Origin of the sequence: Mesobacillus subterraneus (assembly GCF_000934845.1) — a bacterium.
GTDB classification, from domain to species: Bacteria; Bacillota; Bacilli; order Bacillales; family Cytobacillaceae; genus Mesobacillus; species Mesobacillus stamsii.
Genome location: NZ_JXIQ01000018.1, coordinates 1 through 42,459, shown reverse-complemented (window position 1 = coordinate 42,459; position 42,459 = coordinate 1). Strand labels below are relative to the sequence as shown.

The window sequence follows — 42,459 nt, the reverse complement described above, 5'->3', positions numbered from 1 at the left end:
CACAGGACGTGGCGTTATCGGCGGGCAGCGCTTGTCGGGGCTGTTCGAGGCGCTTGCGCTTTTTGTTCTTTATCTCTATAGGAAGGTAGCTAAGCCCATTAGAAGGGTCGAAGCCAGCATAGTAAGAAGCATAACGTAAACGACTGCTTTTCTGATATTCGGTTTCCGCATGAAAAATTCCCCCTTCCACTTTCCTATTCTCCTTCTATTATTTTACCTTGCAAGAACCGTTTCAACAACCACTTTGATTAGGATATTGTCTATATTCTCCTTTTTACCAAAATCACGCTTTTCACGATGTAAAGGAGAAGGTTTTGCGACAAATTTGTCGAATAGTAAAATAATTAACTATTTTTAAATAATGGTTGGAGGGAAATAGATGATAAAAAAAGTTGATCACATCGGCATTGCTGTCAAATCTCTTGAGGATGCCCTCCCGTTTTATACAGACGTACTGAAGCTGCCATTACTGGGGATTGAGGAAGTGGCCAGCGAAAAGGTGAAAGTCGCTTTTCTGCAAGCGGGAGAAACGAAGCTGGAACTTCTGGAGCCACTATCAGAGGATAGTGCGATTGCCCATTTTATGGAGAAGCGTGGGGAGGGGATCCACCATGTTGCCCTAGGAGTTGAGTCGATCCAGGACAGAATCGACGATATGAAGAAAAACGGGATCAAGATGATTCAGGATGTACCAAAGAAAGGTGCAGGCGGAGCACTTGTAGCATTCATGCACCCGAAATCGACCGGCAGCATTTTATACGAACTTTGCCAGAGTAACAGGGAGGCTGAATAAAATGACAGACATCTATGAAAAAATTAATGAATTATATGATCGACGCAGGGAAATCGAATTGGGTGGCGGTGACGACCGAATTGAAAAACAGCATGAAAAGGGCAAGCTGACAGCCCGTGAACGAATCGAACTACTTGTGGACCCAGGCAGCTTTGTAGAATTGAATCCATTCATCCAGCATCGCAGCACCGATTTTGGGCTAGAGAATCAAAAGGGACCCGGGGATGGAGTAGTCACTGGTTATGGAAAAGTAAATGGCCGGGCGATCTATCTTTTTTCTCAGGATTTCACCGTTTTCGGCGGTGCGTTGGGTGAAATGCATGCAAAGAAAATCGCTAATGTGATGGATCTTGCCGCCAAAAATGGCGCTCCATTTGTCGGATTAAATGATTCCGGCGGAGCAAGGATCCAGGAGGGTGTCGTTTCTCTTGATGGCTACGGTCAGATCTTTTACCGTAATTCCATTTACTCAGGGGTAATCCCCCAAATATCCGCGATTATGGGACCTTGTGCAGGGGGAGCAGTGTATTCACCAGCGATTACTGACTTTGTATTCATGGTCGAAAAAACGAGTCAAATGTTCATCACCGGGCCAAAAGTAATTGAAACGGTTACAGGTGAAAAAATCTCCGCCGAAGATTTAGGCGGTGCCATCGTACATAATACAATCAGCGGCAACGCTCATTTCCATGGCCAATCCGAAGAAGAAACATTGGAGCAGGTAAGAATGCTGTTAAGCTATCTGCCACAAAACTATGAAGAAAAACCTCCGCGTCTTGAAGCAGATGATCAGGATGACTATCGTCCAGACTTAACAGACGTGATTCCATTTGACGCTGTCAGGCCTTATGATGTGCGCAGCGTAATCGAGCAGGTTGTCGATCCTGGTTCATTTTTGGAAATACAGAAGGATTTCGCCAAAAATATTGTGATTGGCCTTGCGAGAATCAAAGGGGAAGTTGTTGGTCTTGTCTGCAACCAGCCAAAGGTGATGGCAGGGGGACTTGATATCAATTCATCCGACAAAGCAGCTCGATTCATCCGATTCTGCGATTCTTTCAACATCCCAATTATCACCTTTGAAGATGTGACAGGATTTTTTCCGGGAATCAAGCAGGAGCATGGTGGGATCATCCGCCACGGTGCAAAAATTCTCTATGCTTATTCAGAAGCAACTGTTCCGAAACTAACGGTTATTTTACGGAAAGCATATGGGGGAGCATATGTTGCCCTGAACAGTAAATCCATCGGGGCAGATCTAGTTTTTGCCTGGCCAAATGCCGAAATTGCAGTAATGGGACCACAGGGAGCCGCAAATATTATTTTCGCCAAGGAGATTCAGATTAGCGAAAATCCTGACCAGACAAGACAGCAAAAAATCAATGAATATCGTGATAAATTTGCGAATCCATATGTCGCGGCCAGCCAGGGAATGGTCGATGACGTCATTGATCCGCGTGATACACGGATCAAATTGATTCAGGCACTTGAGATGCTCCGGACAAAGAAAGAAGCCAGGCCGGGCAAAAAGCATGGCAACATTCCGCTATAGGATTTAGTGTTTGGTGTTGTCCGTCCATTAGCGTTATACTCAAGTAGTATATACATAATTGGAGGTTGGCCAGGATGATTAATAACGAACGTTTATTGAATGAGTTTTTAGAGCTTGTCCAAATTGATTCCGAAACAAAGTATGAAACAGAGATCGCTGGCGTTCTCAAGCAGAAATTCGCGGCCCTCGGAGTGGATGTCATCGAGGATGATACGACTGCACAAACAGGGCATGGTGCTGGTAACCTGATCTGTACTTTGGAAGGGACAAAAGAAGGTGTCGATACCATCTACTTCACTTCCCATATGGATACAGTCGTACCGGCAAATGGAGTAAAGCCATCCATCAAAGATGGTTATGTTGTCACAGATGGGACAACCATTCTTGGTGCAGATGACAAGACGGGACTGTCAGTCATGCTTGAAACGATTCGTGTCCTGAAGGAACAATCGATCCCTCATGGAACAATCCAGTTCATCATTACCGTCGGGGAAGAATCAGGGCTTGTTGGTGCCAAGGCATTAGCTTCTTCTTTGGTAAAAGCGAAATACGGATATGCACTCGACAGTGACGGCAAGGTAGGAAACATTATTGTCGCCGCTCCTACGCAGGCGAAAGTGTCGGCTGTCATTCATGGCAAAACCGCCCACGCAGGTGTTGCTCCTGAAAAAGGTGTTTCCGCCATTACGATCGCTGCCAAAGCAGTGGCCAGAATGCCGCTTGGCCGTATTGATGGAGAAACAACCGCAAATATCGGCCGTTTCCAGGGCGGAACACAGACAAATATCGTGGCCGACCGCGTCGAAATTCTTGCTGAAGCCCGTTCGCTAATCCCGGAAAAAATGGAAGCGCAAGTGGCAAAAATGAAGGAAGCATTCGAATCAGCTGCACGGGAAATGGGCGGAAAAGCTGAAGTGGATGTCCAGGTTATGTATCCAGGCTTCAAATTCAGTGAAGGCGACCTGGTTGTGCAACTGGCTCAAAAAGCTGCCGCAAAAATCGGCAGAAGCTCAGAATTGCTCCAAAGCGGCGGCGGAAGCGATGCGAATGTCATTGCCGGCTTTGGTATCCCGACAGTCAACCTGGCAGTTGGCTATGAAGAAATCCACACAACAAACGAAAGAATGCCAATCGAAGAGCTAGAGAAGCTTGCCGAGATGGTCATCGCATTGATTCAAGAAGTAGCTGCACAATAAAAAATGAGAAAAAGTAGGCTTCCCTGCACGGGGAAGCCCTTTTTATAAGAACTTACAGATTTTAATAGACATCTTGACGCTTTCTCCAAATGATGAACAGATGGACAATTATCAGCTTCTTGGCTTTGCAGAACAGGTTTATAATGTCATGTTTGAATTTGTTGCCCATCGAATACCAGAACCTTTGGTGAAATATACAACATTATAGAGAGAAAGACTGTCTGATATAATTTCTGAAAATTTTAAAAAAATAATTTTTTTGATAGACTAGGATTTTCTTATCTGGTATTCTATCTTTGCAAAAACCATAATATAGAAAGGAAGTCATAAAATGAAAAAGAAAGTGATCCTTCCGCTTTTGTCCATTGTTATGTTTTTATTTGTTTCAGGGAGTAATGCATATGCTTATCTGTTTAACACTGCGCCAAAGATATACTACCCTACAGATGCTTATTACTGGGTAGATCCAGACTTTAAAAATTTTCAAAGTGGTTACAAGTGGACAGAAGTGGACCAATCCGTGAACAAGTGGGATGCGCTGCCAGAAATTCAATTTACCACAAGGGTATCCAGCACTTCTAACGCAGATGTATATATTGAATGGGCGAATGCTTATAGTGGAGATACTTATGGACGCTATGTCAGCGGTTCAAATGGCCATATCATTATTTACAAGGCTTGGTTCGAGTTAACTGAAACACAGGAAAGGGAAACTATTGTTCATGAGGTGGGGCATGCATTAGGACTAGCACATACTCAGAAAGAAAACGATAGTATAGCAGTAATGCGTCAATATAACTTTAACAATAAAGACTACCCTTTATCTGACGATAAAGCTGGAATTGCAAGATTATATTAAAAAGGGGTAAAAATAAATGAAAAAAATACTAATCGTTGGAATTTCCGTTTTAACATTAACATTTGGAGGTTTATTTGTTGCAAAGAACTTTAATGGTTCAGAGCCAAAAGTAATCAGCGATCATGCGAAAGTCGTATCATTTGAAACATTGAGTGAAATGGAAAATGAGAGTCCTATTATTGTTCGCGGAAAAAAATTAGGGAAGCTGGGTCAGAAAAAAGTAAAATCAAAAGTAAATGATAATATTATTTCCGGATGGACTGAAGCCGAATTCCTTGTTAAGGAAGTTATCAAGACAGACGGAAATGAAAAGGTCAAACCTAATGCCAAAATTAGTGTTGGTGAATTAGTCTATGAACACGAGGGTATTATTCATACGACAAATGGCTACAAAGAAATGAAAAACGGAGAAGATTATCTCCTGTTCTTAATTGAACGAGATGGTGTGCTCTCAATACGAGGAGTTACCTTTGGGAAAGTACCTTTAAACACAGATGACGTTGAGATGTATGCGGATGAAGACGAGCCGGAAGAAGAAGTAAAAGCAGAGCGGGCAAATTTTGCAAAATTGTTTAACGAAGCAAAAGAGAAGTACGGAAAGTAAAAATAAAACCCTCCAAGGCATGTATTGGCTTGGAGGGTTTATTTATTAAGTGTTTAATTTGTTTGCTATTTGACCAAATGGTATCTAGATGATAGCTCATCTGTAGGCCAACTTCCTCATAAGTTAAACCCGTATCTTCATGGAGTGATAGGATGGTCCGTTCAAATGAAGTCAACTTATCAAAAGGGAATGAGGCATTTTTTCCGATGATCCAATTCAAGCCCCAGTTCCTTTGTCTCGATTTCGAAATACAAGTCCTGGTACCAGTGTTCTTGTAATTTAATTTCACTTTCATGGTCTATGAATTCGTCATCGGTTTCTGTACGCCTAGAATAAAGAGGGTCTTTGAAAAGGGATTGGTAGTGGCAAGAAATGTGTTTTAATAGACATTTCAGAGAGAAGTTGAAGGCAAAATGTCCAGGAAATGAGTTGTTTTCTTAGACAGTTCCAGGAGAAGTAATCGGCAAAATGTCTATTAGCTGACCTTTTTTTTCAATATCCCTAAAAATGAAACGAAAGAATCCGATATAATACTTGGAAAACTGTTCATTCACCACGCAACGATAATAATCTATTCTGATTATCCATTTAGCTCAGTTTCCTCTTTTCATACGAACTAATGTTTGGTATACTAAAATCAAACATTGGTTCGGGAGTGATTTAGATGGCTAAAAAGGAATCTATGAATTTGATACAGTTTCAAAAAGCATTTCAAACGGAAGATGCGTGCCATCAGCATTTATACAAGATGAAGTGGTCTGATGGATTCCGCTGCCAAAAGTGTCAGCACGATCGGGCTTAAGAAATCAAAACCCGTAAACTTCCTTTGTATGAGTGTACGAATTGCCACCATCAAACAACGGTCACTGTAGGTACTGTGTTGGAGAAAACTCGCACAGACCTTGTAAAATGGTTTTGGGCGATTTACCTCATCGTTCATGACAAGCGTGGGGTTTCTGCCACGTTCCTTGCTGATGAACTTGGCGTTGCCTATCAAACCGCTTGGACGATCCAACATAAGGTCCGTAAAGCAATGGGAGAGCGTGATAGCATGTATACCCTAGCTGGCATTGTAGAGCTAGATGATGCTTTTTTCGGAGCGCCCACAGAAGGCGGTAAACGCGGGCGCGGTACGGATCAAACCCCCGTCCTTGTTGCTCTCTCGCTTGATAAGAAAGGTCATCCTAAATATCTTAAGATGCAAGTGATTCCTGACGTTAAAGGTGTTACACTTGTTACCTTTGCACAAAAGTTCATCGAGTCTGGATCAACCATTACAAGTGATAAGTACCGATCTTATAAAGCTTTGGCGAAAGAAGGGTTTAATCATGAAGCCAAACTCTTTAATCCAGTGGATAACCCAGATCATCTAAAGTGGCTTCATACGGTCATCTCCAATGCTAAAGCCTTTATTGGCGGGACCTTCATGGGTTGGATTCCAAACATTTGCAAGCCATACCTGGATGAATTCTGTTATCGATTCAACCGTCGAGCAATAAAAAACGAACTGTTTAACCGATTGGCTCAATGTTGTGTTTCATCAACCACTGTAACCTATACTGAGCTAGTTGGATAATCAGATTTTATAATTCAGTACAAGCCCAGTGGTAATTACAGTGAAAATTAGAAAAATTAGGCAGTCAGATGCAGAAAGGTTTCTTCAATTAACTCAACAAGTATGAAGATTTTAAAAAATACCGATTTTCGATTCAGGAGTACTGCGATGTATGTGGTATTGACCGCGAAAATGGAGGGAACTACATAAAGATAAAAAAATCTCTGAGAGCGCTCGAGATAAGAGTTTTTGGATAGCACTAGAGGATGAAAGTGAAGTGCTAATGAGCTGGTTATCGAAAAGTCCGTGTATATCCAAGTAAGGGGATAATAGACGTTGAACTTGATAGTGATTTGAAGCCATACTTGTTGCAGCTAAAAGCTTTCTTCACTAAATACAATTATTTGTATATTATGACTAGGAAAAGGCAGTACAGTACGGTGGTATGAATTATTAAAGTCGTACGAAAATAATTCAGGAATCATATATGAAATAGATGAATTAAGAAAGCTCCTATGCATTTCAAAAGACACCTTGCCACGATGGGTTGATTTTAAACGTTTTGTAATTGAACAAGCTATGAAGAAAACTAACGAATTAACAGACATTAGTGTCAGATACAGTCCAATTAAGAAAGGATGTAGCGTGTTTGAAGTGAAATTCAACATTTTCCCAAAAAGTGAAACAGAAAAAATTTTCGCTCAAAATGTTATTGAACGACGTCTAGATCCAGCAAAGGCCAAAGAATATACTGAAATACCTTATTAAAAAAACATGAGCTCCTCTATGGGGGAGTATCAGGAAAATTCGGATTTACAACGGTAAGAGTTTTGAGACAAGTCGTATGGAACTTTATGAATCCTTATTTTGCACGATTTTATGTCGGTTTCAATAGATCTCGGTGTATACTGGCATCATCATTTTTTTCAATCTACTTGTCTAAACACTTATCAAGCCCTGTTTTTAGTGGTCTTCTTTTAGGGATTATAATTGGATTCATAGGACATGGCATAGAAAAATATGTGATTTACAGAACTAAAAAAGAAAAGAAATAAACTATATAAGTTCATATTGAATTTCAAGGATTGCTCCAGTTAAATTAGAGTTTGTTGAACAATATATATAGATTGACGAAATGTTTTCCATTGGTGACTATGTGAAAGCCTACCGTACATCCGGTCTTGCTGGCCTTGATATGGGTTGTTCCACTGGAAGACGTCCGATGCTAACTCCTGAACAGGAACAGAAAGTGTATGAAACAGTCAGGGATAAGACGCCTGCGGAGGTAGGGCAACTGCCGCAATGAACTGGACCGCGTCCCTTCTTGCAGCCTGGATTGAAAAAGAGTTTCAGGTCACTTATTCAGGAAGGGGAACGAACTGGCTGCTCCACCGCCTTGGCTTTAGCAATACCCGCCCGACTTATTCTCTTGCGATGGCAGACCCAAAAAAACAGGAAGAATTCAAACAGGAATTCGACCAGTTAAAAAAATTGCTTCATGGCGAAATTGATCGAATCGTGTTCGAGGACGAATGCATGATCAGGGATTACCAGGCAATCGGAAGAACCTGGTTTCCGAAGGGAGAGCAAAAGATCATTCCCACGTATGGGAAGCACGAAGGGGCAAAACTGCTCGCAACCCTGGACTATGAGACAGGCGATGTCTACTTCGAGGAACATGGCAAGTACGATGCCGAAGTCTTCCTTGGCTTCCTGAAGAATTTCCTTGCCACCTATCCGACGGGAAAGACCGTCATGATTCTAGATAATGCCCGCATCCATTATGCAAAGATGATCCAGCCGTTCCTTGATGAAAATAAGGACAAACTGAAATTTGTTTTCCTCCATATAGTCCGCAGCTAAATCTGGTTGAAAGCCTGTGGGGCTGGCTAAAAAAGTCTGTGACCCATAACGTCTTCTTTTCTTCGGTAAAAAAATTAGGGTTGCCGTCAAATCATTCCTTGAAGAGATAAGCAAAGATTTGTCAAACGTTGTAGAACGTCTTTGCATTCATTTATAGGGATTCTTTTTGGCATTCTATATAGAAATTTCATTTTAATCCACAACTAAATAATTTTCTAAACAAGACAAAAGACAAGCCAGCAATCGACTTGTCTTGGTATAGCATATTACCTGCTATTATATATCGTCACTTAGCAGCAAGTTACCCTCTTCTGGCTCCTCTACCACCGCGCTTGGATTCGGTAGCACGTTTCAGAGTTGACAAACGGTCTTCACTATCCTTCAGAAATTTCGCCATTTTGGACTCGAAATTTTCAGGACGGACATTTCGGGTGTCATTTCCTCTTCCGCCACCGCGAGGACGCTGAGAGTAAGGTCGGTCTGGTCGGTCTGGTCTTGCAGGCCGCTCTGGTCGGTCTGGACGGTCCACCGCTTTTTTGATTGATAAACCTATTTTCCCGTCTTTTTCAACATTGATTACCTTTACTTCAACCTGGTCGCCCACTTTGAGGTGGTCATTGATATCCTTGACATAATTGTCTGCAACCTCACTGATATGGACCAGTCCAGTTGAGCCTCCCGGCAGTTCCACAAACGCCCCGAAATTTGTAATACCTGTTACCTTTCCCTGTAGCTTGCTGCCTACTTCGATTGACATAAAAAAGTTTTGCCTCCTTAAAGATATAAAAAATCAAACTTACTTTATATTATACAGAATATCAAAAAAGAGTGTCAATAAGCCGAATCCTGGGAGTTCTTTTTCTCTTTTGGAAGGTTGAAGATGATTTCGTTCTTTTCGGATAGGAAGTATTCCTTGCGGGCAAGCTTCGCTATGTATTCGTCATCATTCAATTTGACAATTTCCTCATCGAGAATTTTCTGCTTTTTCTTTAGGCTTATTAATTTTTGCTCTAGCTGCGCTTTGTCCGTCTGCTTCTTTTCCAGCGCAGCCGTCTGGGATACGAAGGTGGAGATCATCAAATAGGAGATGATCGATACGAATAGAGCAAAGACTGCGAGGCGCCTAAACAGCAGTTTTCGCTTCCTTGTTTGTGCTATACCCGCTTTTTTGTGCTGCTGTACGTATTGGTTCTCCATCCTGGCTATATTCCTTTTCCTGATAACACTCATTCCCCGCAGTCCCCCTAACATGTATTTTTCACTTTTATGGTATCTATTTCTTAAAGTTCTTTATCCATTTTATCGGCTTAGTAACATAATTCTTTACGACATTTAGAAATCCTGCCCATTTATTATATAACTTCTCGACGCTTTTTTTAACTGTTTTCGGCAAAAGTTTCCAAAAAAACAGCAATATCATCTTAACTGGCTTCAAAATGAGGTTTTTCAGCAGCGATAACGTAACGAAAAGAATCCATTTCAGCAGAGAAAAAAGCCCTCTCCCCATAAGGAGTACGAGTGATAGAGCAGTAGTGACAAGCACTCGCAGCGGCTTAACTAGGAGGATCATTACAGCTTTGACGAAGAAAAGATACATATTGATCGTAACGGTGATTGTCTGCTCGAGCAGTTTCAGGTACATTGTCTTAAACAAGCTTTGATAAGCCGCAAAGCCGCATAATAATGCCAGGAAGATATAAAAACGCAATTCCCCTAAATTAACGGAAAATAACACATAAAAAATCGACAAACTTTGGAATACCCAAAACAGGATGTCATTGATGAAAACGATCCAGGATTTCCGCTTTGATCTTTTCAGGAAGCGATTATGAGTATCTAGTGAAGCTCCGAATAGGCTGCCCATCCCAATCATGGCGAGCATCGTCAAAAATTGGGTCGACAGTGTCATCGGAATAGTTTGCTAAAGAATCCTTTAGCTTTCTCCCCATTCTGCTCATCTAGGTAGACCAGATCAAAGATTTTCCCCTTGATCGAGACGATTCCCTTGTCGACATCCAAATTCTTCATTTGTAAATTTTGACCTTTAATTGCCAGAAATCCCATGACTGTCTCCAACAGGAATTCTTCGTTATCAAAGCTTTCTACCTGCTTTACTCCGGTGATTTCTAATGTCCGTCTGCCCCTCATCACTAAGTCATGATCTGGCAAATTGCTTTTCGCTTGGTTGGATTCATAATATTGGTTCATCTTAACCCCTCGCAATCATAATGCACATTTGTACATGCTTATGATGGGAGCAGTCAAAATAGAACAAGTCTTACGATGTAGCAAAATTACTCTTGGTCATCTCCGGGAATTCGGTCTTCTCCAAGGATTGTATACATTTCTGCCGCTTCCTCCTTACGAGAATTCTCCTGAATCCGCTCAATTTTGACAGAAACAGTCTTCTGCCCGAAGCGGATCGCCAACTCATCGCCGGCTTTTACATTCGTGCTCGCTTTTGCAGGAACACCGTTGACGGAAATTCTTCCTTGATCCGATACTTCCTTTGCCAATGTTCTTCTTTTGATCAATCTTGATACTTTTAAAAATTTATCCAGTCTCAATGCAATTAAACCTCTTTTCAATAATTGGTATTTATTACCTTATAATCCGCGTTTCTTCGCTTCATTCCAATAGTCATCAAGCTCTTCCAGGGAATGGGCTTCAAGCTTCCGCCCCTTTTCAGCGGCTTTCTGTTCGAGAAAAGCAAAACGGCGAATAAATTTCTGGTTTGTCTTGTGTAATGCCTGTTCAGGATTAATGTTATAATGCCTTGCAAAGTTTACGAGCGCAAAGAGCAGGTCGCCGTACTCTAATTCCATGTCATCAAACTGGCTATTCTCGCCCATTTCAGCTGAGAGCTCCTCGATTTCTTCCTTAATCTTATCGAGGATGGGGGCTACTGTCTTCCAATCAAAACCAACTTTCGCTGCTTCTTTTTGCAATTCACATGCCCTCAATAAGTTTGGCAGTCCTTTGCCGGCACCCTCAAGCACTGATTTTACTGCGCCGCCTTTTTCCTGCTTTTTGATTTCCTGCCAATTGCGCAGGACATCTGCTTCATTTTCTACTGTCTTGCCGCCAAAAACATGAGGGTGCCTGCGGATCATTTTTGACGTTAACCCTTCGATGACATCGTCAATCGAGAAATATCCATCATCTTCGCCAATCTGAGCATGAAGCATGACCTGCAGAAGTACATCTCCCAACTCCTCTATCATATGGTCTATATCCTCATTGTCAATGGCTTCAAGCAATTCGTAGGACTCTTCGATCAAGTATTTCTTTAAGGATTGATGGGTTTGCTTTTTATCCCACGGACAGCCGTTTGGTCCTCGCAGTTCTGATATAATTCCCCGCAGCTTCGAAAAGTTCTTGTAGAGGATTTGCTCATCTTTCACTGGAGGAACATATACCGATGTCAGATTGCTGATTTCCATCTCCCGGTCGAGTTCATACAATGGTATTTTTTTTACCACTTCCTCCTTGCTACCTGCTGCCGTGACGATATATACCTCATAGTCATCCGGCAATTTTTCCATCAGCGTTAGCTTGACGTCAGAGGCAACAAACGAATCATACACCTGGCCGATGATAATATGGCTACGAAGCAGCAGATCTTCTTTTACAAGAGCCGTGCCATCGAGCAGTTGGAATCCATCGATCGGATCCATTTTCAGCGATTGGAACATCGCATCAAGGAAGCTTTGACCGCCACCGATCGCGATCTCTATTTCACGTTTCGGACCTCGTTCAAGCAATAGCTGCACGGTTCGCTCCGCAATCAAAGGATGTCCGGGAACGACATACGTTACGGGTGCCCTGTTTGCTTCTGCCATCAAGAATTCCGTGATTTCCTCATAAACAGCCGCAAACTGATCGTGCTTCTCATAAACCGCATCAAACGAATGAAACTGGATGCCCTCCTTCTCGAGCTCCGCAACGACCGGGTGCTCCTTTGTCCGTAAAAACAGGTTCTTCTCCTGTTGCAGCGTTCTATATACGCCAAGCGGCAGCTGATCAAGGTCGCCAGCGCCAAGCCCGATAATGACAATCTGTTTCTTCATGTCTCGCTTCCTCCTATTTTTCATTAGGCATTACCTGGTAAAAAGCTGTACAATCCGGCTTCCGAATGGCAGTGACGCCAGCTCCTCTTCAGGAAAAGCTTTTGTTTTAACCAGTACAAAAAAATAAATAAATGCCCCAATTGCCACCGAGCTTACTGCCTGGAAAATAGCTCCGAGTCGATCCGGTTCTACCCACGCATAACCAAAATTTGTTATCCATAAAAATAATCGTAAAAAAACAGCCATTACAGCCGAAGATAGCAAGACTTTGCTAATAAACAGAATGGATAAAACTGGGCCACCCAATTCGCGCCGTAATTTTGCCATCAAGACGAGCAGAACGGCGAGCATGGCTATCAGCGTGGCCCAGGCAGCGCCCATCGTCCCGAAATACGGGATTAAAATAAGGTTCGCGATATATTTTAGAAAAAAACCAAAAAGCACGGCTGCGGCCGGAAATAGCGGATGATCCAGCCCTTGGAGGATGCTCATAATCGTCAATATAACAGAGACAAATAAGATCATCAGGCTCAGTACTGCGAGAACATTTGAACCATCGGAATTCCTAAACAGCATCCGATTCACCGGGGCGATGATGCTCGACAATCCTACCGCTGCTGCTGCGCCAAAAACCAAGCTTACCTGAAGCGCGAGCTGGACCTTCGAGAGCATTCTTTCTTTAAGGGCGTTTGTTTTGTCCAGAGAAATTGCTGGAACAAGGCTCAATGACATCGAGGTTGCAACAATAGCTCCAAGCTGGATAAGCGGCTGTCCCCGGTCAAAAACCCCTTTTGCCGACTTTGCTTCCATAGCCGTCAAACCTGTACCAAGCAAGGAATGATACAGGTTCAACGAGTCTGCTAGCTGAAACAAGATCAACAGCATACCGCTGACGCTGATGGCAAGTCCCTGTATCATAAGTGCTTTTACAGCCCATGCTGCATCATGAAGCATGTCCTTAATAGAAAAATGCTTGAATGGGGCCTGGCCCCTATTTTTCAAAAAGAAAAACCCTAGCAGTAGCACCGATACAAGTCCTCCGATTATTGATCCGAATACTGCTGCGGTTCCTGTTACATATAGGGATAGGCCGTGCTGCACAAACACTGCCGATAGGATCAGGATAGTCGTGACGCGAAAGAATTGTTCAGAAACCTGGGAAATCGCTGTCGGAACCATATTTCCCTTCCCTTGAAAATACCCCCGCAATACCGAGATGAATGGGAAAAACAAAAACGGAACTGCAACAACTTGGAACAGTGGCGTTAATTCAGGATCTCCGACTTTTCCGGAAATCCAAGACGCGCCAAAAAAGAAAAAGGCAAAAAGCAGTCCCCCCATCATACCGAGAATCAAAAGCGACAAGGCCAATAGCCTGTCCGCCCTGCCATGATAACCACTTGCCTGCTCCTCTGTGTATAATTTAGAGATGATCACAGGAAATCCATATGTAGATAAAACCGTGAAGATGCCCAGAAAAGGATAGACTTGCTGATAAATATAAAAACCAATGTCTCCGACAATGTTCTGGAACGGGACACGGTAAACAGCGCTTAATATTTTGGTAACCAGTGCTGCCACGGTCAAAATCATGGCGCCCTTCATTAATTCGATTGAATCTACAACGGGCTTCATCGCCCAGCTCCTTCCAATAATCAGTTTCAACCGTATTATATCATAATACGAACATGCCAGCTCCAAGCGATAAAGACCACTCTACAAGGAAAATTGCGAAATGAAAAAACAGGCAGCTTAGAAAGCTGCCCATTCAGGTATGATAAGAAAAGCGGGATAGAACTCCGTTATTGCTCCATTTGTCTTGCAAGGAAGCCAGCTGCTGTTTCCACTGCCTTTTGTTCAACTTCTCCTAAGGATCCTTCTTTCGCGAAGATGATCACTGCTCCTATTGGATCCCCGTTTGCGATGATCGGACCGATTGTATACGCAGAAATCGCCTCTTCGTTCCCTTCTACAAGCTCGAAGGTAGATTGCTGGTTCACAAGCGAAGGAGTACGGTCTTCCATTGTCTTCTCAACATGTTCACTAATGCTTTTATTCAAGTAGTCTTTCTTGGAACCACCAGCCACTGTGATATAAGTATCTCGGTCGCAAATTAATACCGGATTGCCAAGACTGTCATACAGCGCTTCTGCATACTCCTTCGCAAAATCTCCCAATTCGCTGATGGGAGAATATTTCTTAAGAATTACTTCCCCATCGCGATCTACGAAAATTTCCAGTGGATCTCCTTCACGAATTCGAAGGGTTCTTCTAATTTCTTTAGGAATAACGACACGACCTAAATCATCGATTCGACGAACAATACCAGTTGCTTTCATCCAATGTTGCCTCACTTTCATCTGATGATTATTTTTTTGGTAACGATAATGGCTTATTTAATCATCCTTACCAAGATTTGAACTTAGTATCTTTCATATGGAAAGTTCTATACACTTCTGATTGTGAATTTCTTTGAAGTGATAAAGGTGCCAAAAACGGATAAACCTTCCAGTCGATTTTTGCGTACACCAGAAATTTACCCTTGTCTATCTTTATTGAAACACTTTCTTGTTTTACATTTATATTACAAAATTTTTCCACACGTCATGATCCTGTCTGTTCCTGTTCTTTTTGGGAGTCATGAAGTCCTTGAACCATCTTGAAAGTAATCTCAAACCAATGATGATCCTTCAGTAATTTTGTATGGATGACTATCTTCAACTTATCCCCATCCATTCCAAGACCTACTGCATTCCTGTACTGGCTGCTCAGCCTGAACACCTTCTGCCCGTCAATCAGGGTGCTGCCATCCTCAGTTAAAAGAATCGTCACAACATCCTTTCCCTGTTTGATGGATTCCACCCCTGCAGTAATTGCATATACTTTAAGCTCTGCCACCTTGAAAAGAGTTTCAACCTCCTGAGGATAATCCCCGAACCGATCGGTGATTTCTTCTTTCAGTTCATCAATATCTTTCAAAGTCTCGATCGCACGAAAACGCTTATACATCTCAATTTTAAGATGACCATCAGAAATAAAAGTTTCCGGGATATAGGCATCAAGCTCCAGATCGATTTCAATAGATGGTTTGCGGATTTGTTCTTTTTCAGGCTTGCGTTCTTCGATAGCTTCCTTGAGCATTTGCGAATACAAGTCAAAACCGACTGAATCAATGAAACCATGCTGCTGGGCACCAAGCAGATTCCCGGCCCCTCGAATGGACAGGTCGCGCATCGCGATTTTAAACCCGGAGCCTAGTTCGGTGAACTCTTTGATCGTCTGCAAGCGTTTTTCCGCCACTTCTGTAAGTATCTTGTCTTTTCGGTACGTAAAGTAGGCATAGGCCACCCTGTTGGAGCGGCCAACCCTTCCACGCAGCTGGTAAAGCTGGGAAAGTCCCATTCGATCTGCGTCATGAACGATTAAGGTGTTTACGTTCGGTATATCCACACCTGTCTCAATAATCGTCGTGCTGACGAGGACATCGTACTCTCCCTCAAGGAAACCAAGCATTACCGATTCAAGCTCATTTTCATTCATCCGGCCGTGAGCATACGTAACGCGTGCATCCGGAACCAACATCGAAATTTCTTCGGCTTTGCGTTCAATGTCCTCGACCCAGTTATATAGAAAGTATACTTGTCCATCCCTCGCCAGTTCGCGTTCGATTGCTTCACGAACAAGTTCCCCATTGTATTCCATGACATAGGTCTGGACCGGAAAACGGTTTTCTGGCGGCGTTTCAATGACGGACAGGTCTCTAACACCAAGCATCGACATATGGAGGGTTCTCGGGATCGGAGTTGCCGTCAAAGTCAAGACGTCGACGTTTGTTTTCAGCTGCTTAATCTTCTCTTTATGGGAAACCCCGAACCGCTGTTCTTCATCAATGATCAGCAATCCGAGATCACGATAAGTGATTTCTTTTGATAAAAGCCTGTGCGTCCCGACGACAATATCAATACTACCAGCTTTCAAGCCCTTAATTGTCTCCGTTTGCTGCTTGCGTGTCCGAAATCTGCTCATCACGCCGATAGTGATCGGGAAGTCTTGAAACCGTTCGCGAAGCGTTTCATAATGCTGCTGCGCAAGGATCGTCGTCGGCACAAGGAATGCCACCTGCTTGCCTTCCGCAATCGCTTTGAATGCCGCCCTGATGGCCACCTCTGTTTTCCCGTAGCCAACATCCCCACATAACAGGCGATCCATCGGACGTTCCCGCTCCATATCCCGCTTGATTTCTTGGATGGAACGGAGTTGATCCTCTGTTTCCTGATAAGGAAACGATATTTCGAAATCCCGCTGCATCTCGCCGTCCGGTGAATACGCATGGCCGACACTTGCCTCCCGCTCTGCATATAGCTTGATTAGATCATCCGCAATATCCTGAACAGAGGATTGCACCTTGCTCTTAACACGTTTCCAATCGCTTCCGCCGAGCTTATAGATCTTCGGCTCTTTCCCCTCAGAGCCTACATACTTCTGAACAAGGTCTATTTGCTCGACAGGTACATACAGCTTATCTGTCCCATGATAGCGAATATGGAGATAATCCTTATGGACGCCATTGATGACCAGCGTTTCAATGCCAAGGTATTTCCCGATTCCATGATTGACATGGACGACATAATCACCAATTTTCAGCTCCGAATAACTTTTGATTCGCTCGGCATTCGAAAGCTTCTGCCGTCTTGCTGGTTTCTTTGTTTTCTTATTGAAAAGCTCCTCTTCCGTGATCAGGGCAATCTTCTGAATTGGAAATTCAAAGCCTGTATTCAAACTTCCCTGAGTAATTTGCACCTTGCCCGGAAGCAATTCCTGCTTGCTCCCCACTTTTGCTGCATGAATCTCATAATCTTCGAGGACGCGCTCGAGCTTCTTCACCCTGTCGGCATCCGAGCCAAGGAAAATGACTGCATAATTTCCTTTGCGCCAGCGATCCACTTCGCCTTTCAGCACATTCATTTGTCCATGAAAATTCTGCATCGGTTTGCAGGAAATATTGATAATGTTTTGCGGGCTTGTGTTTGGTACATGCCGTAAAAATAAAGATAAATAGACAATTGGCTTTTGCGTTTTACTCATCAAGTCAGGAAGATGATGGGAAATTTTCAAATCATGGATAATTTGCCCTTCGCCAAGGAGGCTAGTATACCACTCCGCCTCCTCCTTGCTGAGTGATTCATTCATCTCCTGGACCCTGCTGATTTCATCTATAAACAGGAAACCATTCGCCGGCAAGTAATCTAGTAAACTCCTAGGTTTTTCATAAGCAATCGATAAGTATTTGAATAGTTGATCCGGCTTTTGGCCATTGCGGAGCTGTTCCAGTTCATAGCCGACATTCTGCAACATCAGCGTTTTCACTTTGTCATCTTTAAGTTTTTGCAGGCTTTTTGCCAGACCATCCTCAAGGCCCGAAACTAGCCGATCCAGATGCTCCTGCTCCACTAGATTTTCCGTCGCTGGCCCGATTTCGACAGCCTTCATTTTTTCTTTCGAACGCTGATCCTCGAGCGAGAACGTTCTGATTGAATCTACTTCCGTGTCAAACAGCTCCATCCTGATCGGGTCCGAGGATGTAAGCGGATAAATATCAATGATTCCGCCTCGAACACTAAATTCGCCCGGCGCTGATACCATTTCCGCCCTAACATAACCCATGCTGACAAAGCGGTTCCATAACGATTCGAGTTCTACTTCATCCCCAAGCTTGAATGATAACTGAAATCTTGACCAAAGCTCCCTCGGCGGCAATATCTTTCTCAAACCCGCCATCGGAACAATCACTATCCCTGTTTTCTTTTTGCTCCAGTGATTTAACACTTCGATCCGCTGCGCCTTTAGCTCGGGGCTGGAAATACTGATCTCAGCAGCAATCAACTCATTAGCTGGATAAAGATACACGTCCTTTTCGCCTACTAAATTCACCAGGTCATCATATAGCTTTTGAGCTTGCAATAAATTATGTGTCACAATCAGGACTGGACGCTTTGTCTGTTCGTAAATCGCCGCTAAAAAGACAGTCCTTGCCGAACCGGACAGACCTGCAACGAGCTGTTCTTTAAGCCCTGCATCCATTCCGGAAATGACAGATTGGACATCATCCTGTTGACTAAAAAGAGCTTTAAGCCCTTGCATCCAAACCTCTCCCTCTCTTGTTAAAAATCTTACTCTAATAACTGTACTATTGATCAGAGCCATTGCCTTTTTAGACTTGAAAAAGGGTAAACAGAAAAATGCTTTGGATGATAGAATCCAAAGCTTGTCAGTGAATTAGGTAGTCATGCTGATGGAAGTCCGGATTACGTTCCAGTGCTTCCTGACAGTCTTCACAGATCGATTGTATATGAATGTCACCGTCTCCTGAGTAAGACACCATCTCCTGACGTTCTTCCTCTGTCAGCTTGTGCAACCCTAAGCTTTCACTGTAGACAGACAATCTGTCCAAAGAACCGATATTCGTGCCGCAATGACGGCAATGATAATGTATAGCCATGCCCGTCCCTCCCGAGTTAAGTCATTATACATTATTGACCTATTAGCAGGAACTTATGCACTTAGACTAGTGTATGATTCTATTTTAACATTATATTACTGAATTAGAAGATCGCCATAGATTTTTGCACCATTTCACTGGTTAAACGTATTCATTACTTCCAAAAAGGGTTTCTTGATCCATAATTCACAAGCATCTGCTGATTTCAGCACAGCTTCCTTCATCAGCTCCTTCTCCTCCTCGGAAAAACGTCCAAGTACCCAATCGGTGATCGCCATTCCGTTCGTCGGACGGCTAATGCCTACCCTGATCCTTTTAAATTCCTGTGTTCCTGTATGGGCGATGGTAGACTTAATTCCGTTATGGCCTCCTGCACTTCCCTTTGGACGCAATCGAATCCTGCCTGCTGGCATATCCAAGTCATCATAAATTAACAGGAGCTCCTCGATATCGATTGAATAATAATCGATCATCGCCCTAATGGACTCACCCGACAAATTCATATAGGTTAACGGCTTCAGAAGAATGACCTTTTCTCCGCCGACAAATCCTTTTCCATATAACCCTTTATGTTTTGCCTGATCTAACGGTATATTCCAGCGTTTGGATAATTCATCAATGACTTCGAAGCCGATATTATGCCTTGTTTGCTCGTATTGTCTTCCTGGATTCCCAAGCCCCACGAATAACCTCATTTTCCACACTCCTAACCAAAAGGCTTATGATTTTCAGCTTGCCCCTTCGGTGGGAATTGCCAGAAAAACCATCCCTTTTTCTGTAGATGAAAATCGCAAAAGACGTAACCATTTGAAGGCTACGTCTATTGCTACTCTTATTCTTTGCTTGCTGCCGTTTCTCTTCCTTCTTCCTTATCAGGCTTTCCCGGTTCTTGTTGTTCACCGGAGTTGATTTCTTCCTCTACCTTAGGAGGAAGGATGGAAACGACTACCGTACTTTCCTCATCGTCTACTTCATAATTACCTGATTTAATATCAGCGAGTGTCAGGTTTTCGCCGACCTTCAAGTTCGAGACATCGACATCAATCGATTCCGGTATATTTTCCGGTGAAGACGTAATATTCACCTCATGGAGCGGCTGCTGAATGACCCCACCATCCTTCACACCTGCCGCCTCGCCGACCAGGTTGATTCTGACGCTTGCATGAACCTTAGAACTCTTGTCGACAACTAGGAAATCAGCATGGAGTATTTCATTTTTAATAGGATCTCCCTGATAATCCGTCAGCATAACGCGATGCTGTCTGTCGCCAAAATCAAGGGAAATAACACCATTTCTCCCGTTTTCCCGAATCGTCTTGACAAATTCTATGCTGTCCACGGAAATCGACTGGCTATCCGTATTCCTTCCGTACAATACGGCTGGAATATGGCCCTCCGCTCGTAATTTCCTTAAGGCCGATTGTTGACCATTTTTGCGTTCATTTGCTTTCAATATTGCAGTCATAATTCTTGTCCCCTTTCTTTTTTATAAGTACTTGTCTCTATAAAAAATGCCCGAAAAAAGAAGGGTCTAAACGTTTTCCTTAGAAAACGCAAGAATAGAAAACCTTTACCCCTTTCATACATCAATCAAACAAGGTGCTGACCGATTGATCTTCATGGACGCGGATAATCGCTTCCCCGATCAGCGGAGCAACTGACAGCTGGAGGATCTTTTCAATGCGTTTTTCTTCAGCAAGCGCAATTGAATTTGTCACAACCAGTTCTTTAATCTTCGAGTTTTCGATTCGCTCCATTGCAGGACCCGACAACACAGGGTGCGTACAGCAAGCGTACACTTCTTGTGCGCCATTTTCAACTAATGCGTTTGCCGCCAATGTAATCGTTCCAGCAGTATCAATAATATCGTCAATCAAAATCGCAATCTTGCCCTCAATATTCCCAACAATATTCATGACTTCGGCGACATTTGGCTTTGGACGGCGCTTATCGATAATCGCGATTGGCGCTTTCAGTCTTTCAGCCATCTTCCTTGCGCGAGTAACTCCACCGTGGTCAGGAGATACAACGACAACGTCTCCGTTCAATTCTTTGCTTTTGAAATGGTCCGCAAGAATTGGCACACCCATCAGGTGATCGATAGGAATATCGAAGAAGCCCTGAATTTGCGGAGCATGAAGATCAAGTGTAATCACGCGGGTGGCACCTGCAGTCTCTAGCAGGTTCGCTACAAGCTTCGCCGTGATTGGCTCACGAGCTCGCGCTTTCCGGTCTTGCCGCGCATAGCCATAATAAGGCATTACAATATTGATCGTTTTTGCTGACGCACGCTTTAACGCATCGATCATGATTAGCAATTCCATGATGTTCTCATTTACCGGTGAGCTGGTAGACTGGATAACATATACATCACAGCCGCGGATGCTCTCCTCGATATTGATCTGGATCTCTCCGTCGCTGAATTGGGATACAGAACATTTTCCGAGTTCGACCCCGATAACCTTGGCAATTTCCTCGGCTAATTCTATATTGGAGTTAAGTGAAAAGACTTTCAAATTTGGATCAAGATATTGGTTTGACATTTGGGACCTCCAAGGACTCTTATTTCTTTTTTTTGTTCATTTTCCCTACATAATTTTCTTTGTTAATTTGGCTGGCACGGGCAATCGCCAGCGCTTCACCGGGAACATCTGTCGTGATTGTTGAACCTGCCGCAACATATGCACCTTTGCCAATTGTCACCGGTGCGACTAGATTTGCATTACAGCCAATGAATACGCCATCCTCAATCTTGGTCAGGAACTTGTTTTTGCCGTCATAATTCACAGTGATCGAACCGCAGCCGATGTTCACATCCGCACCAACTTCTGCATCGCCAATATAGCTGAGGTGGGAAGCCTTGCTTCTTTTGCCAAATACCGCTTTTTTAACCTCTACAAAATTGCCGATTTTCACTTCATCGTCGATATTTGAGTCTGGCCTGATATGCGCAAAAGGCCCAATTGCAACTTCAGAACCGATGCTGCTGTCAAACGCCGCTGATTGGCGGATTACTGTATTGTTTCCAACCTTGCAATTACTAATTTCCGAATTAGGCCCAATCCGGCATTCGAAACCGATGCTAGTGCTGCCGGAAAGTGTCGTTCCTGGGAAAATAACGGAGTCCTGTCCAATTGTAACATCTGGTCCGATATATGTATGATCAGGGTCAATGATGGACACTCCATTGCGCATATGAAATTCATTGATTTGCTTTTTCATCGTGCGCTCTGCCTCGGCAAGGGCGACGCGATCATTTACCCCTAGCGTTTCCGCGAAGTTATTCGTAACATATGCTGATACAGTTTCACCCTGGTTTTTCAAAATTTCGATGACATCGGGAAGATAGTATTCTCCCTGAACATTATCATTCGACACATTTCGGATTGCTTCGAATAGCATCTTGTTGTCGAAGCAATAAGTACCAGTGTTGATTTCATTGATTGCTCTTTCGTGCTCATTCGCATCCTTATGCTCGACAATTTTCTCGACAAAGCCATCTTCATTTCGGATGATACGACCGTAGCCAGCAGGATCGTCTGCTCTTGCGGTCAAAATGGTCGCCTTTGCGCTTGTTTCTTCATGGTGCTTGAAAAGGGCTTCCATTGTTTCTCGCTTGATCAGCGGTGTATCGCCGCAGACAACAATGGTGATCCCTTCCTTATCAGCAAGCAGTTCTCTAGCTTGCAAAACAGCATGAGCTGTACCCAACTGTTCTGCCTGCAGGGCATACTGGCTATCCTCGCCTAGCTGCTCCTTCACCTTTTCGGCACCATGACCGATAATGGTAATGATTTCGTTTATATCAAGACTTTTCACCTGGTCGATAACATGCTGTACCATTGGCTTGCCGCATACAGGGTGAAGCACCTTATACAATTTGGACTTCATTCTTGTTCCCTGACCGGCTGCTAAAATGATTGCATAACGATTAGACATTAGCAGGCCTCCAATTTACCTTTTTATCCATTACGAATATATCTTAAATAGCCGGTCATTTCAAGAATAGATGAACAAGTACAATTATTTGTCATTTTAGCGGGTAAACGATTTACTGGAGGAGACGGAGAAAAACAGGTTTAACGGGGAGGAATCGGGGTAAATAAAAAGAGCCTTACTTATGCAGCAGGCTCTTGGTGTTATAAACGTTTATATTCTAGGAAGCACCGGCTTCTTCGAATTCAATTTCCAATTCACCTAACCTGTGGTATTCTGCCAACACAGCGTCCTGAATCTTTCCGCGTGTACCCGAGTTGATCGGATGCGCAATATCACGGAACTCGCCATCAGGAGTGCGCTTACTTGGCATTGCTACAAACAGGCCGTTGTTTCCATCAATCACCCTGATATCATGGACAACAAACTCGTTGTCAAGCGTGATGGAAGCGATCGCTCTCATCCGTCCATCTGTATTAACGCGGCGTAATCTTACGTCAGTTACTTCCAATCTGTTCACCACCTTTACAAATAGATAAAATTCTAGTTAACTAATTCCACGTTAAAATCAAAACTCCTTCTTTATTTAAAAAACTTTTTTGGAAAAATGGCTAAATTGTGAACTTTTTCATCGAGTAAGCCCTTACAATTTTGTTTCTCGTTTAAAATAGTGTTTATTTGGCTATTGACAAGTTGCTAAAGCCGCACTTTTCCGTCTGTTTTCAAACGAGGAAAAACGCTCGTTACTTAACGAGCGCTACTACTTCGATTTCCACTAGGGCGTCTTTTGGCAATCTTGCTACTTCGACTGTGGAACGAGCTGGTTTATGGTTTTTGAAATACTCCGCATATACCTCGTTCAGTTGAGCAAATTCATCCATATTCTTGATGAATACTGTTGCTTTTACGACTGTTTCAAGCGAAGCTCCTGCAGCCTCCAGTACAGCCTGGAGATTTTGGAAAACCTGGTGAGTTTGCGCCTGGATATCGCCTTCGACCATTATGCCGTCAGGGGTTAACGGAATTTGTCCTGAGCTGTAGAAGAGATTGTTTACTGCTACTCCCTGAGAGTATGGTCCGATTGCTGCCGGTGCATTTGAAGTTTGTACAATTTTCATATTGTCACCTCATTATTTTTTTATTAACCAATTATTCTTTATAGGAAAAGTAATTTCCTTCACTAACAGTGATTTTTCTTTCTTTTACATCTACGTCGGAAAGTCGAACGAGGGAAAGATACTCATCCACAAGTCTTTCTTCGATGTTTTCCGATTCCACTAAAACAGCAATTCCCGCCAATTCTGCATTAAATTCCTCCAGCATGTTAATCATACCGTTAACGGTACCGCCCGCTTTCATAAAGTCATCTACAATTAGTACCTTAGAGCCTTCTGCAAGGCTACGCTTCGATAACACCATTGTCTGGATCCTTTTGGACGACCCGGAAACATAATTGATGCTGACAGTAGAACCTTCTGTTACTTTACTATCCCTTCTGACGATGACAACCGGGACATTCAATTGGTTTGCAACTGCATATGCGATCGGGATTCCCTTCGTTGCCACCGTCATGACCGCTTCAATGTTTTTGCGAGCAAAAGCGGATGCCAGCAGCCGTCCGACCTCTTGTACAATAGCGGGATTGCCAATGATATCGTTCATGAACAGATACCCGCCTGGAAGCAGTCTGTCAGGAGTGGCCATGATGATACAAAGTTCCTCAATGACGGCTCTTGCCTTTTTCTCACTTACTTGAACGTAAAATTTCACTCCTCCAGCAGCACCAGGCACAGTCTGAAGGATCCCAATTCCCCGTTGTTCAAATGTTTCTTTGATGATTCCGAGATCTTCGCTGATCGAGGACTTCGCTGAACCATACTTCTCCGCAAAATAGGTTAACGGCACCAATTGACGGGGATGCTCCAGTAAATAGGCCGTCATATCAATCAAACGCTCGCTGCGTCGAAATTTCATACCAGAACCTCCAAAATCCGAATGTTTAAGGTTAATATATCATCATTATACGGATTTAATCAAGGGTATGACGTTCCCCAAGCATCCTAACCGCAAAAACCTGGTCACAAAAGCCTCGTAATCCGTTATAAATTCGATGCATGCGCGAATCGTGAGCCACCAGACTGAATACAGTTGGGCCGCTTCCGCTCATCAACACCGCATCTGCACCGAAACGCTTCATCTGATCTTTGATTTGTGCGACCTCAGGGTATAGGGAAAGCGTCACCTTCTCCAGTACATTGCCGACATTATTGCAAACGCCTTTAAAATCTCCGTCTTCAATCGCTGAGATCATTTGCTTTGTAGGCGGATGCACAATATTTTCCAGATTCAGCCGGCGATACACATCAGCTGTTGATACACCAATAAAGGGCTTTGCCAAAACAACCCAGCATGTCGGTGGTGCCGGCAGCGCTTTAATGATTTCCCCTCGGCCAGTGGCAAGTGCTGTTCCTCCATACACACAGAAAGAAACATCTGAACCAATTTCTGCGCCAAGCACCGCCAGCTCGTCCAATGACAGGCCAAGCTTCCACAGCTTGTTCAGTCCCCTTAAGGTCGCCGCTGCATCACTGCTGCCACCAGCAAGACCAGCAGCAATCGGAATCGTTTTTTCAATTCCGATCTCGACACCTTTTTTCACCTGGAATTTCTTTTTTAACAGGAAGGCTGCCTGATAGGCAAGATTCCGCTGGTCATCCGGAACAAATCGATTATGGGACTGGATCACGATCCTGTCTTCCTCTAACAAACTAAGTTCAATGCGGTCAGCCAAGTCAATCGTCGTCATTACCATTTCGACCTCATGGTAACCGTCCGGACGTTTATGCAAAACATCAAGTGACAAATTGATTTTTGCTGGCGCCTTCACTAAAATCTTCACTTCTTCCACCTACTTTTACCTAAATCCACGTTTTGTCCTATTTTATCACAAAAAGCGCAGAAAAGCGGCAAACGCCCTGTTCTCCTTCGACAAGCGCTAAACTGCTTGCTATGAGGTCGATTGCCCTACTAACCAGACACTCTGAACGAATAGAAACACATTCCTCTATATTATCATTTGCTCATTAGAGAATACAGTCCTATTACAAAGGAGCTCATTCGCGGAAAAATGCAAAAAGCCGGAGCAAAAGCCTCCGGCACCGTGATGGGTTTAAAATGATATTTGCACTGTCAGGAATAGTGATTCGGTAGTTTTCAAAGAATGTCGATCACAATCAGCGATTCTGGTTCGCAAGCTGCTGTTCAGCCAGCTCAATTGCCCGTTTGACCATATTGCCTGCGTCCCTGGCCCTGATTCCGCCCCATCCTTCCTTCTGGACGACGTCATAAAAGCCGAGCTCCTTTGCAAGCTCTTCCTTCAGCCTGTCAGACATAACCCCTCTTCTTCTGCCCAATACTACCATCTCCTTTTGTCCATCACGGCATTGTTAGTATTTTTGAGAATAGCAATTTTCATGTGCCCCTTATTTATCCATTGCCTTGTGAAAATGGACAAAATAAAAAGCAGTTAACCCGAAAGTTCACTGCCTGTACTGCATTTGAGCATACATTAGCTCAAAGCTATTGATCCAGTTGTATCTTCAAAGAAGGTAATTTCCACCGTTTCAGTTAAAACATCTGCGTAGCTGTACGAAACACGTTCAAAAGCATTTTCATCCTGATCAAGCTCGATGACGAAAACGGAAGGATAGGTTTCCGCTAATACACCAGAGCGTTCGATCGTTTTCCTGCGCCCGCCGTTGGCCTTTAGCATCAGTCTTTTCCCCAAGTTTGAATCAAGTGCTTTTTTGATATCCGATAATGTTTTTGGCATTCGGTCCACCTCACTGTGTAAAGTATAACACGCTGACATCATTTAGTCAAATAAAAACATAAATTATAACAGTAATTAAATTTAAAAGTCAATAGATTTTTTTCTTGTTTTTCTTCTAAAATCCAACAATAATAAAGTATCCTTTCTTGCGGGAAAATATGTACCAAAAATTCAAAAACGTCGGACGATAAGCAAATCAGTCCGACGCGCTCCTTTTATATGGCATCCCTGTCCTTAATACTCCCTTTGTTTCAATACCGCCAAGTCCTTTGTCCCCCGTTAAGGTATTTCGCAGCACATCCCAGACATTGATCCGTTCCATGAATGGGGTAAAGCTGATTTTTGCCACGATATAAACCGGGTCAAGAGCATGGATATTGACTCTGGAGGGGGAACTGGCAAAATTGGCTCCAGCATGGATCAGCGATTCGAAATGCGACTGGCATGCACCGGCAAAGATGACGAGCTGATCCCGGTGAGGGATTTTCCTTCGTGCCTCTCTTACCGTCTGGACAAAATGCTTTGAGTGGCGGTATGCATTTAGATCATCCACCGAGCCTTTTGCCTTTGAATAAGCATCATGTCCGGTGATGACTAGGATATCTGGCCGATAATAATCAATCAGCATTCCGACTTTATCCGGCATTTCTTTTTCGCTGCAATGGAAACCGGAAACCGGAACTCCGACCTTCTCATATAATGTCAGACACTTCTTTAAATAATTGGGATCTCCATCAACATGAAGAACCTTTCCTGGCATCTGAAAGTAGTTATAGGACTTGCTATACCCCTCGGAGACCTCATACTCTTTTTTTTGCTGCAATAAATCAACATCCTGCCGAAATAGCTTATACGATTGTTCCTCCAAGGAGCGGAATTCCTCGGTCAGCCTCATTCGCATCCCCGGATCAATTTTGACCAGATCATCATAGGGCGCATCCGCGATCAACCGAAAATCCTCCCCATATAAGATCACATTATTCTCTCTGATATCGATTACCCGGAACATAATATCGCATTGATGCGAAACCCTGCCGACGATATCCATGAGGTTAATATCCATCATCCTCACTCCAATTGCCCCGCACACAGGCTGCGCTAAGTGGTTTTCTTTCATAAACTATGCAAACACCTATAGACCTGTGCTTTTTGCGCTTCGGAGTTCTGCTGATTTATTCCTTAGATTTTAGATATATTCCCTTTAATCTAGATATATTCCTGACCTGCAACGTTTTATTCTTGAAAAAATGGATACAGTGCATTGCTCAATTGTGCGAATTCTCCAATCGACAGCGTTTCTCCCCGGCGCGATTCTTCCACTCCGGATTGCTGAAGCGCTGCTTGTATCTTGTCTTTCTTCTGTTTTCCGTCCGGAAGCTGACTTGTCAGGTTGTTTAGGATCGTCTTTCGGCGCTGAGCAAAACTGGACCGGGTGACGAAGAAGAAAAAAGCTTCATCCTTTACTTTTACAGGAGGCTCCTCATGCAATGTCAACCGGACAACCGCCGAGTCAACGTTTGGCTGCGGCATGAACACTGTTTTCGGTACAATCATCACCGTCTCCGCCTTCGTGTAATACTGGACAGCAATCGAAAGCGAGCCGTATTCTTTCGTGCCCGGCTTGGCCGAGATTCTGTCTCCTACTTCTTTTTGCATCATACAGACAATTCCCCTGATCGGCAGCTTTTCCTCAAGCAGCTTCATTAGGATTGGCGTTGTAACATAATAAGGAAGATTGGCGACTACCATGATATCTTTGTCCAGGTCCAATTCCTGTTCGATAACCGCTCGGACATCTGCTTTCAACACATCATGATGGATGATTTTCACATTGGGGTAAGGAGACAATGTATCCTCCAGGATTGGTAGCAGCCGCTGGTCGATTTCAAAAGCGATCACCTTTTCTGCCCTTTTAGCCAGCTGCTCGGTCAATGCGCCTATTCCAGGGCCAATTTCAATTGCTCCGCTGCTAGCTGTTAATTCCGCATGGTCGACTATCCGGTTTAGGATATTCGTATCGATCAGGAAGTTCTGTCCAAGGCTCTTTTTAAAAGAAAAGCCGTATTTATCAAGTATTTCCTTCGTTCTTACAGGGGTTGCAATATCCTTACGCATGTTATTGTTCCTCCTTGAGGATCTCAGCAAGAGCGTCTGCGAAATCCTGTCTTCTCACCTGAAACATCATCAGGCGCTTGTGCAGCTGCTTGCCGTTTGTATACCCGATCTTCAGCAGCCTGCCAAGCTTCTCCCGCCTTTGCTTTGATCCAGGTCCGCCGATCAAGCCGGCAACAATCAAATCTTCCTTGGTAATTTCCTCGACAGCCTCCTCATCCATCACCTGTGCATCCTTAAGAGCTTCGCGAATCACCTGTGGCAATGCATGTTCAACCCCTAGACCTCGCCCTGATTTCGGCTTAGCCATTTCCTTTGGAATGAATGCATGCTTGCAGCCGGAAATCTGCTCTGAAATCGTTTTGCGGATTTTTTCACCAGGATAGTCAGGATCGGTGAAAATGATGACTCCCCTTTTTTCGTGGGCATTCCGGATTCGTTCAATTGTTTCTGCATTAATAGCAGAGCCATTTGTTTCAATTGTATCTGCGTCGACGGCACGCCGAATCGCCGTTGTATCATCCTTGCCCTCGACTACGATGATTTCTTTTAATCTCATATTTCCTCCGTTACGATATTGCTTTCTTAGATTTTTAAAAAAAGAAAAAATTTCTTTGAAATAAATGAAACATTTTTGAAATATAATCGTCTATATAAGGGTAAATGCTTTTCTTATTATACCTTAAACATGAATGGAAAAAACAAAAATGCAGAGGTAGGTTCCCCTGCATTCGGCCATTACTTTAGAATTTTGATTTTGATTGTCTTTCGTCCCCAACGGTAAGCATCTGATAGGGAAGCAAAGAAGACATCGATTTTGTTTCCCTTAATCGCTGATCCCTTGTCGGCAGCGATGGCATAGCCATAGCCTTCAACATATACCTTTGACCCTAAAGGAATGACCCTTGGATCTACAGCAATGACTTTTACATTTGGGTTTGCCTTAAGATTGATTCCCGTAGCCGTGTAGCCGGAACAGCCATTGCAGTTTGCAGTATAGGCTGTAGAGGAAACATAGAATTCCCTCGCAGACGATTCACTTGAACCGCGGGAAACTTGAGCAGTGATAACCTTTGTTCCCATAGCCACAATCTTATCTTGTTTTTCTTTCACTTTCTTTTCGGTGATCAGTTTTCTTGATACTTCCTTGCCGTTTTCCAGGACGACTTCATATTCCTTGGTGAGCAAACCTTCCTGGCCTTCTGACACGACTTTTTGTTTCCCTTTTTCCAGTTGGCTGTCGTTCTTGGTAATGACAGCATAGCTAATTGGTTCTTCCACTACATCGGTGACTTTTTCAACTCGAATGACATTAATCACGGCATCTTTTGTGACTGTTTGCTTTAATGCAGGCTCAACACGGTCCATTTTGTTCAGTGTGATTCCTTGCTGTGATAAAAAGTCAGCGACCGTAGTCGAAGTCGACCATACATCTTGCTCTTTTCCGCCTACGACAACCTTAAGCGGGAAAGCTCTTTGAATGGCAATCTTCGCATCTTGCTTTAACTTAGCGTCTGGGTTTGGGCTTAACTTGTCGTGCTCCTTGATAACGATACTTTGTTCTTTCAGGAAATCCGCGACTGTATCGGCTGCTGTCCAATACTTCTTTGTCTCCTGATCCTGTATTACTTCTACCTGTTTTGCCGGCTTCCACACAACCGAAAGGTTATTCTTTACCTCGGTATGCGCCGCCAGCGATAAGTAATCCTCTGAGCGTAGTGAAATATTGAGATCATTAAATAGATCCTCGATCGTATTAGCATGTGTTTTAATGACTCGTTCTTCGCCATCCAATGTCAATGCGACTGTCTTTTTGGTCCCTTCATACAGGAAGATCCCAATTGCAGCAGCAAAAACTAGGAAACTAGCAGAAAATAACACTAGCCTCTTCTTACTCAAAGTCTTGGAAAACAGGTTTTTCATACTATTAATCACGATGAAAAACGCCTCCTCTTCTCGGAGTGATTATAAAGATGTTGTTGCCGACTTGTCAACCCAGACACTCCTGCCCAAACGTAGTCCCTATTATGCAAGATATACCATAAAAAGAAAAGCAAGAGTTATCGACACGGTTATCCTATGACGAGGGTGAGACATGTAGAACTTTTTAGAAACAGAAAAGTTTTGGACAACCTTGCTGTTTAATCGACAGCATTCTCTATCACTTTATGCCGAATAATTTTTTTGCATTTTCCGCCGTTTCACCCGCAACTTCCGCGAGTGTTAGCCCTTTTAATTCTGCAATTTGTTCGGCAACCAATTTTACATAGGCTGGTTCGTTACGTTTGCCGCGAAAAGGATGCGGCGTTAAGTAAGGGCAATCGGTTTCTATCAATAGACGCTCCATCGGGATCGCCTCTGCGACTTCCTTCGGTTTTTTCGCGTTTTTAAACGTTACTGGTCCCCCAAGTGAAATATAGAAGTTCATATCGATGCATTCCAGTGCCGTTTCTACGCTGCCGCTATAGCAATGCATGATTCCGCCAACTTCTTCGGCGTTCTCTTCTTTTAAAATCGTCATGATGTCGGCGGTTGCGTCACGATTATGTATGATGATCGGAAGCTTCACTTCTTTTGCCAGCCTGATTTGCTTGCGAAATACCTCTTTCTGGATATCCTTTGGTGACTTGTCCCAATGATAATCAAGTCCCATTTCCCCGAGAGCGACCACTTTAGGGTGGCTCGCAAGTTCTTTCAGCCAGGTCAGATGCTCCTCCGTCATATCAATTGCATCGACAGGATGCCATCCTACGCTAGCATAAAGAAAGTCATAGTTTTCAGCGAGCTCCATCGCTTTTTTAATGGTCCCCTCATCAAAACCGACAACGACCATATTGGTAACACCCTCAGCGAGCGCCCGGTCAATGACCTCCTGAAGATCTTCGTCATATTGTTCTGCGTTTAAGTGTACATGGGTATCAAAAAGCATGAGTTAACTCCTTTACTGGCTTGGACTTGGCATGCAGGTTTACACTAATCCATCTACCTGGAAAAGAGAATAGAAGCAATGCCACGTTCCGTTTATTTTGCTAAAGTTGTGTCGATATCATAACTTTTTTCTCATGCCCAAGTCAAATTTTTGATTCCGTTTACATTGTTTGCTGGCTATCTCTGTTAAACTATCCTCTGTAAAAAAATCATTAAAAAACCTGAAAATGTTACAAATGAAACATTCTCAGGTTTTTCTTTTTTTATTTAATTTTTGCTCCTATCGCTAGGGAATCATCGACGGATGCGAGTGACATGACGCCATCTTTTTCTCCTGCAAGGATCATTCCTTCAGAAAGCTCCCCACGCAATTTGACCGGCTTAAGATTGGTTACACAAATTACTTTTTTGCCGACAAGGTCTTCCGGTTTAAAATACTTTGCGATACCCGAGACGACCTGACGCTTTTCATAACCAAGATCTAGTTGAAGCTTCAGCAGCTTATCAGCTTTTTTAACAGGTTCCGCTTGAACAACCTGAGCGACCCGAAGATCTACCTTCATAAAGTCATCAATCGTGATTTCTTCCGGAAGTTCCGGTTTGTCTTCTTTCACAGGGTCTGGGGCAGAACCCTGCATTTTTTGCTTGATGAATTCGATTTCTTCCTTCAGATCAAGCCGAGGGAATATTGGTTCCCCATGAACAACCTTTGTGCCAGCCGGAATCTGTCCAAACTCCTCAAGGCTTTCCCAAGTCTGAAGAGATTCGGATTCAACATTCAGCTGAGTGAAAATTTTCTCGGGAGTTCTTGTCAAGAACGGCTTTAACAGGATCGCCACCCTTCGCAAGGATTCCGCAAGATGGAACAAAACATCTGCCAGTGCGGCTTTCTTTTCTTCATCCTTCGCCAGCACCCAAGGCTGTGTCTCATCGATGAACTTATTGCAGCGGCTGACCAATTGCCATACCGTCGTAAGCGCGACGGAAAACTCCATCTTCTCCATTGCTTCTTCATACTTAAGGACCGTCGCTTTGTTCACTTCTAAAAGCTGCGTTGCAAATTCCCCATTCGATCCACGGTAAGCAGGAAGCTCCCCATCGAAATACTTATCGATCATTGCCACTGTTCTATTTAGCAGGTTCCCCAGGTCATTGGCAAGATCGAAGTTGATTCTTTCGACAAAACCTTCAGGGGTGAATACCCCATCCGAACCGAATGGTACTTCACGAAGCAAGTAATAACGGAGTGCATCCAGACCATAGCGGTCAATTAATGTGACAGGGTCTACTACATTCCCTTTGGATTTCGACATTTTTCCGTCCTTCATCAAAAGCCAGCCGTGGGCAAAAACCTTTTTAGGAAGCGGGAGGTCAAGTGCCAACAGCATGATTGGCCAGTAAATCGTATGGAAGCGGACAATTTCCTTTCCAACAAGATGAACATCCGCCGGCCAATAGTTCAGGTACTTGGAATCATCATCAGTTCCATAGCCGAGCGCCGTGATATAGTTAGATAGCGCATCCACCCAAACATAGATCACATGCTTTGGATCCCCCGGAACCTTTATGCCCCAGTCAAAAGTTGTCCGTGACACAGCCAAATCTTCCAATCCTGGCTTAATGAAGTTATTGATCATTTCATTTTTGCGGGATTCTGGCTGGATGAATTCTGGATTGTCTTCATAGTATTGAAGCAGCCTGTCTGCGTATTTGCTCATTTTGAAAAAATACGATTCTTCCTTCACCTTTTCCACAGGCCGGCCACAGTCAGGACAATTGCCGTCTACAAGCTGCCTGTCTGTATAAAAGGATTCACATGGTGTGCAATACCAGCCTTCATATTGATCGAGATAAATGTCACCCTGCTCCAATAGCTGGGCAAAAATCTTTTCGACAATTTGCTTATGGCGGTCCTGGGTTGTTCGGATAAAATCATTATAAGATATATCCAATTTGTCCCAAAGACCTTGGATTCCGGCTACGATTTTATCGACGTATTGCTGCGGGGTTACGCCACTTGCCTCGGCATTGCGCTGAATCTTTTGACCGTGCTCATCCGTTCCTGTTAAATACATCACATCATATCCGCGCAACCTCTTATAGCGCGCCATCGCATCACCGGCCACTGTTGTATAAGCGTGGCCAATATGTAAATTGCCGCTTGGATAATAAATCGGGGTTGTAAGATAAAAAGTTTTCCGTTTCTCTTCCATGAGGATCCTCCTTAACTAAAACTGCTAGTTCATTTCTAATAGTAGTTATTATACCAGTTATTGCAATGGGATTCCTACCACTTTCCCGAAGCACGAAAAGGAAATTTGCTAGTTTTTGCATAATAGAATCATAACCAATCATCAGAACTACTTATACCTGGTCACAAAAAATAATTATTCTTTCTCTTTTAAAAGATAAACAATTTAATTGACGGTTATTGGAATCGCTGGTATTATATAACCAATAAGAGAAATTTGTCGAAAAATGACGAACTTCGTATATGGGAAAATGAGAGGAGATTAGACAAAATGAAATCTACAGGTATTGTACGTAAAGTTGATGAGCTCGGACGCGTGGTTATTCCAATCGAATTAAGAAGGACTCTTGGCATCGCAGAAAAGGATGCTTTGGAGATCTATGTTGACGATGACCGCATCATCCTGAAGAAATACAAACCAAACATGACCTGCCATATCACTGGTGAAGTTTCTGATAACAACATCACATTGGCTGGCGGCAAGCTGATCTTAAGCCGTGAAGGTGCTGAGCAGCTCCTTAAAGAAATTCAGGATAGCTTCGAACGTGTAGAAGCTTAATTCAGTATATACACCCCAGGCCGTAGATAGCATCCACGGCCTTTTTGCATGTTTATTTTTCTATATGGTATGCCTGGTAAACTTCGCGTTTTTGCAGGCCGCGATCCACAGCGGTTTGCTTGATGGCATCCTTGGAATTCTTATTTTCGTTTGAAATATAGTGTTCGACATGTTCCGTCACGCTTAATCTTTCCCACCACAGAGTTTCTTCAAGCTCTAGTGAGTCAGCAGAGGCCCCCTCAACTATCAAGACAAACTCACCGCGCACCTCACCCGACTCTGCCCACTCTATCGCTTCAGAAATTGTCCCTCTCAAAAATTCTTCGTATTTTTTTGTCAGTTCCCGGCAAAGTACAATTCTGCGGTCACCCAGGCCTTCCAACATAAATGCCAGAGTCTCTTTTAATCTATGTGGTGATTCATACAGGATTAGCGTGGCAGCCTGTTTGGCTAATTGTTCGAGCTCCTTTCTTTTATCCTTTTTGTTTCGCTCAAGAAAGCCGTAGTAATAGAATGGCTGCGGCTGGATCCCTGAGGCAATTAATGCGGTAAGCGCTGCATTTGCTCCTGGAAGCGGGACGACAGTCAGCCCTGCAGCAATCACCTCAGCTACAAGCTCCGTACCCGGATCGGAAATCGTTGGCATCCCTGCATCGCTTACCAAGGCAATTTTCGCTCCCTCCTTCAGTTTTTCGATCAGTTTATGGCCGCTGCTTTCTTTATTATGTTCATGATAGCTGGTAACAGGGGTTTCGATCTCAAAGTAATTACACAGCTTTTTCGTATTCCTAGTATCCTCGGCTGCAATTAGATCCGCTTCCTTCATGAGTCTGATCGCTCTGAAGGTCATGTCCTCCAGGTTGCCGATTGGGGTTGGTACCAGATACAATATTCCTTTTTCCTTCTCCCGCTCAAAGCTTTTTTGCTGAATCATCTAAACCACCCGTTTCATTAACTTGATTGCTGCCATACAACATCTCTTTCATCGTTGGGGTATACTGATTATTTTCATCATAAACAAACATCGGTTCCAAAATCTTAAGCTCTGGACTGCCATCCTTTATTGCTTCGATTAACAGCATATTCGCTTCCTTCCCTGCCTTTGGATAGACGAATTGAATACGTTTCGGTTCCAAGCGATATTTCCTCATGAGCTCGATCATATCGATCAGTCTTCCTGGACGGTTGACAAACGCAACTTTCCCACCCTGTTTTACGAGCTGGCTTGCCGATCGAATCGCGTCCTCCAGTGTGCAGAGAATTTCATGACGTGCAATTGCCAAATGCTCATTGATATTGATCTCTTCTCTTGAAGGCGTCGGAAAATAAGGAGGATTGCAAGTAACGACATCATATTTTTCATAGCCAAGTTGTTTTGGCGCATCCTTCAGATCTCCGTGCATCATATGTAGACGGTCCGCTAATTTATTGTATTGAATGCTGCGGACTGCCATATCGTACAGTCGCTCCTGAATCTCCACCCCTATAATCGAGCCTTTTGTCCTCGCGCTTAAAAATAGCGGAATAACCCCGTTCCCGCTGCAAAGATCGACAATCTTCCCCTTTTGAATGGGGACCCAGACAAACCTGGCAAGTAGCACAGCGTCAAGGGAAAAAGAGAACACATTCGGGCTCTGAATGATCCGCAAGTTCTCCGCTAGCAGATAATCCAATCTTTCATCTTCTCGTAAGCTTAGCATGTAATTTGTTCCTCCAAAACGAACTGATAAAAAAAGCGCAAGCGCCTTATTCAGCCCCGACAAGCGCTGGAGCTAGACAATTCTCGAAATGAATTTTATACTTTCTTATTCTGTAAAAATAGCCTTCCCTATAAAGGAAGGCTGCCAATTATTTTTTATTAAGAAAGGACAGGCAGAACAAGCAATCCTCTTTCCGTGGGCTGCCAAAATGCAGGTTGCAGATATGGAAACCTTCCTGGTACAAGCGGGCGAGATTGTCATAGCCTTCTCCGATGTCAACTACGTTTTTGTCAGCCTGTGGCTGATTGCTGTCCTCATCGGTTTTCTTACTATTTGGATCTGTTTTTCCAATGGTTTGATCCAGACGGCGTCTTATATGCTCATTTTCCAGCTTTAATGCATTATTCTCTTCCAGAACCTCTGCTAGATGCTGTTTAAACTCCCCAAGTTGACGGTATAAATCACCAATCTGCTCTTCCATATTGCTAACTGTGTCAAAAATATTTTTTTTATCCACCTGTTCCACCTCATTAATCTGTGGATGATTGCAACGATACAGCTCCTGCTTCCTGTATTTCCTCTAGTGTATATTCCAGAACGCGTTCCTGTCCAGGAATGCTGACTTGCATTACTCGTTCCAGGATATTCAATCCGACGACTTTTCCGCGACCATTCGGTGTTACAATTGTTTCACCAAGGTCTGGCAGCAGTTCTTTTGCTGTTTCATATTCATCGTTCTCATATTTCAAACAACACATCAGCCTGCCGCAAAGACCGGAAATCTTTGTTGGATTGAGTGAGAGGTTTTGATCCTTGGCCATCTTAATAGAAACAGGTTCAAAGTCTCCAAGGTACGTAGAGCAGCACAGCATTCTGCCGCATGGCCCGATACCGCCAAGCATTTTAGCTTCATCCCTGACACCAATTTGGCGAAGCTCAATCCTGGTCCGGAAGATGGCTGCCAAATCCTTAACCAATTCCCGGAAATCAACGCGTCCATCAGCTGTGAAGTAAAAAATGACTTTATTGCGGTCAAATGTATATTCAACATCAACTAGCTTCATATCTAGTTGGTGTTCGTTCACTTTATCACTGCAAACATCATAAGCTTCCATTGCAGCTGTCTTGTTTTCCTCGACAATAAGACGATCCTTCTGATCTGCAATTCTGACCACCTTTTTCAGAGGCAGGACCACGTCATTTTCGCCGACTTGCTTTCGGGGGATAACCACTTTGCCGAACTCTACTCCCCTTACAGTTTCGACAATGACGAATTCGTCCTTTTGAATTGAGAGATCGCCGGGATCAAAATAATAAATCTTCCCCGCTTTCTTGAAGCGGACACCTATTACATCATACAAGTATAGATCCCTCCTGCAATTTTAACACCAGCTCTTCCATGAGCAACTGGGGATTCATATTGGCATTAAGCTTCCTCTTCGCCTCCAGAATAGCCGCCATTTGTTCGGTAAGACGCCGTCCGGATGTCTGTAATGCAAACTGTTCTAAACGTGAGCTTTCGTTTAGATACACAACCTGGTCCTTCATGCCAAGCTGAATGTATAATAAATCCTTGAAAATAAGAAGTAATAAATCCAGGCCACGATCCATCTGTTCTTTCTCTTTAAAGTGCGTGAACCAATTTTCCTGAAGTGCCAGCATAGCTTCTAATGAATTCTTTTTCAGCACTTCATACAATTTTAACACTATTTTTTGCGCTTGTGCAAACCAATCATCGTTACTTATCTGTATAGCCTCTTCTAAATTATTTGTCAACTGCGCAAGCAGCGGTGCCGTATGCGGGTGCACTCCCTGTACGATCAATTGTTCAGCCATATTTTTAGGAGATAATGGAGGGAAATTAATCAGCTGGCATCTAGACAAGATGGTCGGAAGCATTTGCTGGGCTTGTTCGGTAATCAACACAGCAATGGTCCCAGCATGGGGTTCCTCAAGAAATTTCAGCAAACTGTTGGCTGCATTTGTGGTCATTCGGTCAGCATGGACAATCATGTAAATCTTGTTCTTCGACTCTACCCCTGTTTTCGAAAACTCTGCCTGCAGCAGCTGAATCTGTCCTTTTTTGATCGAAAGTCCATCAGGCTCGACGAGATGAATATCCGGATGGTTCCCGATGTTGATCCTTTTACAGTTTAGACAAGTTTCACACGGTTTATAGCCATCCACTGGGTTCAAACAATGGATGCTTTTGGCAAGAAGGATACTCATTTCCTTTTTGCCAGTGCCTCTCATTCCCTCAAATAAATAGGCATGGGCGATCCGGTTTTTGAGGATGCTGTTTTTTATCATTTTCAAAACATTCGGCTGAAGTCTTTCCAACTCGTCCCACGTCTTTGCCAAGGCGATCACTCACTTACGTATATAAATTGATTAACAGGCCTTTGATTTCTCCAATCTTGCCGAGAATATCGATCTGTTCAACCTTTTTGCTCATCAGTTCATCCGTCAACTCGACCAGCTTATCATCAATTGTTTCCACGAGCTTTAAAGAACGCCCTTCCCCATATTGATTCCAGCTATGCGATTGCTTAAGCTCCAATCCGAAATGGACTGCTTCTTTTACAAATTGCTTTACTAGCGTCTTAAACTTGGCAAGGTCCTTGAAAGTCCTCGACCGTGCTAGCCTCTCGCCGGCAGATTCCACTTCCTTCAGTAATTGCTGAAGTTGACCAATTTGCAATTTATGCTCCTGTTTTTCCACAAGTTGGTTAAATTTGATCCCATTGCCAGATTGCTGTTTCTGATCCTGGCGCAGTTTATCTATATTAAGGCGCAAATCCTGATTAATTTTCATTTAGGCCTAACCCTCCGGCATTCCCCGTTAAAATTGATGAAATAGATCGACAGGCAATACGAAGACAGTTGCTCCGCCAACCTGGACTTCGACAGGGTATGGAACATACGAGTCTGCATTTCCTCCCATAGGAGAGACAGGAGCCACGAGCTGGTCTCTAGACTTACAATTATCTCTAATGATCTCGAGCGCCTTCTCCACTCTGATGTCTTCTGTTCCTATGATAAATGTGGTATTGCCTGACTTTAGGAATCCACCTGTACTTGCCAGCTTTGTTGCCCGAAAATTATGGTCGACTAATGCATTGGAAAGGCGATTGCTATCCTGGTCCTGAATCACAGCTAAAATTAGTTTCATTCGTTTCCCTCCCTGAATTTTTAATAGACCATGACAAAACTAGTTGTATTCTCATTATAACAGGATTCATAAGCCAAGACATTAAGAAAAGCCGGGCAAACTGCGCCCGGTCCTTTTTTTGGATTGTAAAATAGTCAATCGGATTAAAGATCCCTTAATCTGGAAGGTGGTTTCCCTGAGTTTTATATATTTCGTGGCTTTTTACTAAAACAACTGCCATAAGGGCGCCTCTCAGGCGGAAAGATACCCTTATGCAAGCATTTCCTCCTCTATAAGGGCATTTCTCAGGCAAAAAGATCTAATTTACATCAGTAAAAAAACAAGCTTGCTGAGACACAAAGCTTGTTTTTCTTTTAGCTATTCAAGAGTTCATTAATTTTTGCTTCCGCTTGATGATAAACGGCTTCTAATTGCTTTGACGCATCAATCGTGACAATTCTATCCGAAAATCGTTCAGCAAGCAATTGATAGCCTTGTCTTACCATTTGGTGGAATTCTAGCTTTTCCAAATCGAGTCGATTTACTTCTCGGCCCTTATTTTTGCTAATTCTTTCAAGTCCAATCTCAGGTGCTACATCAAAATACAGGGTTAATTTTGGCATCATGCTTTCAATCGCAAATTGGTTGATTGTATAGACCTCGTCAATTCCCAGACCGCGGGCATATCCCTGGTATGCTAACGAACTGTCGACAAAACGATCACATAACACTATTTTCCCTTTTTCCAGCGCCGGCTTGACCTTTTCGGTAAGATGCTGCCTTCTGGCTGCTGCATATAAAAGGGCTTCGGTGCGTGGATCCATTGCCGTATTTTCCGGATCCAAAATGACTTGTCTGATTTGTTCCGCAATCTCGATTCCACCAGGCTCACGTGTTGCGACGATCTCATATCCTTCTTTTTCGAGCTTCTCCTTAAGCATTTGAATGATCGTCGTTTTCCCGGAACCATCCGGCCCTTCAACAGAAATAAAAATACCCTTGTCCATCTACTTCCTCCAACTCTGAAACACGCTTATTTTACCCGCAGATAAATTGTCTCCGCCTTGGATTTTCGCATCTTTTCCAACTAAATAGAAGATCAGTTGAATGTCTTCTTCGGTGATGAATTCTCCTGGAACGCAAATCGGTATCCCAGGAGGATACGGAATAATCGGTTCCGCACAAACTCTTCCAGCCGCCTCTTCCAACGGAATATATTCACTATGCTGGTTCTCCATCTCTTTATAGCTGGCAGCAAGAGTCGAAATTCCTTTCGCTGACCATTTCGTATCGAGATGATTGATTTTTTTTGGAATCGTTCTTGCAATCTCTGTTATTTTTTCAGCTGCTTCCTGCAAATAATGTCCCATGTTCCGTTTAAGTAGGGGCAAAACAAACAGAACATTATATGGATCAGCTAATTCTGTAAAAATTCCTTTTGCCTCAAGTTTGGTTTGAAGCTCAAAGCCAGACCAAGACTGAATGGTAATTTTTAACGGGTCATCGCCTGGCAAAACGCTTATCGATTCCAGCTGTCCAAGGCTAATTCGAAATTGTTGTAAGGCTGCTTTCAAATAAGACAGATCTTCCTGATTATAACTCCCTAAATAGTATCTGGCCAAATCCAACGATGCCATCAATGGATAGGAAGGGCTGCTTGACTGTAGTGCCTGCAAGTAAGACTTCAGCTTGCTCATTGGAACTCGATCGGTCTGATAATGGAGGAATGCCCCCATGGTCATAGCTGGCAGTGTTTTATGTGCCGATTGTACGACAAGATCTGCACCAAGCTCTACAGCAGACTTTGGAAAAAAGTCCCCTGCGATAAAGTGCGCGCCATGTGCCTCATCAACCAAAACAGGAATCCGAAACCGATGAGCCAAGTCAATAATGCTTTTAAGATCATACGTTAAGCCGTAATAATTAGGGTATGTCAAAATGAGCGCCTTTGCCCCAGGATACTGCTGTATCGCCGCTTGTACAGCCTTTAAACTAGGTCCCACAGCGACAGCAAAGTTCTCATTATACTCTGGACTGATAAACACTGGCCTTGCCTTTGCGAGCATAAGTCCATTCATGATGGATTTGTGAGAGTTGCGCTGGACGAGCACAACATCCTCTTCCTTAATCGCGGCAAGGATCATCGCCAGGTTTCCGACAGTCGATCCATTTAGTAAAAAAAAGCTTTTTTTCGTTTTAAATAAGTCTGTTAGCAATTCTTCAGCCTCTAAAATTACTCCCTCAGCAGAATGATAATCATCCAGTCCGGTTATTTCAGTGGCATCCAATTTTAAAATATCTGCAAAAAATCGCTGTCCCTTTTCAGGAAAAACAGTTCCATTTTTATGGCCAGGTACATGGAAGGAAAACGGTTTACCGTCAGCATGGCTCATCAATTTAGTATATAAGGGGGTCTTGGCTTGATCCATATTCTCACCTTTATTGTCATTCTCACATCTATCTATTTTAACACTGTTTGATGGCAAAAAAAATAAAAGCCCAAAATGGACTTTTAACTGTATATACCTGGTCTAGTTACTTTCCTTAATTTCTCCACGTAATATTTATATTGAGGGTCGCTCGTTTCCGTCTTGATCATGATGGTTTCACAGTCGGTACAAATAAATGAAGTATACAGATGTATGCCAGCTGTTTTTGTCTGTTCACAAATCGCACACGTTTCCCTAATTTGATTCTTAGCTAAAAATGAACCCAAATCCTCCACCTCCGTACACCTATTGTTGCCCTGAATCTCTTTTTGTATACAGTTTTCCGAATAATATTTCAGAAAGTTTCATTGTTTTATATTTTATGATTAACACTCAATTTCCTTGTATGTCTTATAACAATTTTAGGTTGGTTTATTATATAAACACTTAATCACAAAAAAGAACAGCTATGTCAGCTGTTCTTTTTGTGCCCGGCGGCGTCCTACTCTCACAGGGGGAAACCCCCAACTACCATCGGCGCTGAGAAGCTTAACTTCCGTGTTCGGTATG

The 42,459-nt window shown here is 43.3% G+C and carries 45 protein-coding genes, 1 rRNA gene and 3 pseudogenes; 11 read left to right on the top strand and 38 right to left on the bottom strand.

What is annotated here, in order from left to right; all coding sequences use genetic code 11:
• Positions 1 to 75: 75 nt before the first annotated feature.
• Positions 76 to 132: a hypothetical protein gene (locus UB32_RS20360; RefSeq protein ID WP_241768414.1), complete on the bottom strand. Its 57-nt coding sequence runs from the start codon at positions 130 to 132 to the stop codon at positions 76 to 78.
• A 247-nt stretch (positions 133 to 379) separates the two neighbouring features.
• Here UB32_RS20360 and mce point away from each other — a divergent pair, with 247 nt between their 5' ends.
• The 10 genes and pseudogenes from mce to UB32_RS18935 all read left to right on the top strand — a co-directional run bounded on the left by mce (position 380) and on the right by UB32_RS18935 (position 8,532).
• The gene (mce, locus tag UB32_RS03050) at positions 380 to 793 is read left to right on the top strand and encodes a methylmalonyl-CoA epimerase (RefSeq protein WP_044391105.1); all 414 of its coding nucleotides are present in this window, start codon (positions 380 to 382) and stop codon (positions 791 to 793) included.
• A 1-nt stretch (position 794) separates the two neighbouring features.
• Positions 795 to 2,345, top strand: coding sequence for an acyl-CoA carboxylase subunit beta (locus UB32_RS03045; RefSeq protein ID WP_044391104.1), 1,551 nt, complete (start codon positions 795 to 797; stop codon positions 2,343 to 2,345).
• 74 nt (positions 2,346 to 2,419) lie between these two features.
• Positions 2,420 to 3,541, top strand: a complete 1,122-nt coding sequence (locus tag UB32_RS03040; protein WP_044391103.1) for a tripeptidase T — start codon at positions 2,420 to 2,422, stop codon at positions 3,539 to 3,541.
• Positions 3,542 to 3,872: 331 nt separating this feature from the next.
• Positions 3,873 to 4,400 carry a matrixin family metalloprotease gene (locus UB32_RS03035; RefSeq protein ID WP_044391102.1) on the top strand — a complete coding sequence of 176 codons (528 nt, stop codon included), beginning with the start codon at positions 3,873 to 3,875 and terminating at the stop codon, positions 4,398 to 4,400.
• 16 nt (positions 4,401 to 4,416) lie between these two features.
• Positions 4,417 to 5,004 (top strand): hypothetical protein, encoded by a 588-nt coding sequence (locus UB32_RS03030; protein WP_044391101.1) that lies wholly within the window; start codon positions 4,417 to 4,419, stop codon positions 5,002 to 5,004.
• Positions 5,005 to 5,668: 664 nt separating this feature from the next.
• A pseudogene (locus tag UB32_RS03025) lies at positions 5,669 to 6,580 on the top strand (IS1595 family transposase).
• Between the two features lie 116 nt (positions 6,581 to 6,696).
• Positions 6,697 to 7,008 (top strand): annotated as a pseudogene (locus UB32_RS20840) (replication initiation protein); the annotation flags it as partial.
• Positions 7,009 to 7,039: 31 nt separating this feature from the next.
• Positions 7,040 to 7,327, top strand: a complete 288-nt coding sequence (locus UB32_RS20835) for a hypothetical protein (RefSeq protein WP_431305959.1) — start codon at positions 7,040 to 7,042, stop codon at positions 7,325 to 7,327.
• A 367-nt stretch (positions 7,328 to 7,694) separates the two neighbouring features.
• On the top strand, positions 7,695 to 7,865 hold the full coding sequence (locus UB32_RS19730) for a helix-turn-helix domain-containing protein (RefSeq protein ID WP_128721481.1): 171 nt from the start codon (positions 7,695 to 7,697) through the stop codon (positions 7,863 to 7,865).
• A pseudogene (locus tag UB32_RS18935) lies at positions 7,862 to 8,532 on the top strand (IS630 family transposase). Before UB32_RS19730 ends, UB32_RS18935 begins: the two are co-directional and overlap by 4 nt.
• Before the next feature lie 191 nt (positions 8,533 to 8,723).
• Here the strand turns inward: UB32_RS18935 and UB32_RS03015 are convergent.
• From UB32_RS03015 to metG, 26 genes are all read right to left on the bottom strand, one after another.
• A complete protein-coding gene (locus tag UB32_RS03015) occupies positions 8,724 to 9,179 on the bottom strand; it encodes a S1 domain-containing RNA-binding protein (RefSeq protein WP_044391100.1) in 456 nt (151 codons plus the stop codon).
• 74 nt (positions 9,180 to 9,253) lie between these two features.
• Positions 9,254 to 9,652 (bottom strand): FtsB family cell division protein, encoded by a 399-nt coding sequence (locus UB32_RS03010; RefSeq protein ID WP_044391099.1) that lies wholly within the window; start codon positions 9,650 to 9,652, stop codon positions 9,254 to 9,256.
• A 43-nt stretch (positions 9,653 to 9,695) separates the two neighbouring features.
• Positions 9,696 to 10,331 (bottom strand): spore cortex biosynthesis protein YabQ, encoded by a 636-nt coding sequence (gene yabQ / locus UB32_RS03005; RefSeq protein WP_044391097.1) that lies wholly within the window; start codon positions 10,329 to 10,331, stop codon positions 9,696 to 9,698.
• Complete coding sequence (gene yabP, locus UB32_RS03000) at positions 10,328 to 10,630, bottom strand: sporulation protein YabP (protein ID WP_044391096.1); 303 nt, start codon at positions 10,628 to 10,630, stop codon at positions 10,328 to 10,330. The genes yabQ and yabP overlap by 4 nt, the downstream gene beginning before the upstream one ends.
• 86 nt (positions 10,631 to 10,716) lie before the next feature.
• Entirely contained in the window at positions 10,717 to 10,989 is a 273-nt protein-coding gene (locus UB32_RS02995) for an RNA-binding S4 domain-containing protein (protein ID WP_044391095.1), read from the bottom strand.
• A 39-nt stretch (positions 10,990 to 11,028) separates the two neighbouring features.
• A complete protein-coding gene (gene mazG, locus UB32_RS02990) occupies positions 11,029 to 12,492 on the bottom strand; it encodes a nucleoside triphosphate pyrophosphohydrolase (RefSeq protein ID WP_044391094.1) in 1,464 nt (487 codons plus the stop codon).
• Between the two features lie 30 nt (positions 12,493 to 12,522).
• Positions 12,523 to 14,127 (bottom strand): putative polysaccharide biosynthesis protein, encoded by a 1,605-nt coding sequence (locus UB32_RS02985; protein ID WP_044391092.1) that lies wholly within the window; start codon positions 14,125 to 14,127, stop codon positions 12,523 to 12,525.
• A gap of 167 nt (positions 14,128 to 14,294) precedes the next feature.
• Positions 14,295 to 14,831: a stage V sporulation protein T gene (gene spoVT / locus UB32_RS02980; RefSeq protein WP_044391090.1), complete on the bottom strand. Its 537-nt coding sequence runs from the start codon at positions 14,829 to 14,831 to the stop codon at positions 14,295 to 14,297.
• Between the two features lie 265 nt (positions 14,832 to 15,096).
• Complete coding sequence (mfd, locus tag UB32_RS02975) at positions 15,097 to 18,633, bottom strand: transcription-repair coupling factor (RefSeq protein ID WP_044391088.1); 3,537 nt, start codon at positions 18,631 to 18,633, stop codon at positions 15,097 to 15,099.
• 127 nt (positions 18,634 to 18,760) lie between these two features.
• A complete protein-coding gene (locus tag UB32_RS02970; protein ID WP_044391087.1) occupies positions 18,761 to 18,991 on the bottom strand; it encodes an anti-sigma-F factor Fin family protein in 231 nt (76 codons plus the stop codon).
• A gap of 134 nt (positions 18,992 to 19,125) precedes the next feature.
• Complete coding sequence (pth, locus tag UB32_RS02965) at positions 19,126 to 19,686, bottom strand: aminoacyl-tRNA hydrolase (RefSeq protein ID WP_044391085.1); 561 nt, start codon at positions 19,684 to 19,686, stop codon at positions 19,126 to 19,128.
• 137 nt (positions 19,687 to 19,823) lie between these two features.
• Positions 19,824 to 20,456 carry a 50S ribosomal protein L25/general stress protein Ctc gene (locus UB32_RS02960; protein WP_044391083.1) on the bottom strand — a complete coding sequence of 211 codons (633 nt, stop codon included), beginning with the start codon at positions 20,454 to 20,456 and terminating at the stop codon, positions 19,824 to 19,826.
• Positions 20,457 to 20,577: 121 nt separating this feature from the next.
• Entirely contained in the window at positions 20,578 to 21,534 is a 957-nt protein-coding gene (locus UB32_RS02955; RefSeq protein WP_044391081.1) for a ribose-phosphate diphosphokinase, read from the bottom strand.
• A 19-nt stretch (positions 21,535 to 21,553) separates the two neighbouring features.
• Positions 21,554 to 22,930: a bifunctional UDP-N-acetylglucosamine diphosphorylase/glucosamine-1-phosphate N-acetyltransferase GlmU gene (gene glmU / locus UB32_RS02950; RefSeq protein ID WP_044391079.1), complete on the bottom strand. Its 1,377-nt coding sequence runs from the start codon at positions 22,928 to 22,930 to the stop codon at positions 21,554 to 21,556.
• A 217-nt stretch (positions 22,931 to 23,147) separates the two neighbouring features.
• Positions 23,148 to 23,438, bottom strand: a complete 291-nt coding sequence (gene spoVG / locus UB32_RS02945; protein WP_044391077.1) for a septation regulator SpoVG — start codon at positions 23,436 to 23,438, stop codon at positions 23,148 to 23,150.
• 232 nt (positions 23,439 to 23,670) lie between these two features.
• Positions 23,671 to 24,045, bottom strand: coding sequence for a RidA family protein (locus UB32_RS02940; RefSeq protein ID WP_044391075.1), 375 nt, complete (start codon positions 24,043 to 24,045; stop codon positions 23,671 to 23,673).
• A 31-nt stretch (positions 24,046 to 24,076) separates the two neighbouring features.
• A complete protein-coding gene (gene purR / locus UB32_RS02935) occupies positions 24,077 to 24,901 on the bottom strand; it encodes a pur operon repressor (protein WP_044391072.1) in 825 nt (274 codons plus the stop codon).
• 55 nt (positions 24,902 to 24,956) lie between these two features.
• Positions 24,957 to 25,826, bottom strand: a complete 870-nt coding sequence (ispE, locus tag UB32_RS02930) for a 4-(cytidine 5'-diphospho)-2-C-methyl-D-erythritol kinase (protein ID WP_044391070.1) — start codon at positions 25,824 to 25,826, stop codon at positions 24,957 to 24,959.
• A 334-nt stretch (positions 25,827 to 26,160) separates the two neighbouring features.
• Entirely contained in the window at positions 26,161 to 26,340 is a 180-nt protein-coding gene (locus tag UB32_RS02925) for a small, acid-soluble spore protein, alpha/beta type (RefSeq protein ID WP_044391069.1), read from the bottom strand.
• A gap of 155 nt (positions 26,341 to 26,495) precedes the next feature.
• Positions 26,496 to 26,759, bottom strand: a complete 264-nt coding sequence (veg, locus tag UB32_RS02920; protein WP_023613322.1) for a biofilm formation stimulator Veg — start codon at positions 26,757 to 26,759, stop codon at positions 26,496 to 26,498.
• A 196-nt stretch (positions 26,760 to 26,955) separates the two neighbouring features.
• Positions 26,956 to 27,822: a sporulation peptidase YabG gene (yabG, locus tag UB32_RS02915; protein WP_044391106.1), complete on the bottom strand. Its 867-nt coding sequence runs from the start codon at positions 27,820 to 27,822 to the stop codon at positions 26,956 to 26,958.
• Positions 27,823 to 27,992: 170 nt separating this feature from the next.
• A complete protein-coding gene (gene rsmA / locus UB32_RS02910) occupies positions 27,993 to 28,874 on the bottom strand; it encodes a 16S rRNA (adenine(1518)-N(6)/adenine(1519)-N(6))-dimethyltransferase RsmA (RefSeq protein WP_044391067.1) in 882 nt (293 codons plus the stop codon).
• Between the two features lies 1 nt (position 28,875).
• The gene (rnmV, locus tag UB32_RS02905; RefSeq protein WP_044391066.1) at positions 28,876 to 29,430 is read right to left on the bottom strand and encodes a ribonuclease M5; all 555 of its coding nucleotides are present in this window, start codon (positions 29,428 to 29,430) and stop codon (positions 28,876 to 28,878) included.
• Positions 29,431 to 29,609: 179 nt separating this feature from the next.
• On the bottom strand, positions 29,610 to 30,794 hold the full coding sequence (locus UB32_RS02900) for a G5 and 3D domain-containing protein (RefSeq protein ID WP_044391065.1): 1,185 nt from the start codon (positions 30,792 to 30,794) through the stop codon (positions 29,610 to 29,612).
• A gap of 238 nt (positions 30,795 to 31,032) precedes the next feature.
• Entirely contained in the window at positions 31,033 to 31,800 is a 768-nt protein-coding gene (locus tag UB32_RS02895; protein WP_044391064.1) for a TatD family hydrolase, read from the bottom strand.
• A gap of 262 nt (positions 31,801 to 32,062) precedes the next feature.
• Complete coding sequence (gene metG, locus UB32_RS02890; protein WP_044391063.1) at positions 32,063 to 34,012, bottom strand: methionine--tRNA ligase; 1,950 nt, start codon at positions 34,010 to 34,012, stop codon at positions 32,063 to 32,065.
• A 309-nt stretch (positions 34,013 to 34,321) separates the two neighbouring features.
• On the opposite strand from metG, the gene UB32_RS02885 reads away from it, so the two are divergent.
• Positions 34,322 to 34,609, top strand: a complete 288-nt coding sequence (locus UB32_RS02885; RefSeq protein ID WP_044391062.1) for an AbrB/MazE/SpoVT family DNA-binding domain-containing protein — start codon at positions 34,322 to 34,324, stop codon at positions 34,607 to 34,609.
• 52 nt (positions 34,610 to 34,661) lie between these two features.
• Here the strand turns inward: UB32_RS02885 and rsmI are convergent, their stop codons facing one another.
• The 11 genes from rsmI to rrf form a co-directional block, all read right to left on the bottom strand.
• Entirely contained in the window at positions 34,662 to 35,543 is an 882-nt protein-coding gene (gene rsmI / locus UB32_RS02880; RefSeq protein WP_044391060.1) for a 16S rRNA (cytidine(1402)-2'-O)-methyltransferase, read from the bottom strand.
• Complete coding sequence (locus UB32_RS02875; RefSeq protein ID WP_044391058.1) at positions 35,521 to 36,309, bottom strand: tRNA1(Val) (adenine(37)-N6)-methyltransferase; 789 nt, start codon at positions 36,307 to 36,309, stop codon at positions 35,521 to 35,523. Before UB32_RS02875 ends, rsmI begins: the two co-directional genes overlap by 23 nt.
• A gap of 148 nt (positions 36,310 to 36,457) precedes the next feature.
• On the bottom strand, positions 36,458 to 36,826 hold the full coding sequence (yabA, locus tag UB32_RS02870; RefSeq protein ID WP_044391056.1) for a DNA replication initiation control protein YabA: 369 nt from the start codon (positions 36,824 to 36,826) through the stop codon (positions 36,458 to 36,460).
• Positions 36,827 to 36,839: 13 nt separating this feature from the next.
• Positions 36,840 to 37,670, bottom strand: coding sequence for a PSP1 domain-containing protein (locus UB32_RS02865; protein WP_044391055.1), 831 nt, complete (start codon positions 37,668 to 37,670; stop codon positions 36,840 to 36,842).
• Positions 37,663 to 38,670 (bottom strand): DNA polymerase III subunit delta', encoded by a 1,008-nt coding sequence (holB, locus tag UB32_RS02860; protein WP_044391054.1) that lies wholly within the window; start codon positions 38,668 to 38,670, stop codon positions 37,663 to 37,665. Before holB ends, UB32_RS02865 begins: the two co-directional genes overlap by 8 nt.
• A gap of 13 nt (positions 38,671 to 38,683) precedes the next feature.
• Complete coding sequence (locus UB32_RS02855; protein WP_044391052.1) at positions 38,684 to 39,124, bottom strand: YaaR family protein; 441 nt, start codon at positions 39,122 to 39,124, stop codon at positions 38,684 to 38,686.
• 27 nt (positions 39,125 to 39,151) lie between these two features.
• A complete protein-coding gene (locus UB32_RS02850) occupies positions 39,152 to 39,481 on the bottom strand; it encodes a cyclic-di-AMP receptor (protein WP_044391050.1) in 330 nt (109 codons plus the stop codon).
• A gap of 353 nt (positions 39,482 to 39,834) precedes the next feature.
• Positions 39,835 to 40,467, bottom strand: coding sequence for a dTMP kinase (gene tmk / locus UB32_RS02845; protein WP_044391049.1), 633 nt, complete (start codon positions 40,465 to 40,467; stop codon positions 39,835 to 39,837).
• Complete coding sequence (locus UB32_RS02840; RefSeq protein ID WP_044391047.1) at positions 40,468 to 41,889, bottom strand: aminotransferase class I/II-fold pyridoxal phosphate-dependent enzyme; 1,422 nt, start codon at positions 41,887 to 41,889, stop codon at positions 40,468 to 40,470.
• A gap of 83 nt (positions 41,890 to 41,972) precedes the next feature.
• Complete coding sequence (locus UB32_RS19235; RefSeq protein WP_431305958.1) at positions 41,973 to 42,185, bottom strand: sigma factor G inhibitor Gin; 213 nt, start codon at positions 42,183 to 42,185, stop codon at positions 41,973 to 41,975.
• Positions 42,186 to 42,378: 193 nt separating this feature from the next.
• A 5S ribosomal RNA gene (gene rrf / locus UB32_RS18930) occupies positions 42,379 to 42,459 on the bottom strand; the annotation flags it as partial.

Coding starts and splice junctions, on each gene's coding strand:
- mce (WP_044391105.1), top strand. CDS start 380: ATGATAAAAAAAGTTGATCACATCGGCATTGCTGTCAAATCTCTTGAG.
- UB32_RS03045 (WP_044391104.1), top strand. CDS start 795: ATGACAGACATCTATGAAAAAATTAATGAATTATATGATCGACGCAGG.
- UB32_RS03040 (WP_044391103.1), top strand. CDS start 2,420: ATGATTAATAACGAACGTTTATTGAATGAGTTTTTAGAGCTTGTCCAA.
- UB32_RS03035 (WP_044391102.1), top strand. CDS start 3,873: ATGAAAAAGAAAGTGATCCTTCCGCTTTTGTCCATTGTTATGTTTTTA.
- UB32_RS03030 (WP_044391101.1), top strand. CDS start 4,417: ATGAAAAAAATACTAATCGTTGGAATTTCCGTTTTAACATTAACATTT.
- UB32_RS19730 (WP_128721481.1), top strand. CDS start 7,695: ATGTTTTCCATTGGTGACTATGTGAAAGCCTACCGTACATCCGGTCTT.
- UB32_RS03015 (WP_044391100.1), bottom strand. CDS start 9,179: ATGTCAATCGAAGTAGGCAGCAAGCTACAGGGAAAGGTAACAGGTATT.
- UB32_RS03010 (WP_044391099.1), bottom strand. CDS start 9,652: ATGAGTGTTATCAGGAAAAGGAATATAGCCAGGATGGAGAACCAATAC.
- yabQ (WP_044391097.1), bottom strand. CDS start 10,331: ATGACACTGTCGACCCAATTTTTGACGATGCTCGCCATGATTGGGATG.
- yabP (WP_044391096.1), bottom strand. CDS start 10,630: ATGAACCAATATTATGAATCCAACCAAGCGAAAAGCAATTTGCCAGAT.
- mazG (WP_044391094.1), bottom strand. CDS start 12,492: ATGAAGAAACAGATTGTCATTATCGGGCTTGGCGCTGGCGACCTTGAT.
- UB32_RS02985 (WP_044391092.1), bottom strand. CDS start 14,127: ATGAAGCCCGTTGTAGATTCAATCGAATTAATGAAGGGCGCCATGATT.
- spoVT (WP_044391090.1), bottom strand. CDS start 14,831: ATGAAAGCAACTGGTATTGTTCGTCGAATCGATGATTTAGGTCGTGTC.
- mfd (WP_044391088.1), bottom strand. CDS start 18,633: ATGCAAGGGCTTAAAGCTCTTTTTAGTCAACAGGATGATGTCCAATCT.
- UB32_RS02970 (WP_044391087.1), bottom strand. CDS start 18,991: ATGGCTATACATTATCATTGCCGTCATTGCGGCACGAATATCGGTTCT.
- pth (WP_044391085.1), bottom strand. CDS start 19,686: ATGAGGTTATTCGTGGGGCTTGGGAATCCAGGAAGACAATACGAGCAA.
- UB32_RS02960 (WP_044391083.1), bottom strand. CDS start 20,456: ATGACTGCAATATTGAAAGCAAATGAACGCAAAAATGGTCAACAATCG.
- UB32_RS02955 (WP_044391081.1), bottom strand. CDS start 21,534: ATGTCAAACCAATATCTTGATCCAAATTTGAAAGTCTTTTCACTTAAC.
- glmU (WP_044391079.1), bottom strand. CDS start 22,930: ATGTCTAATCGTTATGCAATCATTTTAGCAGCCGGTCAGGGAACAAGA.
- UB32_RS02940 (WP_044391075.1), bottom strand. CDS start 24,045: ATGAAAATTGTACAAACTTCAAATGCACCGGCAGCAATCGGACCATAC.
- purR (WP_044391072.1), bottom strand. CDS start 24,901: ATGAAATTTCGACGCAGCGAGCGTTTGATTGATATGACGGCCTATTTA.
- veg (WP_023613322.1), bottom strand. CDS start 26,759: ATGCCAAAAACATTATCGGATATCAAAAAAGCACTTGATTCAAACTTG.
- yabG (WP_044391106.1), bottom strand. CDS start 27,822: ATGGATATTAACCTCATGGATATCGTCGGCAGGGTTTCGCATCAATGC.
- rsmA (WP_044391067.1), bottom strand. CDS start 28,874: ATGCGTAAGGATATTGCAACCCCTGTAAGAACGAAGGAAATACTTGAT.
- rnmV (WP_044391066.1), bottom strand. CDS start 29,430: ATGAGATTAAAAGAAATCATCGTAGTCGAGGGCAAGGATGATACAACG.
- UB32_RS02900 (WP_044391065.1), bottom strand. CDS start 30,794: ATGAAAAACCTGTTTTCCAAGACTTTGAGTAAGAAGAGGCTAGTGTTA.
- UB32_RS02895 (WP_044391064.1), bottom strand. CDS start 31,800: ATGCTTTTTGATACCCATGTACACTTAAACGCAGAACAATATGACGAA.
- metG (WP_044391063.1), bottom strand. CDS start 34,012: ATGGAAGAGAAACGGAAAACTTTTTATCTTACAACCCCGATTTATTAT.
- UB32_RS02885 (WP_044391062.1), top strand. CDS start 34,322: ATGAAATCTACAGGTATTGTACGTAAAGTTGATGAGCTCGGACGCGTG.
- rsmI (WP_044391060.1), bottom strand. CDS start 35,543: ATGATTCAGCAAAAAAGCTTTGAGCGGGAGAAGGAAAAAGGAATATTG.
- UB32_RS02875 (WP_044391058.1), bottom strand. CDS start 36,309: ATGCTAAGCTTACGAGAAGATGAAAGATTGGATTATCTGCTAGCGGAG.
- UB32_RS02855 (WP_044391052.1), bottom strand. CDS start 39,124: ATGAAAATTAATCAGGATTTGCGCCTTAATATAGATAAACTGCGCCAG.
- UB32_RS02850 (WP_044391050.1), bottom strand. CDS start 39,481: ATGAAACTAATTTTAGCTGTGATTCAGGACCAGGATAGCAATCGCCTT.
- tmk (WP_044391049.1), bottom strand. CDS start 40,467: ATGGACAAGGGTATTTTTATTTCTGTTGAAGGGCCGGATGGTTCCGGG.
- UB32_RS02840 (WP_044391047.1), bottom strand. CDS start 41,889: ATGGATCAAGCCAAGACCCCCTTATATACTAAATTGATGAGCCATGCT.